This window comes from Nocardia sp. NPDC005978, from assembly GCF_040614455.1.
Lineage (GTDB): Bacteria > Actinomycetota > Actinomycetes > Mycobacteriales > Mycobacteriaceae > Nocardia.
This window is the reverse complement of the sequence record NZ_JBEXUS010000013.1, coordinates 56,253-111,301: the sequence shown is the minus strand read 5'-3', so window position 1 is coordinate 111,301 and position 55,049 is coordinate 56,253. Positions and strand designations below refer to the sequence as shown.

At 68.0% G+C, this 55,049-nt stretch carries 60 protein-coding genes (2 of these 60 cut by a window edge); 29 read left to right on the top strand and 31 right to left on the bottom strand.

All coding sequences use genetic code 11. The features are described from left to right. From ABZ319_RS08915 to ABZ319_RS08900, 4 genes are all read left to right on the top strand, one after another. A protein-coding gene (locus ABZ319_RS08915; RefSeq protein WP_354985776.1) for a CinA family protein crosses the window boundary here: on the top strand, positions 1 to 386 show its 3' portion. It extends 106 nt beyond the left edge of the window; the window shows 386 of its 492 coding nt (coding positions 107–492); its start codon lies off the left edge, out of view; its stop codon occupies positions 384 to 386. 185 nt (positions 387 to 571) lie between these two features. Beyond that, positions 572 to 1,042: an SRPBCC family protein gene (locus tag ABZ319_RS08910; RefSeq protein WP_354985775.1), complete on the top strand. Its 471-nt coding sequence runs from the start codon at positions 572 to 574 to the stop codon at positions 1,040 to 1,042. A gap of 48 nt (positions 1,043 to 1,090) precedes the next feature. Beyond that, positions 1,091 to 1,693, top strand: coding sequence for a TetR/AcrR family transcriptional regulator (locus ABZ319_RS08905; RefSeq protein ID WP_354985774.1), 603 nt, complete (start codon positions 1,091 to 1,093; stop codon positions 1,691 to 1,693). Further along, entirely contained in the window at positions 1,690 to 2,046 is a 357-nt protein-coding gene (locus ABZ319_RS08900; protein ID WP_354985773.1) for a DoxX family protein, read from the top strand. The genes ABZ319_RS08905 and ABZ319_RS08900 overlap by 4 nt, the downstream gene beginning before the upstream one ends. Positions 2,047 to 2,623: 577 nt before the next feature. Here ABZ319_RS08900 and ABZ319_RS08895 read toward each other — a convergent pair. The 3 genes from ABZ319_RS08895 to ABZ319_RS08885 form a co-directional block, all read right to left on the bottom strand. Then, positions 2,624 to 3,982: a serine/threonine-protein kinase gene (locus tag ABZ319_RS08895; RefSeq protein WP_354985772.1), complete on the bottom strand. Its 1,359-nt coding sequence runs from the start codon at positions 3,980 to 3,982 to the stop codon at positions 2,624 to 2,626. Positions 3,983 to 4,204: 222 nt separating this feature from the next. Further along, positions 4,205 to 4,810: a dihydrofolate reductase family protein gene (locus ABZ319_RS08890; RefSeq protein WP_354985771.1), complete on the bottom strand. Its 606-nt coding sequence runs from the start codon at positions 4,808 to 4,810 to the stop codon at positions 4,205 to 4,207. A 127-nt stretch (positions 4,811 to 4,937) separates the two neighbouring features. Beyond that, entirely contained in the window at positions 4,938 to 5,156 is a 219-nt protein-coding gene (locus ABZ319_RS08885) for a hypothetical protein (RefSeq protein WP_354985770.1), read from the bottom strand. 386 nt (positions 5,157 to 5,542) lie between these two features. On the opposite strand from ABZ319_RS08885, the gene ABZ319_RS08880 reads away from it, so the two are divergent. Then, positions 5,543 to 7,237, top strand: a complete 1,695-nt coding sequence (locus ABZ319_RS08880; protein WP_354985792.1) for a CoA-transferase — start codon at positions 5,543 to 5,545, stop codon at positions 7,235 to 7,237. A gap of 36 nt (positions 7,238 to 7,273) precedes the next feature. Here ABZ319_RS08880 and ABZ319_RS08875 read toward each other — a convergent pair whose 3' ends face one another. From ABZ319_RS08875 to ABZ319_RS08860, 4 genes are all read right to left on the bottom strand, one after another. Then, positions 7,274 to 7,903 carry a TetR/AcrR family transcriptional regulator gene (locus tag ABZ319_RS08875; protein ID WP_354985769.1) on the bottom strand — a complete coding sequence of 210 codons (630 nt, stop codon included), beginning with the start codon at positions 7,901 to 7,903 and terminating at the stop codon, positions 7,274 to 7,276. A 247-nt stretch (positions 7,904 to 8,150) separates the two neighbouring features. After that, on the bottom strand, positions 8,151 to 8,501 hold the full coding sequence (locus ABZ319_RS08870) for a nuclear transport factor 2 family protein (RefSeq protein WP_354985768.1): 351 nt from the start codon (positions 8,499 to 8,501) through the stop codon (positions 8,151 to 8,153). A 73-nt stretch (positions 8,502 to 8,574) separates the two neighbouring features. Further along, positions 8,575 to 9,387, bottom strand: a complete 813-nt coding sequence (locus tag ABZ319_RS08865; protein WP_354985767.1) for a DUF1206 domain-containing protein — start codon at positions 9,385 to 9,387, stop codon at positions 8,575 to 8,577. Between the two features lie 249 nt (positions 9,388 to 9,636). After that, positions 9,637 to 9,981, bottom strand: a complete 345-nt coding sequence (locus ABZ319_RS08860) for a hypothetical protein (protein ID WP_354985766.1) — start codon at positions 9,979 to 9,981, stop codon at positions 9,637 to 9,639. Between the two features lie 386 nt (positions 9,982 to 10,367). Here ABZ319_RS08860 and ABZ319_RS08855 point away from each other — a divergent pair, with 386 nt between their 5' ends. Both ABZ319_RS08855 and ABZ319_RS08850 read left to right on the top strand, forming a co-directional pair. Beyond that, positions 10,368 to 11,720: a hypothetical protein gene (locus tag ABZ319_RS08855; protein ID WP_354985765.1), complete on the top strand. Its 1,353-nt coding sequence runs from the start codon at positions 10,368 to 10,370 to the stop codon at positions 11,718 to 11,720. Next, positions 11,717 to 12,280: a GNAT family N-acetyltransferase gene (locus ABZ319_RS08850; RefSeq protein ID WP_354985764.1), complete on the top strand. Its 564-nt coding sequence runs from the start codon at positions 11,717 to 11,719 to the stop codon at positions 12,278 to 12,280. Before ABZ319_RS08855 ends, ABZ319_RS08850 begins: the two co-directional genes overlap by 4 nt. 208 nt (positions 12,281 to 12,488) lie before the next feature. Here the strand turns inward: ABZ319_RS08850 and ABZ319_RS08845 are convergent, their stop codons facing one another. Continuing rightward, positions 12,489 to 13,049 carry a GNAT family N-acetyltransferase gene (locus ABZ319_RS08845; RefSeq protein ID WP_354985763.1) on the bottom strand — a complete coding sequence of 187 codons (561 nt, stop codon included), beginning with the start codon at positions 13,047 to 13,049 and terminating at the stop codon, positions 12,489 to 12,491. 373 nt (positions 13,050 to 13,422) lie between these two features. Between ABZ319_RS08845 and pip the strand changes: the two genes are divergently transcribed. Continuing rightward, positions 13,423 to 14,394 carry a prolyl aminopeptidase gene (gene pip, locus ABZ319_RS08840; RefSeq protein ID WP_354985762.1) on the top strand — a complete coding sequence of 324 codons (972 nt, stop codon included), beginning with the start codon at positions 13,423 to 13,425 and terminating at the stop codon, positions 14,392 to 14,394. 60 nt (positions 14,395 to 14,454) lie between these two features. Here pip and ABZ319_RS08835 read toward each other — a convergent pair whose 3' ends face one another. Next, positions 14,455 to 14,922, bottom strand: a complete 468-nt coding sequence (locus ABZ319_RS08835) for a hypothetical protein (RefSeq protein ID WP_354985761.1) — start codon at positions 14,920 to 14,922, stop codon at positions 14,455 to 14,457. A 44-nt stretch (positions 14,923 to 14,966) separates the two neighbouring features. Next, the gene (locus ABZ319_RS08830) at positions 14,967 to 15,089 is read right to left on the bottom strand and encodes a hypothetical protein (protein WP_354985760.1); all 123 of its coding nucleotides are present in this window, start codon (positions 15,087 to 15,089) and stop codon (positions 14,967 to 14,969) included. Between the two features lie 299 nt (positions 15,090 to 15,388). Between ABZ319_RS08830 and ABZ319_RS08825 the strand changes: the two genes are divergently transcribed. The 4 genes from ABZ319_RS08825 (at position 15,389) to ABZ319_RS08810 (ending at position 18,631) form a co-directional block, all read left to right on the top strand. Further along, positions 15,389 to 16,297: an aminoglycoside phosphotransferase family protein gene (locus ABZ319_RS08825; protein ID WP_354985791.1), complete on the top strand. Its 909-nt coding sequence runs from the start codon at positions 15,389 to 15,391 to the stop codon at positions 16,295 to 16,297. Between the two features lie 97 nt (positions 16,298 to 16,394). Then, positions 16,395 to 16,883 (top strand): hypothetical protein, encoded by a 489-nt coding sequence (locus ABZ319_RS08820; RefSeq protein ID WP_354985759.1) that lies wholly within the window; start codon positions 16,395 to 16,397, stop codon positions 16,881 to 16,883. Between the two features lie 80 nt (positions 16,884 to 16,963). Continuing rightward, positions 16,964 to 17,098: a hypothetical protein gene (locus ABZ319_RS08815; RefSeq protein WP_354985758.1), complete on the top strand. Its 135-nt coding sequence runs from the start codon at positions 16,964 to 16,966 to the stop codon at positions 17,096 to 17,098. Positions 17,099 to 17,170: 72 nt separating this feature from the next. Next, the gene (locus ABZ319_RS08810) at positions 17,171 to 18,631 is read left to right on the top strand and encodes an ornithine decarboxylase (protein ID WP_354985790.1); all 1,461 of its coding nucleotides are present in this window, start codon (positions 17,171 to 17,173) and stop codon (positions 18,629 to 18,631) included. A gap of 90 nt (positions 18,632 to 18,721) precedes the next feature. Here the strand turns inward: ABZ319_RS08810 and ABZ319_RS08805 are convergent, their stop codons facing one another. Next, complete coding sequence (locus tag ABZ319_RS08805; RefSeq protein WP_354985757.1) at positions 18,722 to 20,881, bottom strand: catalase; 2,160 nt, start codon at positions 20,879 to 20,881, stop codon at positions 18,722 to 18,724. A gap of 92 nt (positions 20,882 to 20,973) precedes the next feature. Here ABZ319_RS08805 and ABZ319_RS08800 point away from each other — a divergent pair, with 92 nt between their 5' ends. The 5 genes from ABZ319_RS08800 (at position 20,974) to ABZ319_RS08780 (ending at position 24,883) form a co-directional block, all read left to right on the top strand. Continuing rightward, the gene (locus tag ABZ319_RS08800) at positions 20,974 to 21,768 is read left to right on the top strand and encodes a glycosyltransferase family 2 protein (RefSeq protein ID WP_354985756.1); all 795 of its coding nucleotides are present in this window, start codon (positions 20,974 to 20,976) and stop codon (positions 21,766 to 21,768) included. 22 nt (positions 21,769 to 21,790) lie between these two features. Beyond that, complete coding sequence (locus ABZ319_RS08795; RefSeq protein WP_354985789.1) at positions 21,791 to 22,741, top strand: acyl-CoA dehydrogenase family protein; 951 nt, start codon at positions 21,791 to 21,793, stop codon at positions 22,739 to 22,741. Next, complete coding sequence (locus tag ABZ319_RS08790; RefSeq protein WP_354985755.1) at positions 22,726 to 23,475, top strand: PIG-L family deacetylase; 750 nt, start codon at positions 22,726 to 22,728, stop codon at positions 23,473 to 23,475. The genes ABZ319_RS08795 and ABZ319_RS08790 overlap by 16 nt, the downstream gene beginning before the upstream one ends. Further along, the gene (locus ABZ319_RS08785) at positions 23,472 to 24,092 is read left to right on the top strand and encodes an SAM-dependent methyltransferase (protein WP_354985754.1); all 621 of its coding nucleotides are present in this window, start codon (positions 23,472 to 23,474) and stop codon (positions 24,090 to 24,092) included. Before ABZ319_RS08790 ends, ABZ319_RS08785 begins: the two co-directional genes overlap by 4 nt. 122 nt (positions 24,093 to 24,214) lie before the next feature. After that, positions 24,215 to 24,883 (top strand): HAD family hydrolase, encoded by a 669-nt coding sequence (locus tag ABZ319_RS08780; protein WP_354985753.1) that lies wholly within the window; start codon positions 24,215 to 24,217, stop codon positions 24,881 to 24,883. Positions 24,884 to 25,084: 201 nt separating this feature from the next. On the opposite strand, the gene ABZ319_RS08775 is transcribed toward ABZ319_RS08780, so the two are convergent. Beyond that, positions 25,085 to 25,327 (bottom strand): DUF2789 family protein, encoded by a 243-nt coding sequence (locus tag ABZ319_RS08775; RefSeq protein ID WP_354985752.1) that lies wholly within the window; start codon positions 25,325 to 25,327, stop codon positions 25,085 to 25,087. Between the two features lie 117 nt (positions 25,328 to 25,444). Here ABZ319_RS08775 and ABZ319_RS08770 point away from each other — a divergent pair, with 117 nt between their 5' ends. Next, positions 25,445 to 25,948 carry a hypothetical protein gene (locus ABZ319_RS08770; protein WP_354985751.1) on the top strand — a complete coding sequence of 168 codons (504 nt, stop codon included), beginning with the start codon at positions 25,445 to 25,447 and terminating at the stop codon, positions 25,946 to 25,948. A gap of 62 nt (positions 25,949 to 26,010) precedes the next feature. Here the strand turns inward: ABZ319_RS08770 and ABZ319_RS08765 are convergent, their stop codons facing one another. Further along, positions 26,011 to 26,328, bottom strand: a complete 318-nt coding sequence (locus ABZ319_RS08765; RefSeq protein ID WP_354985750.1) for a DUF222 domain-containing protein — start codon at positions 26,326 to 26,328, stop codon at positions 26,011 to 26,013. A gap of 291 nt (positions 26,329 to 26,619) precedes the next feature. Between ABZ319_RS08765 and ABZ319_RS08760 the strand changes: the two genes are divergently transcribed. Further along, the gene (locus ABZ319_RS08760; protein ID WP_354985749.1) at positions 26,620 to 27,810 is read left to right on the top strand and encodes an ATP-binding protein; all 1,191 of its coding nucleotides are present in this window, start codon (positions 26,620 to 26,622) and stop codon (positions 27,808 to 27,810) included. A 93-nt stretch (positions 27,811 to 27,903) separates the two neighbouring features. Here the strand turns inward: ABZ319_RS08760 and ABZ319_RS08755 are convergent, their stop codons facing one another. Further along, positions 27,904 to 29,193, bottom strand: coding sequence for a cytochrome P450 (locus ABZ319_RS08755; protein ID WP_354985748.1), 1,290 nt, complete (start codon positions 29,191 to 29,193; stop codon positions 27,904 to 27,906). A gap of 202 nt (positions 29,194 to 29,395) precedes the next feature. Here ABZ319_RS08755 and ABZ319_RS08750 point away from each other — a divergent pair, with 202 nt between their 5' ends. Further along, a complete protein-coding gene (locus tag ABZ319_RS08750; protein ID WP_354985747.1) occupies positions 29,396 to 30,235 on the top strand; it encodes a mycofactocin-coupled SDR family oxidoreductase in 840 nt (279 codons plus the stop codon). 95 nt (positions 30,236 to 30,330) lie between these two features. Further along, positions 30,331 to 30,939: a helix-turn-helix domain-containing protein gene (locus ABZ319_RS08745; RefSeq protein WP_354985746.1), complete on the top strand. Its 609-nt coding sequence runs from the start codon at positions 30,331 to 30,333 to the stop codon at positions 30,937 to 30,939. A 107-nt stretch (positions 30,940 to 31,046) separates the two neighbouring features. On the opposite strand, the gene dmpG is transcribed toward ABZ319_RS08745, so the two are convergent. Genes dmpG through ABZ319_RS08660 form a run of 17 tightly spaced genes read right to left on the bottom strand, consistent with a single transcriptional unit; the run spans position 31,047 to position 48,973 of the window. Beyond that, a complete protein-coding gene (gene dmpG / locus ABZ319_RS08740; RefSeq protein ID WP_354985745.1) occupies positions 31,047 to 32,081 on the bottom strand; it encodes a 4-hydroxy-2-oxovalerate aldolase in 1,035 nt (344 codons plus the stop codon). Further along, the gene (locus ABZ319_RS08735) at positions 32,078 to 33,010 is read right to left on the bottom strand and encodes an acetaldehyde dehydrogenase (acetylating) (RefSeq protein WP_354985744.1); all 933 of its coding nucleotides are present in this window, start codon (positions 33,008 to 33,010) and stop codon (positions 32,078 to 32,080) included. Before ABZ319_RS08735 ends, dmpG begins: the two co-directional genes overlap by 4 nt. A 46-nt stretch (positions 33,011 to 33,056) precedes the next feature. Further along, positions 33,057 to 33,842: a 2-keto-4-pentenoate hydratase gene (locus ABZ319_RS08730; RefSeq protein WP_354985788.1), complete on the bottom strand. Its 786-nt coding sequence runs from the start codon at positions 33,840 to 33,842 to the stop codon at positions 33,057 to 33,059. Continuing rightward, entirely contained in the window at positions 33,836 to 35,068 is a 1,233-nt protein-coding gene (locus ABZ319_RS08725) for a cytochrome P450 (protein ID WP_354985743.1), read from the bottom strand. Before ABZ319_RS08725 ends, ABZ319_RS08730 begins: the two co-directional genes overlap by 7 nt. Positions 35,069 to 35,119: 51 nt before the next feature. After that, positions 35,120 to 35,314, bottom strand: coding sequence for a ferredoxin (locus ABZ319_RS08720; RefSeq protein ID WP_354985742.1), 195 nt, complete (start codon positions 35,312 to 35,314; stop codon positions 35,120 to 35,122). Between the two features lie 13 nt (positions 35,315 to 35,327). Beyond that, positions 35,328 to 36,530, bottom strand: a complete 1,203-nt coding sequence (locus ABZ319_RS08715) for an FAD/NAD(P)-binding oxidoreductase (RefSeq protein WP_354985741.1) — start codon at positions 36,528 to 36,530, stop codon at positions 35,328 to 35,330. Then, positions 36,527 to 37,420, bottom strand: a complete 894-nt coding sequence (locus tag ABZ319_RS08710) for an SDR family NAD(P)-dependent oxidoreductase (RefSeq protein ID WP_354985740.1) — start codon at positions 37,418 to 37,420, stop codon at positions 36,527 to 36,529. Before ABZ319_RS08710 ends, ABZ319_RS08715 begins: the two co-directional genes overlap by 4 nt. Beyond that, positions 37,417 to 38,259 (bottom strand): alpha/beta fold hydrolase, encoded by an 843-nt coding sequence (locus tag ABZ319_RS08705; RefSeq protein WP_354985739.1) that lies wholly within the window; start codon positions 38,257 to 38,259, stop codon positions 37,417 to 37,419. Before ABZ319_RS08705 ends, ABZ319_RS08710 begins: the two co-directional genes overlap by 4 nt. A gap of 46 nt (positions 38,260 to 38,305) precedes the next feature. After that, entirely contained in the window at positions 38,306 to 38,923 is a 618-nt protein-coding gene (locus ABZ319_RS08700; RefSeq protein ID WP_354985738.1) for an NAD(P)H-dependent oxidoreductase, read from the bottom strand. Positions 38,924 to 38,956: 33 nt separating this feature from the next. Further along, complete coding sequence (locus ABZ319_RS08695; RefSeq protein WP_354985737.1) at positions 38,957 to 39,946, bottom strand: cyclase family protein; 990 nt, start codon at positions 39,944 to 39,946, stop codon at positions 38,957 to 38,959. Further along, positions 39,946 to 40,794: a coniferyl-alcohol dehydrogenase gene (locus tag ABZ319_RS08690; RefSeq protein WP_354985736.1), complete on the bottom strand. Its 849-nt coding sequence runs from the start codon at positions 40,792 to 40,794 to the stop codon at positions 39,946 to 39,948. Before ABZ319_RS08690 ends, ABZ319_RS08695 begins: the two co-directional genes overlap by 1 nt. Before the next feature lie 14 nt (positions 40,795 to 40,808). Further along, on the bottom strand, positions 40,809 to 42,113 hold the full coding sequence (locus ABZ319_RS08685; RefSeq protein WP_354985735.1) for an LLM class flavin-dependent oxidoreductase: 1,305 nt from the start codon (positions 42,111 to 42,113) through the stop codon (positions 40,809 to 40,811). Beyond that, a complete protein-coding gene (locus ABZ319_RS08680) occupies positions 42,110 to 43,855 on the bottom strand; it encodes an FAD-binding protein (RefSeq protein ID WP_354985734.1) in 1,746 nt (581 codons plus the stop codon). Before ABZ319_RS08680 ends, ABZ319_RS08685 begins: the two co-directional genes overlap by 4 nt. Then, entirely contained in the window at positions 43,852 to 44,823 is a 972-nt protein-coding gene (locus ABZ319_RS08675) for a 3-carboxyethylcatechol 2,3-dioxygenase (protein WP_354985733.1), read from the bottom strand. The genes ABZ319_RS08680 and ABZ319_RS08675 overlap by 4 nt, the downstream gene beginning before the upstream one ends. Continuing rightward, entirely contained in the window at positions 44,780 to 46,444 is a 1,665-nt protein-coding gene (locus ABZ319_RS08670; protein ID WP_354985732.1) for a bifunctional 3-(3-hydroxy-phenyl)propionate/3-hydroxycinnamic acid hydroxylase, read from the bottom strand. The genes ABZ319_RS08675 and ABZ319_RS08670 overlap by 44 nt, the downstream gene beginning before the upstream one ends. Before the next feature lies 1 nt (position 46,445). After that, positions 46,446 to 47,309: an alpha/beta hydrolase gene (locus ABZ319_RS08665; RefSeq protein WP_354985731.1), complete on the bottom strand. Its 864-nt coding sequence runs from the start codon at positions 47,307 to 47,309 to the stop codon at positions 46,446 to 46,448. Positions 47,310 to 47,332: 23 nt separating this feature from the next. Beyond that, entirely contained in the window at positions 47,333 to 48,973 is a 1,641-nt protein-coding gene (locus ABZ319_RS08660; protein ID WP_354985730.1) for an FAD-dependent oxidoreductase, read from the bottom strand. 227 nt (positions 48,974 to 49,200) lie between these two features. Here ABZ319_RS08660 and ABZ319_RS08655 point away from each other — a divergent pair, with 227 nt between their 5' ends. The 8 genes in view from ABZ319_RS08655 to ABZ319_RS08620 are tightly spaced (at most 34 nt apart) and all read left to right on the top strand, a layout consistent with a single transcriptional unit that may run on beyond the window. Next, positions 49,201 to 50,292: an amidohydrolase family protein gene (locus ABZ319_RS08655; protein ID WP_354985729.1), complete on the top strand. Its 1,092-nt coding sequence runs from the start codon at positions 49,201 to 49,203 to the stop codon at positions 50,290 to 50,292. A gap of 20 nt (positions 50,293 to 50,312) precedes the next feature. Further along, entirely contained in the window at positions 50,313 to 51,461 is a 1,149-nt protein-coding gene (locus ABZ319_RS08650; protein ID WP_354985728.1) for an amidohydrolase family protein, read from the top strand. A 1-nt stretch (position 51,462) separates the two neighbouring features. Beyond that, a complete protein-coding gene (locus tag ABZ319_RS08645) occupies positions 51,463 to 51,855 on the top strand; it encodes a Rieske 2Fe-2S domain-containing protein (protein ID WP_354985727.1) in 393 nt (130 codons plus the stop codon). A 10-nt stretch (positions 51,856 to 51,865) separates the two neighbouring features. Next, positions 51,866 to 53,173 (top strand): NADH-ubiquinone oxidoreductase-F iron-sulfur binding region domain-containing protein, encoded by a 1,308-nt coding sequence (locus tag ABZ319_RS08640; RefSeq protein WP_354985726.1) that lies wholly within the window; start codon positions 51,866 to 51,868, stop codon positions 53,171 to 53,173. Beyond that, positions 53,170 to 53,397 (top strand): ferredoxin, encoded by a 228-nt coding sequence (locus tag ABZ319_RS08635; protein ID WP_354985725.1) that lies wholly within the window; start codon positions 53,170 to 53,172, stop codon positions 53,395 to 53,397. The genes ABZ319_RS08640 and ABZ319_RS08635 overlap by 4 nt, the downstream gene beginning before the upstream one ends. 2 nt (positions 53,398 to 53,399) lie before the next feature. After that, positions 53,400 to 53,720, top strand: coding sequence for a hypothetical protein (locus ABZ319_RS08630; protein ID WP_354985724.1), 321 nt, complete (start codon positions 53,400 to 53,402; stop codon positions 53,718 to 53,720). Between the two features lie 34 nt (positions 53,721 to 53,754). After that, entirely contained in the window at positions 53,755 to 54,720 is a 966-nt protein-coding gene (locus tag ABZ319_RS08625) for an enoyl-CoA hydratase/isomerase family protein (protein WP_354985723.1), read from the top strand. A gap of 28 nt (positions 54,721 to 54,748) precedes the next feature. After that, positions 54,749 to 55,049 carry the 5' portion of an alpha/beta hydrolase gene (locus tag ABZ319_RS08620; RefSeq protein ID WP_354985722.1) on the top strand. The gene runs 569 nt beyond the window's last position, so 301 of the gene's 870 nt are visible here — the first part of the coding sequence; the start codon lies at positions 54,749 to 54,751; its stop codon lies beyond the right edge, outside the window.

Sequence of the window (55,049 nt, the reverse complement as noted above, 5' to 3'; positions counted from 1 at the left end):
CGCTCGGCGCCGCGCCGAATTCCGCGCAATGGATGCGTGGTGCGGTTGTCGCGTACAGCGTCTATGCCAAACAGCAGATACTCGGGGTACCGAATGTGCCGGTCGTGTCCGAAACGGCCGCGCGCACAATGGCATCCGGGGTACGCGCCCTGCTGGCCGCGGATATCGCGGTAGCGGTGACCGGCGTGGGCGGGCCGGACGACCAGGACGGGGAGCCCGCCGGGTCGGTGTGGCTGGCCGTGGACAGCGCCGACGGGCAGTCGGCACGTCACGAGCAGTTCGACGGTGACCCCGAAGACGTTCTCGACCGGACGATCGAAGTTGCGCTCGGCATGCTGCTCCAGGTAGCGACCTGCCCGTCCGCCAACGAAGAATCGGACGCGTAGCCGACCGACCGCCTGCGCCAGGCTCGAGACGGTCCGATTTATCACCGCACTCGGGAAAAGTGGTCCCGCAGGCGGCCAGTGCTGCCGCGTACCGAACCTCGCATTCCAAGGGCGTCGTGCAAGGCTGCGGCATGTGTTTGCCGTGTGCACTGTGAGGTAGCCGGTCGACAAGGGGATATCGGAAAATGGTGAGTGCGATGGCTGAAGTCACGGTGCTGATACCCGCGTCCGCGGAGCGGATCTTCGCGGTGCTCGCCGACGGATGGTCATACGGCCACTGGGTCGTAGGCTCGACACACATGCGGGACGTCGACCCCGACTGGCCCCGCGTCGGCACCCGGATCGAGCACAGCATCGGCGCGTGGCCGCTGATGGTTCAGGACGCCACCACCGTACTGTCGGTCGAACCACCGCGCCTGCTCGAACTCGAAGCTCGATTCTGGCCGTTCGGCCGCGCCCGAATCCGCTTGGAATTGCATCGCGAAGGCCTCGCTTCCACCCGCGTCCGCATGGTCGAACGCGTCAGCCGCGGACCCGCACATCTGATACCTGCGCCGTTGCAGGCCTTGCTGCTCGGACCACGCAACCGCGAGTCACTGACCCGCCTGACCGACCTCGCGACGTCCGGGTACGGCTCAGGCCCAACCGGCCCCTGACCGGCCCGTGCTTGCGACCCGGACCGACCATGAGGTAGCTTACTGAACATGTTCAGTGAACATGTTCAGTCGCGGTCGCAGCAACAAGCAGCAACCCGACAGAAGGTCTTGGCGGCAGCCGAACAGCTCTTCCGAACCCAAGGCTTCACAGCGACCACGATTCGGCAGATCGCCGCCGAAGCGAACGTGAGCACCGGCACCGTCATGGCGGTCGGTGGAAAAGACACGCTGCTCGTGTCCATCTTCGACGCCTGGATCACCGCGGTACACAACAGCAGGCACACCGAACCCGCGCCCACCACGGCGACCGCGACGACCCAGGACGTACTCGAACTCTTCGCGCCATTCGTCGGATACTTCGCTCTCGACCCCGAGCTTTCCCGCGAGTACACCGCGATCATCGTCCGCGGAAACCACGAGTCGGCGATCTTCCGGGACCTCGCACTGGCTCTGCTGACCGAACTCGAGACCGTGCTCGCCCGATCAGCGCTACCAGCCGCCGAGGTCGGTCGCGGCGCGATAACCATCTACCTCACTTACCTCGGCTTGCTGATGACCGCGTCCAGCGGCGCCATCGCGATGCCCGACGCGGCCGACCAACTACGACAGACCATCGACTTCGTCATCACCCACCCGAACGGAACCCAATGATCCACGCACCCGAACCATGGTGGCTACCAGCACTACTCGCGCTCTCGCTCTTCGGCGACGCGCTCCTGTCCATACGCCCGCCGCAGTTCATTCGCCAATGCCTGGACGGCGTCGGGTTTCCCCGCGACTGGTGGTGGACCCTGATCGCCATCAAACTGGCGGCCACAGCCGGCCTGCTCGTCGGACTGAAGTATCCCGGCGTCGGATTCGCCACCGCGGTCGGCGTGATCGCATACTTCCTGTCCGCCGCCTACGCCCACTACCGAGCCCGATTCCTGGGATACGAGTTCTGGATCAACTGCCTCGGCATGCTCGCCCTGTCGGTAGCGGCGGCACTCCCCTACGTGACGTAGGCGGCCGCGCCCCGCGACGCCGCGTTCGATTACGGTGCCGCGCCCGGTACCGGACGCGGCACCGGTGACCACAGAGGCCTACAGGACCACCATGGCAGCGTTGGGCGATATCGAGTAGCGCGGACACACGGCCGGCACTGGCGGTCTCGACGCCCACTCGATCCCGTTGGCCCGTACATCGAATGATCCCCCGCGCCGCGGGCCACCAAAAGACGTTGCAGACAAAGGCGTTTGGTGCCCGCGTGTTCCATCGAAGTCGACCGAATCTCGACCGCTGCGCCGGCGCTCGCGGAAACCAAACTCCGTGGTCTCGCTCAAAATCCTGGTTGCTATGAGCGAGGTCGGCGGGCTCCGCACCACAACGCACACGATTCGACCACGGCTACTGCCCGTCCACGAACACCCCGCCCTACCCGGCTAGGGAGAACGGAGCGGTCCCAATCATGCCGGAGCAGTTCGAATGCGCTGTCCGATAGTAGATTTGAGCTTTCACGCTCGATACGCGCTGTAGCAACGAATCGGTGCGTGATTTCGCCGGAGCCTGTCGGGTCTGCTGCCGGTTCGTAGGCCGGTGGGCTTACTTGTTGGGCTTCTTGGGCTTCTGGGGTTTGTTCGGGTTGTCTGCCTTTTTGGGCTTCTCGGGCTGTCCCTGGCTGTTCGGCTCATTCGGATCGACCGGCGCGCCGCCTTCCGGTCTTCCGCCGGTTCGCTCCCCCTGCGGGTCGGAACCCTGGGAATCAGCGCATTTCGGTACTGCTCCATCAGTTTCCGTGTTCAGCTCGGCGACGACCGGTTCGCAAGCCTGCCCGGCGCGCGGGAACGGTGTGGTGACCTCGGAAGCAGTCGGCGAAGGGGGTGCCGGTTGCGTCGGCGAAATGGTGAAGGGCTCCGACGCAGGCGGTGCCGATTCAGAAGCGACCGAGTCGTTCCGGGATTCCGCTTCGAGCGGATCGATCATCAGCACTACTCCGGCGATCATCGCGATGAGAGATAATGCTAGGGCTATCAACGTGATTCGCTGGCTACATACTCTTCCGCGCGTACTCCCGCTCCGCCGTCCTACCGGCACCGCTGGGCGCGCGACGTCTGTCGCCGCCGTCGTCACGGCCGGAGCGGGTTCTTGCTCGGCCCCGGTGAGCGCCGACGCGGCGGCACGAGCGAAGGCGCTCGCACCGGCGTAACGCCGGTCGGGTTCTTTTGCCATGCCGCGAGCGATGATTTCGTCCAGTGCCGAGGGAACTCGAGCGTTCACCTCGCCCGCTCTCGGCGGGGTCCTGCCGAGGTGATCGTGTACTTGTCGGGCGGGATCCGTATCACCGAAAGGCCGCAGTCCAGTGAGACACTCGTACAGGACACAGGCCAGTGAGTAGATGTCGGACCGGGAATCCACGGTGCCGCTGAGCCGTTCCGGAGCCAGGTACGCCAGCGTGCCGACAACCTGCCCGGTCGCGGTTATCGTCGGATGCCCGACGTGATGGGCTGTGCCGAAATCGATCAGATAGACGAACCCGCTGGGATGAACCACGATATTGGCCGGTTTGACATCACGATGGATCAACCCGGCGCGGTGTACGGCATCGAGCGCTGCGGCGGTCTGGGTGATGATATCCACGGCCATGGCCGGACTCATCGGCCCGTCGTCACGCAGCAGCGCCGCCACATCGGTGCCCTCGATATATTCCATGTCGATGAACAATCGGCTGTCGATCTCACCGAACGTATGGATCGTGACCAGGTGCGGGCCGCGCAGTCGCGCCGCGATCCGAGCCTCGCGAGCGAAGCGCGCGCGGTAGTTGTCGTCCGCCGCGAGTTCCGCGGGCAAGACCTTCAGTGCGACAACACGATCGGTTTCGACGTCGTGCGCCAGCCAGACCTGCCCCATGCCGCCGCTTCCCAGAAGACGTTGCAGCCGATAGCGCCCGAAGGTCTCGACCATGGCTGAATCTCCCTCACACCGGCTGTCCCGCAACAGGACTACCCGCAATCCGGTCCGGTATCGGTAAGCGAGCCTGGCCTCGCGGCTCTCGCCGGCATGGCTTCTATGGTTCGTGCTGTATCGGGGACACCGTCGAGCGAAGTATCGCGCGCGGCACCGCCGCAGGGACCTCGTTGCGAACACCGCCGAGGTCGGCCCGCCTTCCACAGCCCCCGGCCAAGTTCACGCGGGGGCGCCGAGCGGCGGGTGTTCGAGTACCCGGGGCTTGTATTCGACCAGTTGGATGCTGCCGTCGAAGGTGCGGTGCTCGGTCATGTCCAGGGCCACGTCCGGGTAGCCGTCGTAGATGCGTTCCGCGCCCGTGGCGCCGGTGATCACCGGGAACATCACGACCCGGAAGCGGTCGACGAGTCCGGCCCGCAGCAGGGACCGGGTGAGGCTCAGGCTGCCGATCGTGGTCAGGAGGCTCGAGCCGTTCGACTTCATCGCCCGGACCGCTTCGACGGCGTCGTCGCGCACGAGTGTCGAATTGGCCCACGTCAGCGGGGCTTCGAGCGAGGAGGAGAACACGACCTTGGACGCCTTCGTCAGTCCGTCGACGGACGCCTCTTCCTCGGGCCGGAACTCGGCCTGCCCGTCCGGAACATCGCCGGCGGCGAAGCCCGACATCAGGCGGTAGGTGTTCGCGCCCATCAGGTAGGTGGCCTCGGGCTGCTCGCCGAGCCACGCGAGGTACTCCGGGCCCTCGAGCCCCCAGAATCCGGGCCAGCCTTCTCCCGAGGCGTAGCCGTCGAGGGAGGTGATGAAATCGACCAGAAGCTCCGACATGAGCGTGTCCTTTCCCTGGGTGTCACGAGCTATGACGGGCCGACGGCCGCAAACTCATCGGCCGCACGTCCTCGGCTCGGGACAGAAACGAGGTGATTCCGGTGGGAAGCGAAGGGCCCCAGCCGAATCACATCCCGTCGGCCCGCCCCGCGATCCCCGCGACCGCGTGCGGAGGCAGCGTCAACCACTCGGCGCCCTCGGGCGAGGTGACCAGGCACCGAACCCAGCCCCCGGGCTCGAACGCGATCGACTCCGCCTCGACGTGACCTTTCACCAGCGGTGACCCGTCCGGCGACGTCGCGAACTGGGTTGCGGTATCGGTCAGGTAGACGCGTATGGGAGCCATGGATCCCAACATACGAGCGCCGCCGCACGCCCGGTTCCACGCAACTCCGGCACACACCAAGATGTGATCCCGAGAAGGTGAGCCGATCGCGTTCCGCGGTCGGACACGCCGGGGATTGAGTCGGCCCGGTCGAGGTATATCCCCGGTGTGCATGTGGGGCAACATTTTTCAGAGGCCGACGAAACGGCAGGGCCTGTTCCGGGCCGCGCTCGAACAATCCGCGGTTGGGGTGGCACCGTAAATGTGGTCGCACGTGCGGCCCAATGCGGCAACCCCAAAGTTACGAAACGTAAGTTACACTTCGTAACCAGAGGACGCCGGTCGTGACGCCTCGAGATCGCTTGGCGCGCCGGTCCTTTGCTCTGATGAGGGAGAACAGCGTGCGGATGTCTTCGATCGTGGACTGGGTCGATTGCGGCGTTCAGCTGGTGCGTTGGTTGCCGACCTGGAAGCGCTACGACCGCGACCACCGGCCCGAAGGCATGGCGCCCGTGTTCGTTTCGGCGCGGCGGGCCGCGGCGATGATCGAGGACGGCGCGGTCGTGGCGGGTGCGGGGCTCGGGGCGCACGGGCGGGCCTCGACCCTGTACTTCGCCATCCGGGACCAATTCGCGGAGACCGGGCATCCGGCGGGGCTGACCTGGATTCACTGCGGGGGCGGCGGGGGCCGGGGCAAGCTGCCGGGCACGCTCGACGATCTCACCGCGCCGGGGCTGCTGGCTCAGGTGATCACCGGGCACACCCAGACGATGCCGGGCCTGCGCGACCGTGCGGCGGCCGGTGACCTGGAGATGCATGTATTCCCGCAGGGGGTGCTGTCGCGGTTGATCGAGGGCCAGGCCGACGGGGTCCGGACCCTGTCGTCACCGATCGGGGTGGGGACTTTCGTCGACACCCGCGTCGGGGCGGGGACGGTGTTGTGCGCGGACTCCGGGCCCAGTATGTCCAGCCCGAACGGAGAGATGATCGATTACCGGTTGCCGCAGATCGATACGGCGGTGTTCTTCGCGCCCTGGGCCGATGCCCACGGCAACATCTATTTCGACGGTGCGAATTGCCTGACCGAGATGGATGACATCGCCCGGGCCGCCCGGGCGGGCGGAGGGCAGGTGCTGGTCATGGTGGCGGGGATTCTCGATGACGAGCAGATCGCGGGAGCACCGGCGCTGACGGTCGATCAGGTCGACGCGATCGTAGTGTCCCGCCACGCCGAACAGGTTGCGTCGCTGCCGCAAACCCGGCAGCGCAGCGACTTTCTGCCCGGCGCCGACGGCGACCGTGACCGGATCCTGCAGCGGACCGCCGTACTGGATCGACTCATGGGGGCCGCGCCCGTGCGCGGTGACGCGGACCGTGCGGTGGCCCGGCTCGCCGCCGAGCTGATCGGCGAGAACACCGCCGGTGGCGACTGGGTCAATATCGGAACCGGTCTGCCGGAGGAAGTGGCCTCGGTGATGCACACCGACGCCGAGGACGGGCGATTCCAGTTCTGCTTGGAGACAGGGGTTCTCGGTGGCACTCCCGTTCCCGGCGGGCTCTTCGGGGTGGCGATCGGCCCGCAAGAGTTACACAGTTCCGCCTGGATGTTCCGGCATTTCGCGACCGAGCTGTCCGCGGCATGTCTGGGCATGCTCGAATTCGATGTCGCAGGCAACGTCAACGTGTCGCGCACCGGACCCGGCGTGGAGCATTCGATCGGGCCCGGCGGCTTCATCGACATCGCCGACGCCGCACCGACCGTGGTGTTCGTGGGTTCGTGGCGGCGCGGCGCGCAAGCCCGCGTCACCGGCGACGGGCAGCTGCGGCTCAGCGATGGCGGCAGCGCCAAACTGGTGTCGCGGGTTCGAGAGATCACCTTCGACGGCCCGTCCGCGTATCGGCGCGGCAAGACCGTCTACTACGTCACCCAGGTCGGCGCTTTCCGGCTCGGCGAGCACGGAGTGGTCCTGACCCATCTCATGCCCGGTATCGACATCGATCGCGATATCCGTTCGGTGATGCCCGACATCGCGGTGGTCGAGGGCGGACCCGTCCGGGTGGGTACCGAGATCACCACGGGGGCGGGATTCAATGTGCGCTGAGAGACGCGAGTGCTTTTCCCCCACAGCGCTTTCGACTCAGGACGAAGAGCCCGTCAGCGCACGGGCGGCCCCCACCACGAGCGTGCAGTACAGATCCAGCACCTGTGCCTGGGGAACCGCGCGGTTCTGCAACCACCACCGGCCGAGCTGCTCCCCGATGCCGGAGATCGCGTAGGCGAAGGCGGTCAGCTCGTGGTCGGGCAGCTCGGGCAGGAACGGGCGGGCCAGTTCGGCGATGCGGGCGATCGTGGCGGCACGCAGTTCGGTGAGCTGGTCGGCCACCTCGCCCGTCAGGCTGGCGGAGCTCGTGAACAGCAGCGCCCACCGCCGGGGATTGGCGGCGATGAGCTCGAAATACGGTGCGCCACCAGCCCGTATCGCCGAATCCATATCGGCGTCGGCCGGATCGAGGCTGTCGATGACACTGCGCTCGAACTGCTCACGCGCGCGACGGACGCAGGCGATGAAGATGCCGTCCTTGGACCCGTGATGCTGATAGACGATCGGACGCGAAACCCCTGCGGTGCGGGCGATCTCGTCCAGGGTCACCCCTTCGTAGCCCCGCTCGGTGAACAGCCCTTCGGCAACGTCGAGCAACTGCTGCTCACGCTCGGGACCCGACAGCCGCACCCGCCGCTCGGGCCCCAGCGCCGTCGCGTCCACCATGAGATCCACCCCGACTTCCGGCTCGCTCCCCCGCCGGGCGGAGGCTGTAATGGGCAGTGCGCCTTATCGGGCCGAACCGGGTGCCGGCCGATGTCGCGGAACTTGCATCATGTCAACCTACTCGCACGGCGTCGGCGCGCATCGCGACGCCGGGGTGTAGATCGCCGAATCCTCGCGCGCCCGAGGGCGAGGTCGCTACATGCTCCAGCGGCGGGGGCCGGTTCGCACCGGCCCCACCACGGTCGAACTACGACGCGACGGTCGGCTGGTCCACGGCCCACAGCCACGACCCGTCGGGCTGGCGGCGCGCGACCTCGACGGTCACCTCGCCACTGTCCAGGGTGCAGGCGGTCAGCGCGACATCCCCGCTGACCAGTTGCGGATGCTGGCGGCCGGGGACGAGAACCGGTGCGGCGGCGACGAACTGCTCGTACACCTTGCGGATTTCCGCGTGCCCGGTGGCGACACTGCCGGGCGGGAACGCCAGCACCGCGTCCGGCTCGTACAGCGCCACCAATCCGTCGACGTCACCGGCGTTCGCGCGCTCGATGAAGAACTTACCCAGGTCATTCGGCTCGGTGGCCACGTTGTTGCTCATGGGGACAAGCTTTCTCGATGCACCCGGAGCGCAACAGTGGCCCGATGGCCGCGTATCGATAAATTCGGGCCAGCTAGTCGACCTTGTGAAAACGGGCGTCGAGAAGCGCGAAGACGCCGAACGCCGCCAGGCCGACCGCGACGATCAGCAGCAGCGGGGTGCCGTAGGACTGGGCGGCCAAGGTTTTGAGGGCCACGTCCAGCCCGGTCGCCTTGTGCGGCTGGCTCTGCACGGCGGCCGCGATCACGAGTGCACCCGCGCCGGCGTACACCGCACCCACCGCCGCGTAGCCGATCTGCCCGAGCCGGATCACGAGTCGTTCGGTCGACCGGCTGACGGTGCTGAAGTCCTGCTCCTCGCGGAATCGCTTCGTCCAGCCGTGGTGGGCGACGAACGCGCCAACGGCGATGATGGCGAGCCCGATGACGATCACCACCGGTTTGCCCCACTCTTTGTCGAGCATGCTGCCGACGAGGCCTTGCTGCGCCTGGTCGGTCGAGGAGGCCGGCTTACCGTTCGCGAGCTTGACCGCGCTGAAGGCGAGGTAGGCGAACAGGATCGCCTCCCCGACGTTGGTCGCGCGCGATACCTTCTGCCTGCTGGTGTTGCGCTGGCCGGTGCCGGCCTCGAGCAGCTGCCAGAGCGCGGTGAACCCGAGCCCGATGGCGATGAGCCACAACACCGATTTGCCGCCCGCGTTCTCCGCGAGGTGCTGCAGCGCGCCGGTCTTGTCCGCTCGGCCGCCGGCGTCGCCGAGCGCGACCTGCACACAGAGCCAGCCCACGAGCAGATGGACAACGCCGTACGCCACCAGCCCTACTCGTACCGCGAATTGGAACAGCGCGTTCCCGGACACCTCGTGATGAACCTGATTCGTGTTCGCCATAATCACACCCAGAAAAAGCCGCAACCGCGGGCCGACATCGGACGGTTCGGGCATTGCCCGAACGACGCGATCCAAACGTCGGACGGGGTGCGCATGCGAGCGCTCGAGCCGATACGTATCTCAGCGCCCAGGCCGACGACGACAAAACGAGGATAGAGGCAGCGCCGCCGATCGCCTCCGCGTCGGGTGCAGGGCGATAACCAGCAGCAAGTCGATTGGACGTCGCATTGGTCCTTTTCCAGCGCCCGCTCACCGTGCTCCCATTTCGTCCGGCGGCTGGCCGGCACTCCCCCGCGCGTACGTCGCATACGGCTCGACGGTGATCAGGTCCACGGCCTGAACCAACGCCGCAGGAACTATGCCGCCGAAATGAGACAAGCTCGGCACGATCACCGCTTCGGCTCCCAGATTGCGCACGACATTGATCAGGCGGTCGACCGGTGCGTCCGTGTACTGGTCGAACACAACAGTTCTCGCGACGACGTAGCCGAGACGACAGGCCACAGAACGCGTTTGGGCCGTGTCCCATTCCTCGCGAGTTCCAGAGACGTCGGCCCGCAGATAGTCGAGCGCGGTGGGCTCACCGAGCATCATCGCCACCCCCTACCGACTGGGACATAGGTTCGAGCGGTTTCGATCACCAAGCGCGCCTGGATCTCAGCAACGCTGGGTCCGTTCTGGTGGCAGTTAGCCGGGGCCATGTGTCTGAATGCCGCCGGTGCGATGGCAAGTACTAACGCGACGAGGATGATTTCCATGTCGGGTGCCTCCCGATCCCTGAATGAACGTGGAGTGCACCCGGCACCTGGGGGCGGTCGGCATCGTCCCGTAGTTACGAACTTCGTCGGCGCTGCGACTGAACCCGGCACCGGGGCTGGATTCAGCCTGCTCGGCTCAGCTCCCTGATCCCACCCATGGAACTACGACGCTGGTCGTACGCTTCTGTTACGGACCGCTGCGAGGGTGGAGCAGGGGCAACCATGATTGTCGAGAAGTGGACAGCGACAGAGGTAAAGGCGCTGCGCAAGGCCGCCCTGCGCCTGTCCCAAGAGGAGTTGCACGAAGTCATCGGGTTTCAGACTTCGACCATTCAGAAGTGGGAGCAGCGAGCCAGTCTGGACCGTCCGGTCGTCGGCCGTTCGGCGGAGGCCCTCGATACTGTCCTGGCCAACCTCAGTGCCGCACAGCTGCAAAGGTTTTGTGCAGCACTCGACGCTGCGCAATCAACAACCGCCGGGCATCCTGTCCCTGGTAGTAACGAGGATCCGATCGATGCCACACCACACCGGCCAAGGGCAGGTGAGCTCGGCCTGTACGCATGGGAAGTGGACGACGACGTGAAACGACGTGAATTCGGAACCCTGGCGACGATGGGGCTTGTTGCCATGCTCGCAGGCGAGCAGAACCGCCTCGACGCAGGCGATGTCCGGCGTCTGCTTACAGGTGTGGACGCGTTGGAGGTCGAGGATCAGCGGTCCGGCGGCGCGGGCCTTGTCGATTTCGCTGTCGAGCAACTCGCGCTCGCCAAACACAAGCTCGACACCTGCAGCTATGACGAGGCGATCGGTGACGCATTCGCCAGCGCGACAGGACATCTCGCAGTAATGGCCGGCTGGCTCGCCTATGATGCCGATCGCCACCCTCTCGCCCGCCGCTTGTATTCCGATGCGCTGGCACTCGGAACCGAATCCAACGACAACGACCTCCTCGCACACACCTGCCTGTACTCCGCAAATCAATCCATCGCCCTCAGCCGCGCCGGCATCGGAAGCCCTTATCACGCGTTGAAACTCATTCGCCGTGCACGCGATCTCATGCGCGGCCGCCCACCCGGCCGGATTCATGCACTCGTCGCGGTCCGCGAGGCCCAAGCCCAAGGGATGGTCGGTGACCGCGTCGCCTTCGGTCGTGCCCTCGCAACCGCCTGGCGCGAGATGGACAGCGCGGCGCACTACGAACCCCTCGAGCAGTGCCCGCAATGGTTGCGGTTCGTCACACACTCCGAGATTGCGGGACACGAAGCCCGCGGCTATGGCGATCTGGGCGAAACAACTCGATCGGTCGCGCTCTACGCCGCAGCGGCAGACGAACAATCCAGTGTCCGCAACTCCCTGCACCTCAGTGCATGGTCAGCCGCGTCGCGAATACAACTGCGCGACATCAATGGTGCTGTCGGAGAAGGCCTTCCGGTGCTGAAAAAGCTCGCCACAATCTCATCAGTGCGAACCCTGAGAGTCCTCGAGCCCGTTCGCCAATCGGTGGGACAGTCAGCATCCGCAGACGAGTTCCGCCACCTGTTCGATGCCCTCACAGAGAAGGCCATTGCATCGTGACCACCCCCAGCTTCGAACACTACTCGGCCATCCGAGCTCGCGAACTCCGCGCCGTTGTCGAAGACATCTACTGTCGCTCGTACACCGAAGCTATCGCTTCAGGCGATCCATTCGACTCACCAACAGAATTCATGAACCGGTTCGATGCCTACACCGATCCCCGCCGCAGCAGCGGATTCGAACTGGTCCTAGCGCGCGTCGATGGCGAACCTGCCGGCCAAACTTGGGGCTGGCCTCTGCCGGCGAACGCGCGATGGTGGGAACAACTCACGTTGGACGAAGGCGACATCCGTGAATTCACCCTTGAAGACGGGTCGCGGACTTTCGCACTCAGCGAGATCATGGTGTGCGCCGAACACACCGGTCAAGGACTCGCACGCGCCTTACACGACGAACTGATCAATAGCCGACCGGAACAGCGCGCGACCTTGCTCGTCGAGCCGGACAACGACCGCGCCTACGCGGCGTACCTCAAATGGGGATGGCAACGGGTCGGATCCCTTCGGCCTCAATGGGAGAACGCGCCGAAGTTCGACGTCCTGATCTACATCAATCGCTAGCAAGCGGAATACAGCAACATCGATCTGATGATGGCCTACATCAGCGTAGGAGACCTCGATGCCGCGCCAGCTGTTGCCGGAACTGCGGGATGCTGACCGCGGCCAACCGATACCCGCAGCTGGTGGCCTCGGCGACCGATTTGCGATCGGCGATGGACCGCTGGGCCGATTTGGCACCGGTGCGAGCACTCGATACCGCAGTGAGCGACTACCGGATTGTCCCGAGTTCCCGTACATAGACATCGAACTCGGGACTGGTCCAGCCCGCATCCGGCGGACTGTCCTGGCGACCGACCAGAGTCCACCCTGTCGCGGTATAGAACGCCCCCGCGGTCTCGCCGAGAGCGGGAATCATTCCCAACGTGACACGCTCGTAAGGCAGTCCCGCCAGCAGCGCATCCATCAGACTGCGGCCGATACCGTGGCGACGATGGTCCGGGGCTACGCCGACGTCGATCACCGCGAAGGTCCGGCCCTCCCATTCCTCGGTGAACTCCGGTGGCACCGGCTCTCGCAATCCCTGCCACCAACGACTCGATGTCAGCCCGTGCCCGTAGGCGAGCCCGACCAACCCATCGTCCGAGTCGTCAGCGAGCACGATGGCGACGCTGGCATCGGTCAGGAGGCGAATCATGGTGGCGCGGTGATTGGCTGGTGTATCGGGGATGTTCGGCGGCTCCGAGAACACCCGCAAGTACAGCTCGCCGATGTCATCCAACCGCGTCGCCGCCTCGACCGCCGTCACCGCTCGCACCGCAATCTCACCCACAGAGCGAGGATAGATATCCCGGACCGAACCGACTACTTGTTCGGCGGCTCGCGAAGCGCGAACGCTCGCTCATTGCAGGAATCAAACCTGCAGAGTTCGCACACTCCGCCCATCCGGGATTCCACATACAGCGCTTCTTCGGACCAGAGGGGCAACGCGATCTTCCATCGGGAGTCCGGTGCGGCGGCACTGACCGGCGGTGGAGAAATCTCGGCGCGGTCGTCGAGAGGATGCTGGCACTTGCTGCTAACTGGGGATGGCAGCGCGTCGGCACTCTGCGCCCCAACTGGGCGGATGCGCCGACGCTACATGTGCTTGTACGCGAACTGCCACCACAGCGGTAGCAGGATGTCGCACCGGTACCGTGGCGACCGTGCCCGCATCCAGTGCCCGTCAACCGTTTCCGTCGATCGAGCCCTACGCGTCCGGGCTGCTCGCGGTCGGTGACGGCAACCGGATCTACTGGGAGACGAGCGGAAACCCGGGTGGGCGGGCGGTGCTGGTGGTGCACGGTGGGCCGGGTGCGGGCGGGCGGCGTGGGGCTCGGAAGACCTTCGATCCGGAGGTGTTTCGGATCGTGCTGTTCGATCAGCGCGGGTGTGGGGAGAGCCTGCCGCACGCATCGGATCCCGCTGTTGACATGGCGCACAACACGACCGAGCATCTGCTGGCCGACATGGAGGTGTTGCGGGAGCACCTCGGAGTCGAGAAATGGGTGCTTTACGGGGGTTCCTGGGGGTCCACGCTGATTCTCGCGTATGCGCAGCGGCATCCGGACCGGGTGATCGGGATCGTGTTGATCGGGGTGTTCACTGCCCGGCAGCGGGAGATCGACTGGCTCTATCGCGGGATGCGGATGCTTCGGCCTGTCGAATGGGAGCGGTTCCGGCTCGGCGGGTCCACCGAGTATCGGGATGGAGACCTGGTCGAGGGCTACCGGCAACTGATGGAACACCCGGCACCGGCGGTGCGCGAGCAGGCCGCGCGGGAGTGGTGTGCCTGGGAGGATGCGGTGATCGCGCATGAAACCTTGGGTGCGCCGGGGCAATACAGCGCGCCCGCGGACAGGGAGCAATTGGCGTTCGTGCGGATCTGCAGTCACTACTTCGCGCACGCGGGCTGGCTCGACGACGGTCAGCTGCTGCGTGAGGCGCATCGGCTCGCGGGGATACCCGGGGTTCTGATCCACGGTCGTCTCGACCTGTCGGCACCGGTGCGCACGGCCTGGGAACTCGCGCGCGCCTGGCCCGAGGCCGAGCTGCGGATCATCGAGGACTCCGGGCACACCGGCAGCCCTGCCATGGCGGAGAGCATCTTCGACGCTGTCGCCCGATTCGCGGACTGACATGTCCGGGGTGGCTCCGCGTCCGCCGACGCGGAGTCACCTCACCGCACGCGGTATCGACTATTTCGCGAGCGGGGCGAACCGATAGACGGCGGGTGCGTCCGACGACAACGGTTCCGGCATCGACGGCGTCGTGTAGCTGTAGTTTCCGGTGGTCTCGGTGCGGCAGGTCAGGGTGATGGTGAACTCGATCGGGTCCGGCGTGGTGTGTTCGGTGCCGTGGAAGACCGCGACGCCGGGGGCGGAGCTCTCCCGGGTGAACGTGCCATCCTGCCAGCCGCTGACGCCGACCACCGAATAGCGGAAAGTTCCCGGGCCGGTGAAGCGGACCAGGGTGAGGTTGTCGCCGCGGATACCTGCCGGAACGGCGGGCACATTGCCCCACATCACCAGCATCTGTTCCGTCGACTCGGCCGGCACCTGGCAGGTGGGCGCGATATCGGGATCGGCCGACGCCGTACCGGTGATCAGGGGCAGCGCCGCCGCTACCGCCATCGCCGAGACGAAAATACTTGCGCGGGTGGTCATTCCAGCTCCTTCATGGCGCGGGTGGCACGCGTGGCCGCGGCGGATCACAGCAGACCGAACACGCTCAGGATGAAGACGACGTTCGCGACGATGCTGGTGACTTCCTCAGCCAGAACCAGTGCCGCCGAACCCAATTCGACCAGCCCCGCGGACAGCGTTGCTGACATCGATCCTCCTTCTCGTGTTCTTCGAGGCGGTGACCGGAATGATGGCCCACAGCCGGTTGGTGAAGCTCGGGTCGGTTTTCCTTCACCAGAAGAAGGCGACAGCATCGGGCATCCGATGCCGAACAGCGCATAAAGAACCGCGCGCGGCAAACAATACCGACGATTAGCCAAATCAATGGTGATCTCGCTATCGCGCGGCGCGTGAATGGGGCGGCCGAGCCGTGTCGGCGACACACGATCGCGCTGCGGGGAAATCGCTTGTTCGGGGCAGCGACCTCTGTGAGGCTGCCGTCGTGACCATGCATCCGAACCAGCTGGAAGTCTCGCTCGGGACCGCGCGCGCCTTGGTCGCCGAACAATTCCCGCAATGGCGCGGGCTCGATATTCGGCATGCGCCGGGGAGTGGGACGGTGCATTCGATTTTCCGGCTCGGTGACGACTTTGCGTTGCGGTTTCGAATGCGGTTCGCCGACCCTGCGCAGGTCCGTTCGGAACTGCACAGGGAGGCCGCGGCGGCCCGCGAGGTCGCCGGGCGAACCCGGTTCGCAACACCGGAACCGGTCGCCATCGGCGAACCCGGTGGCGGATATCCACTGCCGTGGTCGATTCAGACGTGGCTCGAGGGCGAGGTTGCACTGGACGCGGATCCCAGCGAATCATCCTCCTTGGCAATGGACTTGGCCGAGTTCATCATCGGCGTGCGAAGTATCGATGCCCGCGGGCGCACGTTCGACGGCAATGGGCGAGGCGGAGATCTCAGGTCCCATGACGACTGGGTCGCCACCTGCCTTACTCGCAGTGCCGGCCTCCTGGATGTTGTTCTGCTGCATCGCATCTGGGAGCGGTTGCGCACACTCCCCCGCGGCAGCGATCCCGATGTGATGAATCACTGCGACCTGATTCCCGGCAACATTCTGGTGACCAACGGCCGGCTCACGGGCGTGCTGGACACGGGCGGTCTCGCGGCGGCGGACCCCGCGCTGGACCTGGTGGGTGCCTGGCACCTGCTCGGCACCGCACCGAGGCAGGTCCTGCGCGACTGGCTCGGCGTCGACGACCCGGAATGGGAGCGCGGTATGGCATGGGCGTATCAGCAGGCCATCGGCCTTGTCTGGTACTACGCCGAAAGCAACCCCGCGCTGAGTCGAGTCGGCCGAAAGACGTTGGACCGTATCGCAAGCAGTCTTGGACGGCCGCTTCCACGATGACGGCGAACGCACCGCCCCGTGTTCTCCTGCCCCTGAAAGTGACGGGCCGGGGTGGCGATAACGCCCTCCACGGCGGTGCCGACTCACAGGTATGAGAATGAAAAGTGTTTCCCTGCAACAGTTCACGTTTCGCACCGGCGTCGTCGCGGCGGCGATGGTGACCGCGTGGAGCGGTCTCGCCGGGGCCGCCGGCGCCAACCCCGGCGACCAGGTCGCACAGTTCACCCCGACCCTGACCCGGGTTCCGGGTCCCAACTGCGCCGCGATCATCAACGCCGAAACCGTGCCCCAGCCGCAGTCCGGGGTCTTCGGCGTCCGGTTGAAGATCACCCAGACCGGGGACTTCTGCGGGGCGTACCACGTCACCGTGCACTGGCGGAACCTCGACACCGGCCGGACCAGCGGCCAGTCCCAGCGGGTCGAGGGCACCACGGTGGTCGGCCTGCCGGACGGTGTGATCACCGGAATGGGCATGGGCCCGGGGGCCGGGAAGGTAGAGGCGTGGCTCGACACCTATTCCGAGGTCTACCCGCAGAATGTGGACCTGGAGCACATCGCCGGCCGCGCCACGTTCGCGCTGGGCTGAGTTCACGGCCCGGGAACGCGATCATTGCCCGCGCCCTCCCGCAGAGGATTAGCCCGGCATTGCGGGGGTACGCGCAGCATATGGAGATCTTGATCATTATCGGACTGGTGATTCTGGTCGGTGCTGTCCTGTTGTGGCGACGCTCGGGACGGGGTCCGGACGACACCGACCTGAACACCGGCAACCCGCCCTCGGCCAACAACGACACGATCTAGCGCTCGTTTCGGGCGTGTGCTCGGCGGTTGCCGTATCCGAGTAGGTGCGACCGGGCCGGGTACTCGGCGATGGTGGACCATTCATCAGCACCGATATTGGACGCACTGGCCGACTATCAGCGATCGGACAGATACGGCTTCACGCCGCCTGGCCATCGCCAAGGGCGCGGCGCGGATCCGCGCGTACGGCAGGTGCTCGGGGACGCCCTGGCCGCAGATCTGCTCGCCGCGAGCGGTCTCGATGACCGGCTCTCACGCAACCGATACCTCTCCGACGCGGAGGCGTTGATGGCGGATGCGGTCGGCGCGCAGATGGCGTTCTTTTCGACCTGTGGCAGCTCGCTCTCGGTGAAGGCCGCCATGCTGGCCGTGGCCGGCGGTGACCGCGGCGGGCTGCTGCTGGGGCGCGACAGCCACAAATCCGTGGTCGCCGGTCTGATCTTCTCCGGCGTGCAGCCGCACTGGATCGCCCCGCGCTGGGATGCCGAACGGCATCTGTCGCATCCGCCGTCACCCGATCAGGTCCGCCGGGGCTGGGACGAGCACCCGGACGCGGCAGCCGCGCTGATCGTCAGCCCGAGTCCGTATGGCACCTGCGCCGATCTGGCCGCGATCGCGGATATCTGTCACGAACGCGGTAAGCCGCTGATCGTGGACGAGGCGTGGGGCGCGCATCTGCCGTTCCACTCCGGCCTGCCGACCTGGGCGATGGATGCCGGCGCCGACGTGTGCGTGGTGAGCGTGCACAAGATGGGCGCGGGATTCGAACAGGGTTCGGTCTTCCACGCGCAAGGTGATCTCGTGGACTTCGACCACCTCAGCGCCTGCGCGGATCTCCTCATGACGACCAGCCCGAATGTGTTGCTGTACGCCGCGATCGACGGCTGGCGACGGCAGATGGTGGAGCATGGACACGATCTGCTGTCGGCGGCACTGGATTTGGCCGATCGCGCCCGCACGCGGATCGCGGACGTCGACGGTCTCGAGGTGATGGAACAGCAATTGCTGGGGGTGGAAGCCTCCCACGATCTCGACCGGCTACAGATCCTCGTGGACGTATCGGCCACGGGAGCAACCGGTTACGACGCCGCCGATTGGTTGCGCACCCACCGTCACATCGATATCGGACTCAGCGATCACCGCCGGGTACTGGCCACGCTGTCGATGGCGGATGAGGATGCCACCATCGACAGGTTGGTGAACGCGCTGCGGGAGTGGGCGCACGAGCCCAAAACCTCTCGGCAGCACGATATTCGGCTGCCATCGCCATCGGAACTACAGCTCGAATCGGTGATGCTGCCGCGCGACGCCTTCTTCGGCCCGGTCGAGACCGTGCCGATCGACCAGGCCCCGGGCCGGGTCGCGGCCGAACAGCTCACCCCCTATCCGCCGGGTATTCCCGCGATCGTGCCTGGCGAGCTGATCAACACAGCCGTGATCGAGTACCTGCGTACAGGTCATGCCGCGGGCATGAACGTGCCCGACCCCGCCGATCCCGACCTCAAAACACTTCGGGTCGTGGCCGGGCGGTAGACCGTCCGGCAGGGCGAGAGGGCATTTCCAGCTTCCGGCCACACGAACCTCGGCCCCGCCTTAAGCGGGGCCGAGGCTGAGTTCCTCTGCTCAGTACGAGAACTCGGCGTCCCGGGCCCAGACGCGATGTTCCGGAAGTAGCGCCGCCAGCGCGTCGAACCCTTCGCCGATCGTCGGGGCCTCCTGTACGCCTTCGGATTGCCCATCGATCCCGGCCGCGGCGATCGCCTCCGCGCCGTCGCCGGTATACGCGATGGCCTTGAGGTGGCGATGGGCCTCCTGCAGCAGGATCGCGAGTCGCGGGTCTGGGGCTACAGCGGTGATCAGCAGCGCGTCGAACTCGATGGAGCGAGCCGTATCGAGGGTGCGCGAAATCGCCACCGTTTTTGTGCCCGAGCCAAGTTCGCCGCCCTGGGGGGCGATGACCAATGGCGTCATGGACTGGTCGGCGATCGCGGCGACGGTAGCGGCCAGCTCGCCGGGATCGGTGTCGGCGGTGGCGAAGATGCCGACGATGCGACCATCGCTCGGCCAGGTGCCCCCCAGCTGCGACAGCGCGGGCGATGGGGTGACCTTCTCGATCTGGGCCGCCTTGCCGGTGATCTCGACGCCCAACCCGGCGGCGACGGTTCGGGCTAGCTGTTCGTCGATCTGGCGGAGCACGGTGACAGCGCGCTGTTTGATCGCCTTCTCGTAGCATTTGCCGAGTTCGAAGGTGTACGCCTTCGCGACATGGGCCTGTTCGATCTCGCTGAGACTGGCGTAGAACAGGCGGGCCGAACTGAAGTGATCGTCGAAAGTGGCGGCGGCCGCACGCACTTTCGTCCCCTCGACCGCCTCGGGGAAATCGATCCGGACGCCGTCCTTCGCGCCGGCGATGAACGGGCATCCACCGTCGAGGCTGTTGGGGCGGTAGGGAGCAACGCCGGAATGGACGGCCGTTTGATGCATGCCGTCGCGCTGCATGTCGTTGATCTCGGCGTGCGGGCGGTTGATGGGCAACTGGGCGAAGTTCGGCCCGCCCAGGCGGGTGATCTGGGTGTCGATGTAGGAGAACAGCCGGCCCTGCAGCAGTGGATCGTTGGTGACGTCGATACCGCGCACGAGATGGCCGGGATGGAAGGCGACCTGTTCGGTTTCACTGAAGTAGTTGGTGGGGTTGGCATTCAGCGTCATCGTGCCGATGATCTGGACCGGGGCGAGTTCCTCGGGGACCAGCTTGGTGGGATCGAGCAGGTCGATGCCCTCGAACATCTGCTCGGGCGTGTCGGGGAACACCTGCACCCCGAGATCCCACTGCGGAAACGCCCCGGATTCGATGGCATCCGCCAGATCGCGCCGGTGCATATCGGGATCCACCCCGGCCGCGATCTGCGCCTCTTCCCACACCAGCGAGTGCACGCCCAGCTTCGGCTTCCAATGAAACTTCACGAGCACCGACTCTCCGTCCCCGTTGAGGAGCCGGAAGGTGTGGACGCCGAAGCCTTCCATCATGCGCAGCGAGCGCGGGATCGCTCGATCGGACATGTTCCACAGGGTGTGCGCGGTCGCCTCGGTGTGCAGGGTGACGAAGTCCCAGAAGGTGTCGTGGGCACTCTGGGCCTGCGGGATCTCCCGGTCCGGGTGCGGCTTGCCCGCGTGGATGATGTCCGGGAATTTGATGGCGTCCTGGATGAAGAAGACCGGGATGTTGTTGCCGACCAGGTCGAATACGCCCTCGTCGGTGTAGAACTTGGTCGCGAATCCTCGGGTGTCGCGCACGGTGTCGGCCGAGCCGCGGGAACCGAGGACGGTCGAGAAGCGGACGAAGACCGGGGTCTGCTTGTTCTTCGCGAAGAGCGAGGCGCAGCAGATCCGGTCGGCGGCGCCGTTGCCGACGAACGTCCCGTGCGCGGCCGCGCCGCGGGCGTGTACGACCCGCTCAGGAATGCGCTCGTGGTCGAAATGGGTGATCTTTTCGCGCAGGTGGTGGTCCTGGAGCAGCACCGGGCCGCGCGGCCCGGCCTTGAGCGAATGGTCGGTATCGCTGGGTCGCGCGCCCTGGGCCGTGGTCAGAAACGCTCCGCGCTGGCTCACCGCGTCCTGCGGGAGATCGGTCGGCGCGCCGGTGGGGGTGACGGTGGCCGGGCCGGCCTGGTCCGGCTTCGGTGGCAACGGATCATGCGGCTTCGTCGGCTCTGCCTCGGAGGCGGGCGCACTCGATGGCGCACCGGGAATGACGGGTTGTTTTCTGGCTCCACGCGTGGCCATTGGCTACCTCCTGGGTACCGAGCGGGCAAGACAGTGGCCGTATGCCCAGCGGCCCCGGCGGCAAACCGGGCGCGATGACGTGCGGGAATCGCGTGCCGCTGTCCCGGGCCGGGCCGCGGTTTGCGGCGGCGCGCCGCGGGTATGCGCTGACCATGATCGTTTCGGATGACCGGTTCGGACGTCTACAACCGATCAGTGACGTCGTTGTCGTCGTACCTGTCCGCGACGAGGAACAACTGCTTCCCCACTGTGTGCGAGCACTGCGGCGCAGCGCGGCGCAGGTCCGGATTCCGGTACGGATACAACTGGTTCTCGATGCCTGCACCGACGGCTCCACGCAGGTCGCCGACGCGTTGGCGGTGGATTCACTGATCGTCGACGAGCACAACGTGGGGGCCGCGCGGGCGGCGGGGTTCGCGGCGGTGCGCTCGACCAGCGGCCCGGACACCTGGTTCGCGACGACCGACGCCGATTCGCAGGTCGACCGGGCATGGCTGAGCCGGCAGCTGCATTACGCGCGTCATGGGGCGGACCTGGTCGCCGGCGTCGTGTCGGTCGCGGATTGGGATGGGTACAGCCCGGCGACCCGCCTGCGCTATCAGCGGCAGTACGAACACGGCGGGCACGGCGGGCACGGTCACATTCATGGGGCAAACCTTGGGTTTCGTGCCGAAATGTACTGGAGTACAGGCGGTTTCCTCGCCAAGCCCTCCGGTGAGGACGTCGAGTTCGTCACCCGTGCGCAAGCCGCGGGACGCACGATCGTGTGGGCGGATGACGTGGTCGTGTCCACCTCCGGACGCCGGAACGGCCGGGCGCCGGGCGGTTTCGCCGCGCACCTGCGAACCGTGGAGGCGCGCTGGCCCAGTGAGGTCGACAGTGCCTGAGGATATGGACGGCGACCGCATCATGAAGCGTCTGCACGAACTCTCCCGGACCGGGGAGCTCGACCTACCGCTACCGGGGCACGGCCGGACCCTCGACAGGTTCCGCAGCCTCGCCACGTTCGCGGCCGAAGACACCGTGCTGGGCCGCTTGGCCGAGGCGCACACCGACGCAGCCGCGATCCTGGACGAGCTCGGCGGCGGGGCACCGCTACCCGGTCAGGTGTGGGGCGTATGGGCCGCCGAACCACCCGAGCCGCTGGTGCGGGCCGAGCAGACCGCTGACGGCTGGGAATTGACCGGCCGCAAACTCTGGTGCTCGGGCGCGAACATCTGCACCCACGCGCTGGTCACCGCGCGGCACGGGGAGCAACGGCGGCTGTTCGCGGTGCCGCTGCACAGCCCGGCCGTGCGGCCGGTCCCGGACTCGTGGCACGCGGTGGGCATGCGCGACTCCGATTCCGGTGCAATGGATTTCACGCACGCCGCGGCCACTCCGGTCGGGCAGCCGGGAGCTTACATCGACAGGCCCGGGTTCTGGCACGGGGCGATCGGCGTCGCGGCCTGCTGGTACGGCAGCGCCTGCGAGGTAGCGCGCCCGCTGCACGAGCGCGTCGCGACGGGTAAGGCGGACGCGCACGTCGCCGCCCATCTGGGAGCGGTCGCCAGTGCCCTGGGCGCGGCACGGCTGAGCTTGAGCCGCGCCGCCGCCGATATCGATCACGACCCGGCGGGCGATCCCACCCGGACACGGATCCGAGCCCGGGTCGTGCGCGCGATCGTGGAGGACGCCGCCACTATCACCCTCGATCGCGTAGGCCGAGCCCTGGGCGCCGCACCGCTGTGCATGAACTCCGCGCATGCGCGCCGCGTCGCCGATCTGACCGTCTACCTGCGGCAGAGTCACGGTGAAGCGGATCTGGCCGCGCTGGGCCACGACATCGGCGAAGGAGATACCTCGTGGGCACTCCTGTGATCGATCTGCGGGCGCCCGGCACACAGGACGCCATCTGGGAACGGTGGCGCGCCGACTGCGCTCCGCTCACGGTGAGCGGCTGGCGCGAGCTGGTCGTGGTGGCGCCCCACCCGGACGACGAGGTTCTGGGTGTGGGCGGGCTGATCGCGCTGGCCCGCGCGAACGGCATCCCGGTCACCGTCGTCGCGGCCACCGACGGCGAGGCCTCCCACCCGGACTCCCCCACCCACACCCGAGACCGTCTGACCGCCCTGCGCATCAAGGAATCACACGCCGCGGCAACAGAATTGGGCGCTGAGCCACCGCTCCGGCTACACCTGCCCGACGGCGACCTGACGCGGCACGAACACGACCTCACCGAGCGACTGTCGATACTGCTTGCGCGGCCGGGCGGAGAGCCGGTCTGGTGCGCGGCGAGCTGGGCACATGACGGGCACCCCGATCACGAAGCCGTCGGGCGCGCGGCCGCAGCGGCGTGTGCACGCACGGGCGCGCGACTGCTGCAGTACCCGATCTGGATGTGGCACTGGGCCACACCGGCGAATCCGCTGCTCGAGCACTCCCGAGCAAGAACGCTGGCCTTACCCCCGGCCGCCCACAGCGCCAAATGCCGTGCGCTGAGCCGGTTCCGAAGCCAGACGCAGCCGTTGTCGGATCTGCCGGGGGACGAGCCGATCCTGCCGCAGCACATCCTGCGCCGCTTCACCGGTCCGACCGAAACCTTCCTGCTATGACCCCGAACCGCCTGCCTGCCGGCTACTTCGAAGCCCTGTACCGGCGCGAGGCCGACCCGTGGCAGTTCGCCACCCGCTGGTATGAGCGCCGCAAGCGCGCGCTCACGCTCGCTGCCCTACCCCGGCCCCGCTATCGGCACGCCTTCGAGCCCGGCTGCGGTATCGGCACTCTCACCGCCGAGCTCGCCCACGTCTGCGACCGGATCACCGCCACCGACATCACCGACGAGCCGCTGCGCACCGCCGCCCTGCGACTCGGCGATGGTGCGGATACCGTCGACTTCACGGTTTGGGCGCTCGGGGACGACTGGCCCGGTACACAATTCGACCTGATCGTCTTCAGCGAAGTCTGCTACTACCTCGACGGCGACGAATTGCGGATCGCCCTCGACAGGACCGTCGAGCACCTCGAGCCGGACGGCACGCTGCTGTGCGTGCACTGGCTCCACCCGGCTCCGGACTACCCCCTCAGCGGCGAACAAGTTCACATGATCGTCGCCGAACATCCAGGGCTGGTACGCCTTGCGCGGTATCGCGATGAAGACATGCTGCTCGAGGTGTTCACCCCGGTTGCGGGCGACCAGCGCTCGGTCGCACAACGCGAGGGCATCGTATGACCACGCACGTGCTCGCACCCTCGACCGGCCTGGACGGGTACCGGCGCGAGCTTCGGATCTCCGCGCCGGACGGCGCGGCTCCACCGTCAACGAAACCTCGCCGACGAAGCAGGAGGTAGATCATGTCCGAGCCCGCAGCGGTTCTGTTCGATGTCGACGGCACGCTGGTCGACTCCAACTATCTGCACGCCCGGGCATGGCATCGGGCGTTCGCCGAAGTGGATGTCATCGTGCCGACATGGCGCATCCACCGCGCCATCGGCATGGACGGGGACCAGCTGATCCAGACCCTGGCCGGTGAGCTCGATGACGCCGCGTCCGCGCGAGCCGATGACTGGCACAGTCGCCTCTATCTGGATTCGGCCGACGAACTCACGCTGCTACCGGGCGCGCGCGAGATCCTGGCCGAGCTGTCCTCGCTCGGGCTGCGGGTACTGCTCGCCACCTCCGCGCCGCCGGACGAGCTCGCGGTGCTGCGCAAGCTACTCGACAGCGACGCGGCGCTCTACGCGGTAACCGGCGGTGAGGATGTGGATACGGCGAAACCGGACCCCGCAATCGTGCGGGTCGCCCTCGATCGTGCCGGCGTTCCCAACGACCGCGCCGTGTTCGTCGGTGACACGGTGTGGGATGTGCGCGCTTGCCTCCCGGTCGGGGTACCGGCGATCGGGGTACTCAGCGGTGGCATCGCCCGAGCCGAACTCGAACAAGAGGGTGCGGCCCACGTGTGCGACGATGTCGCGCAGTTGCTCCGTCACCTCGACGACAGCCCGATCGCCGCGTTGCTGTGAGGTCCGCGACCCGTCGTCGCACAGTGGGGTGGATCTGCCGTCCTTAGGTCCCTACCCCGATGAATCCACCGCGCCAATCCATCTCGGCTACGTCGTCCGCCTCTAAGCCCCATCGGTTACACCACATCATGCCCCCGAGCCGCCGAAATGGTTCAGGGACAACGGTTCCTGCGTAGAGGCAGGGGCGTCGCCGCGACGGCTTCAGGTGCGCCGCAGGAGTTCGTCCAGTTCGTTGAAGGCTTGTTCGCAGTGTCCGTCCTCGTGTAGATCCCAGAAGTATTCACGCTGGTGCCGTGTCCAGAAGTGGGCGTCGAACAGGTGGACACTCCGCTTCGTTATCGAATGCCGGGTTACGAAACTATCGATGTCCGCGGGGGCGCTGGGCAGTCCCAGCATCTCGAACAGTTCTTGTAGCGTGTACTGCTCGTCATCCTCGGAGTCCATCCTCTGAATCTAGCTGTGACAGAGGGGATTCGGACTACACCGCAGTTGTCTACCCCCGGAAAGCAGGGGCAGCGCTTCGCAGTTGAAACAACAGTGCTTCGCATACGATCCCCAGCCATGGTCAACTCATCCCGGGTCGCTGCCGCCGGGCTACTTTGCGCGCCCGCACTCGCCCTGCCCGCGCTGCTCGCACCGGCCGCCCATGCCACCGTCGACTCCTTCGGAGTCGGGTGCGCCACGCCATCCGTTCCCTGCCAGGTCTCGGTTACGACCAGTGGGGCCGACCGGCTCAGTCCGGTCACCTTGTCGGTCAACGGGACCACCATCGGGCAGGGCACCCCGTTCGGTAGCTCGGACGGGCTCAACGGGTTCGTGGACATCACCTGGACCCCGCCCGCTGTGGGGGCGTACACGGTCACCGTCAGCCAGGGCAGTTCCAGCCGGTCGGTCAAGGTGAGCATCTGCCCGCCCAACCCGTCGAGCTACCCGAATCTTTCGCTGTCGCTGGGGTCCGCGGTCGCGACCACCTGCAACATCATCGGCAGTTCCTTGAACTCCGGGTCCACGTCCGGTTCCGCGGCGCTCGTGCTGCCGCTCTTCGGTGGTTCGTCGGGTTCGTGACCGACACCGGTTCGATCACGACCTCGCGGGTCCGCGATCGAACCGGACCACCCGCGTGGGGGTCAGCTCGCCGCCGCCAGCACACGCCATACTTTCTTGGTGCGCGGGCGGGGGTGGGGTACCGCGTATTCGATCCGGCGGCGAGCCTCGTGGGCGCTGATCCGGAGTAGGTCGATCAAAAGATCCACGGTGTCGCGGTAGCCGGTGTCCACGGCCAGGCCGCGGCGCTCGGCCTCGGAGACCGCCGCGCGCATCGCGGCGTCCAGCCGGCGGCGACGGCGTTCGGTTTCGACGAGGGTGCGCAGTAGGTCTGCGTCGGTCAGATCCGGCCAGCCCGGGGCTGGAGCACTCGGCGCCAGCGCGGTCGAATGTTTGGTCACGCGGGTCAGCATACATCGAATTAGAACATATGTTCGATCAACCGAGTAGGACGTCAACGACTCGGCAAAACGCGCATTTCTCCAGCGGCAGAACACGCACACGCGTTGCGGCAGAACACGCACGCACCTAGCGGCGAGATGCGCACGAACCGTGCGGCAGAACACGCATGCGGTTGCCGGACAATACACCCTCAACGTGGCACTATTGCGAGTATGATACCGGCATTCTCTTCGTCCCCTATCGGCCGGATTCTGCCGAGACATGCGCATTCTGCCGTTCACGAGGCGCTGATGGACACGCGCGTCGTACTCGTCAACGGTGCTCGTCAGTGCGGCAAGAGCACGCTCATCGCCAGGATCGGCCGCGAGATCGAGGCAACGTGGCGGAGCCTGGACCGCCCCGAGACTCGGCAGGCCGCGATCTACGACCCCAGCGAGTTCGTCCTGAGCGACGGCCCGCTGGTGATCGACGAGGTGCAGCGGGTGCCCGAGCTGCTGCTGGCAATCAAGGAGACGGTCGACGCGGACTCGCGGCCGGGACGGTTCCTGCTCACCGGTTCGGCGCACGTGATGGCCCTGCGGAGCGTGCCGGACGCACTCCCCGGGCGCATCGAGACCATCGAGCTGTGGCCGCTCTCGCAGGGTGAGATCGACGGTGCGCCCGATGGATTCGTCGACGCGGCCTTCGAACATGGACCCGGCCTGCGGTACACCGGAACCGAGAGCCGGGACGGCTACATCGAACGGATCGCACGGGGAGGATTCCCCGAAGCCGTTGCCCGCGTTGGCAAACGGCGTGCCCGATTCTTCTCCTCCTACATCTCGGACTTGATCAACCGCGACGTCATGGAACTGTCGGAGATCGAGCGCACCACCGAGATGTTCGCGCTCACCAATCTGGTCGCCGCCCGCTCGGGTCAATTGCTGGTGCCGGCCACGCTCGGTAGCGAGTTGGGCTTGCCGCGCGACACCGTCACACGCTACCTGCGCCTGCTCGAAGAAGTGTTTTTGATCAAGCGGATCCCCGCCTGGTCGCGAAACCTGACCAGTCGCGCCGTGGGTACCCCGAAGGTGATCATGGTCGATTCCGGGATCGCCACCCACCTGTGCGGGGCAGACACTCGCGCACTGCGCACTCCGAACGGCCCCGTCGGCCCGCTGCTGGAAAGCTTCGTCACCGCCGAGGTCGCCCGCCAGCTGACCTGGGCCGACCAGGAGATACGCATGTACCACTACCGCACGCGCGACAACGTCGAGGTCGACATCGTACTCGAGAACAACCGGCACCAGGTCATCGCCATCGAGGTCAAGGCCGCCACGACCGTCAAGGGTGAGGATTTCCGCGGCCTGCGGCATCTGGCCGATCGCCTCGGCGACGATCTGCTCGCCGGGTACGTGCTCTACACCGGCACCGAGACGCTGCCTTTCGGCCCCAAGTTCCGCGCCGTGCCGATCGACGCGCTGTGGAACCTGCGGCCCTGACGGTCATTTCGACGGGTCTTCGCGTTCGCGCAGGATTCGAGGGCTATGTCGATGAGCTCGTCGTCCTGCCCGCACCGTCGCCGCCCTTCGGAATTACCGGGCGTCCGGCCGAGGCCGGTAGGTGACGTGCAGTTCCTGCAGTCCGCGCAGCAGGAAGGTGGGCTCGTAGTGGAACTCGCGACCATCGGCGGGTCCGTGTGCATCATCGTCGATCGTTAGATCCGTGACCCGGTCGAGTAGGCGGTCCAGGGTGACGCGGCCCTCGGTGCGAGCCAGCGGGGCGCCGGCGCAGGTGTGGATGCCGCGGCCGAAGGCTATGTGCTCGCGTGAGTTGGGGCGGTCCAGGCGGAACTCGTCGGGGCGGTCGAACTTGCGCGGGTCGCGGTTCGCGGCGCCGATGCAGAGCATGACGATGCTCCCCGCGGGGATGTCCACGTCGCCGACGGTGGTCGATCGGCGCGTGAGCCGGAAGTCGACCTTGGTGGGGCTCTCGATGCGTAGTGCTTCTTCGATGAACGGCGCGATCAGGCTGCGGTCGGCGCGCAGAATGTCCTGGTACTCGGGGTTTTCAGCGAGGACGCGAACCGCGGAGCTGAGCAATTTGGTGACGGTCTCCATGCCCGCCGCGAAGAGGAAGGTGGCTGGTCGGACCACGTCGATGAGTTCGGGCAGCGACCCATCGGGATAGGTGGTCGCGGCTAGCACGCCGAGGATGTCCGAACGCGGCGTGGCGCGCCGATCGCCGAGGTAGACACCGAAGGTGTCCTCCAGCCATTGCAGCGGATTGCTGCCCACCGGCTCGCTGTCCAGCGCGCCCACCCGGCTACCCGGCTCCTCGTACCCGTTGAGGCGCCGCCGGAATTCGGCACGGTCCTGTTCCGGAATGCCGAGCAGGTCGGCGATGGTCAGGGTCGCGAACGGCTTGGCGTAGTCGCCGAGGAACTCGGAGCGTCCCGCATCCGCGATGGCGTCGAGGCTGCGATCAGCGAGTTCGACCATGTAGTCACGATTCTCCTCGAGCCGCTTCGGGGTCAGCAGCTGGCTCAGCAGTGCCCGAGTGCGCGTGTGCTGCGGCGGATCCATGGTGACCATGTGCTCGAAGAGTGGGAACCGGTGCCGATCCCGCGCTATCTGGGCGGTGATGTCGTCGCCTTCGGGAACGAACGGCAGCGGCGGGAAGGGGCCGCCGATCGAGACGCAGGCCGAGAACGATTGGTGGTCACGGAAGATCGCGTCCGCTTCGCGGTAGCCGGTGACGACCAGGACGCCATGGTGCGGCTCCCGCACGATCGGATTTCGGCGGCGCAACCCGGCCAGGTACGCGTAGGGGTCCTGGGCCAGCGCCGGATCGGAGAAGTAGTCGAGGAACGCCGTGTCGGTCATGGGTCTGCCTTTCGGGACCGGGAGCAGCGTCGCCGATTTGATCGGTCGATAAAAGCCGGCGAGCGGATGCATTGGTATCACGCTCCCGACCTCAAGGTCAATGATGTTCTCCTAATTCGAGAATGGCATTGACACTGCGGTCCGTCGGGTGTCCACTTTTATCGATCGATAAACGATCGTCGAACGAGAGACGAGGTGTTCCATGGCTGGTCGGGTCGAGGGCAAGGTTGCCTTCATCACGGGCGCGGCGCGCGGGCAGGGACGGAGCCATGCGGTGCATCTGGCGCGCGAGGGCGCCGACATCATCGCGGTGGACGTGTGTGCGCCGGTCAGCGGCACCGATCAGATCGCCCACTCCACGCCGCAGGATCTGGCCGAGACGGTCGAACTTGTCGAGAAGGCCGGTCGGCGGATCGTCACCGCCCAGGTCGACGTGCGCGATTTCGACGCCGTTGCGGCCGCGGTGGACGACGGGGTCGGGCAGTTGGGCCGGCTCGACATCGTGGTGGCCAATGCCGGAATCGGCAACGGTGGGCAGACGCTGGACCGGACCAGCGAGCAGGACTGGAACACGATGATCGACATCAACCTCTCGGGAGTCTGGAAGTCGGTGAAAGCCGCTGTGCCGCACCTTCTCTCCGGCGGCCGAGGAGGGTCGATCATTCTGACCAGCTCGGTCGGCGGGCTCAAGGCCTACCCGCACACGGGGCACTACATCGCGGCCAAGCACGGCGTGGTCGGGCTGATGCGGACCTTCGCCGTCGAGCTGGGGCAGCACTCGATCCGGGTGAACTCGGTACATCCGACGAACGTGAACACGCCGATGTTCATGAACGAGAACACCATGAAGATGTTCCGGCCGGACCTGGAAAGTCCAGGTGTGGAGGACTTCCGGGTGGTCGCCCAGCTCATGCATGTACTGCCGATCGGCTGGGTCGAGCCCGAGGACATCAGCAACGCTGTGCTCTTCCTCGCCTCCGAAGAAGCCCGCTACATCACCGGGCTGCCGCTTACCGTCGATGCGGGTAGCACGCTCAAGTAGCGGTGTCGCACCCACGCTCGACACCCGCCCTCGGTTTTGATCGATCGATCAGGTGCTAGCCTGCCGTGTGCGTACGATGAGCAGCGGAGGCACCGATGCCGGCGGCCGGTAAGGCGCGGGCGAGCACCGGCGCCAGGGAACGTCTGATGGCGGCGACCGAGCAGATCATGGGCGACGAAGGCTACGCCGCGGCGACGTCGCGGCGGGTGGCGGAATTGGCCGGGGTCAAATCGACACTCGTCTACTACTACTTCCCCACCATGGACGACCTGTTCGTCGCGGTCCTGTGCGAGAGCGGCGAGCGGGCGCTGGCGCGGATGCGTGCGGCTCTCACAGCCGACGACCCGCTGCGGGTGTTATGGCTGATCAACACGGACACCCGCTATACCCGGCTCAGCACCGAGTGGATGGCGCTGGCCAACCACCGCAAGGTGATCGGCGCCGAACTGAAGGTATTCGCCGAGCGGGTGCGCGATATCGAGACCGCCGCGGTCACCATGGTGTTGCGCGCCCACGGCGTTGATCTGACCGAGTTCCCGCCGGTGGTGATGTCGATCCTGCTGACCGGCGCGGCGCGCATCATCTGCAACGAGAGCGCGGTGGGGATGGTGCAGGGGCACGAGCAGTTGCGCACCTTCATCGAACAGTTCATCGCCCACTACCCGCTCGCCGTTCGGCCTGCGGATCAGGGCGGACCCGGCTGAGCGACCACTGATCGAGCGGACTCGAGGCGATCGCCGAGCTGGGCGCGGCACGATGTGTGCCCGGTGAGATGATTTCGGCCCGAACAACTTTCGTCCCCACCGACCGCCTACGAACTCGGCGGATCCTCGCGTTCGCGCAAGATCTCGAGGGCGATGTCGATCAGCTGATCCTCCTGCCCGCCGATCAGCTTCCGCTGACCCGCGCGATGCAGCAGGTGGTGGGCGGGGACCCCGTACCGGTCCGCTTGGCGTACGGCGTGTTTGAGGAAGCTCGAGTACACCCCGGAATAGCCCATGATCAGCGCGTTGCGGTCCAGGAGGCATTCGGCGGGCATCGTGGGGCGGACGACGTCTTCCGCGGCGTCGGCGATGGCGAAGAAGTCGATACCGGTCTTGACGCCGATCTTGTCGAAGACGCCGATCAGCGCCTCCACGGGGGCGTTGCCCGCGCCCGCACCGAATCGTCGTGTGCTGCCGTCGATCTGCTTCGCGCCCGCGCGCACGGCGGCTATCGAGTTGGCGACCCCGAGGCCGAGATTCTCGTGGCCGTGGAACCCTACCTGGGCGTCGTCGCCGAGTTCGGCGACCAGGGCCGCGACCCGGTCGGTGACGCCCTCCATGACCAGCGCGCCCGCGGAGTCGACGACGTAGACGCACTGGCAGCCCGCATCCGCCATGATCCGGGCCTGCGCGGCCAGGCGCTCGGGGGTGACCGTGTGCGACATCATCAGGAATCCGACCGTCTCCAAACCCAATTCGCGAGCCAGACCGAAGTGCTGGATCGAGACATCGGCCTCGGTGCAGTGGGTGGCGATGCGGCAGATGACCCCGCCGTTGTCCTGCGCCCGCGCGATATCGTCCTTGGTTCCCACGCCGGGCAGCATGAGGAACGCGATCCGCGCGGTGGTGACCGTCTCGGCGGCGATCCGGATCAGTTCCTGTTCGGGGGTTTTGGAGAATCCATAGTTGAACGAGGAGCCGCCGAGCCCGTCGCCGTGGGTGACCTCGATGACCGGCACCCCGGACGCGTCCAGCGCCGCCACGACCGCGCGGACCTCGTCGCCGGTGAACTGGTGGCGTTTGTGGTGCGAGCCGTCGCGCAGGGAGGTGTCGGTGATGCGAATGTCCCAGTGGTCGCTCATCGCTGCGAGTCCTTCCCGAGCAGGGTGGCGGCGATCTCCTCGCCGACCTTGGTGGCGGCCGCGGTCATGATGTCGAGATTGCCGGCGTACGGGGGCAGGAAGTCGCCCGCGCCTTCGACTTCCACGAACGTGGTGACCAGGGCCCGGCCACCGGAGTTGACCGAGGGCTCGTCGAATTGGGGTTCGTTGAGCAGCCGGTAGCCGGGCACGTAGGTTTGCACCTCGGCGACCATGCGGTGGATCGAATCGGTGATCGCGGCACGGTCCGCGTCCTCGGGGATGGCGCAGAACACGGTGTCGCGCATGATCATCGGCGGCTCGGCCGGATTCAGGATGATGATCGCCTTGCCGCGCCCGGCCCCGCCGATGTCCTGGACGCCGCGCGCGGTCACTGTGGTGAACTCGTCGATATTGGCGCGGGTTCCGGGCCCGGCCGACACCGAGGACACCGACGCCACGATCTCCGCGATCGGCACCTCGCACACCCGCGACACCGCGTGCACGATCGGGATCGTGGCCTGCCCGCCACAGGTGATCATGTTGACGTTGGGTGCGTCCAGGTGCGCGTGCAGGTTGGCCGGCGGGATCACCGCGGGACCGACGGCGGCCGGGGTCAGATCCACCACCCGGATTCCCGCCGCCGCGTACCGGGGCGCGGCCGCGCGATGCACGCCCGCCGAGGTGGCCTCGAACACCAGGGCCGGCAGCTCGGCCCGATCCAGCAGCCAGTCCACACCTTTGTCGGTGGTGTCCAGCCCGAGTCCGGCCGCGCGCCGCAATCCCTCACTGGCGGAGTCGATTCCGATCATCCAGCGCGGTTCGAGCCGGGGTGAGCGCAGCAGTTTGTAGAGCAGGTCGGTGCCGATATTGCCGGACCCGACGATGGCGACCGACGCCTTGGCCGGCGCGGCGGGGCTTTTCGCAGACATGACACTCCCTGTTCCAGAGGCGGGCTGTTCGAATTCCGGAGACGAGCTATTCGAAGCGCAGGCCGACCGCGCCCAAACCCGCGAAGTCGGCGGTGAATTCGCTGCCGGGCAGCACGTCGATCGCGCGCGTGCACGAGCCGGGCAGCACCACGTCCCCCGCGCGCAGGCGAACCCCGAACCGGTCCACGGTGCGGGCCAGCCACGCGACCGCGGTGGCCGGATTGCCCAGCACCGCGTCACTGCGCCCGCGTGCGACCTCGTTGCCGTCGCGAGACAGCACGGCCTCGATCGCGGTGATGTCGATGTCCCCGGGCGCGACCCGCTCGCGCCCGAGCACGTATCCGGCGGAGGAGGCGTTGTCGGCGATGGTGTCGCACAACCGGATGGACCAGTTCTCGATCCGCGAGTCGATGAGCTCGAGCGCGGGCGCGAACGCCGCGGTCCCGGCCAGTACGTCGGCTTCGGTGCAGTCCGCGCCGGGCAGATCCGCGCCCAGCAGGAACGCCACCTCGACTTCCACGCGCGGGCACAGGTAGTCGGCGGTGCGAACCGGGCGATCGGGCGAGAGCTCCATGTCGTCGAGCAGATGCCCGTAGTCGGGTTCGTCCACGCCCATCATGGCCTGCATGGCGAGCGAGGACAGTCCGACCTTGTGCCCGACCACGCGTGCCCCCGATCGCACGCGCCGCCGAATGTTGATCAACTGGATCTCGTACGCGTCCACCACGTCGAGCCCGGGATGCTCGGTGGTGAGCGGCCCGATGGGCACGCCGGACCGCTCCGCGGCGGCCAGGCGCGCGGCCAGACCGTCGCGCAGCCCGGCACTCACCAGGTGACCGGCAGTTCGTAGACCCCGTAGGCGAGGCGGTCGTCCTTGAAGGTGACCTCCTCGAACGGAATCGCCAAGCGCAGGTTCGGAATTCGCCGGACCAGGGTCCGGAACACGATCTGCAGCTCCGCGCGCGCCAGCTGCTGGCCCACGCACTGGTGCGGCCCGAAGCCGAAACCGACGTGCTGGGCGGCCGGGCGGGTCAGGTCGAGACGTTCGGGCTGTTCCCAAGCGCGCTCGTCCCAGTTCGCGGGGGCCAGATCGAAGATGAGACCGTCCCCGGCGCGCACCGTCTGCCCGCCGATCTCGATGTCCTCCAGCGCGATTCGGCGCTGCCCGTTCTGAATGATCCCGAGATAGCGCATCAGCTCCTCGACGGCGCTCGACACCAGTTTGGGATCGTCGCTGTCGCGCAGCAGCGCGAACTGGTCCGGGTTCTGCAGCAGGGCCAGGGTGCCCAGGGAGATCATGTTGGCGCTGGTCTCGTGCCCGGCGATGAGCAGGCCGGTGCCCAGCTGGGCGGCCTCGCTCATATCGATCTCCCCCGAGCGCAGGCGTTCGGCGATGTCGGAGACCACGTCCTCGGCGGGCGACTCGAGTTTGGTCTTGATCAGTTCGACCAGGTAGCGCGAGAGCCCGACCCGGCTCTCGGCGGCGCGCTCGGCCGTGGCGTAGCGGTCCACGCTCGCGGTGGCCTGCTCCTGGAAGTACTCGTGATCCTCGTAGGGCACCCCGAGCATTTCGCTGATCATGACCGTCGGCACCGGCAGGGCGAGCGCGGCGACCAGGTCGACGGGTTTGGGTCCGGCCAGCATGGCGTCGATGTGCTCGTCGGTGACGCGCTGGATGACCTCGCGCAGCAGGTTCACCCGTTTGACGGTGAAGGGTTTGGTGAGCATGCGCCGGTACCGGCTGTGCTGCTCGCCGTCGGTGGTGAACACCGAGTTCGGGCGGCTCGCGGCGATGGCGGCCATGCCCTCGTTCCAGTGCGGGAACCCGGGCCGGTGGTGGTCGACGCTCACGCGCGGATCCGACATCAGGGTCTTGTACTCCTGATAGCCGGTGACCAGCCACGGGGTGCTGCCGTCCCAGATCCGCACCCGGTTCAGCGGCGCGGTCCGGTTGAGCCGCAACGCTTCCGCGGGCGGGGCGAAGGGACAGCCCGCGGAACGGTGCATCGGGTACTCGGCGATATCGGCCGTGGTCGCGTCGGTGACGGTGTCGGACACGGTTCCTCCTGGGTGCGGCCGGGGACCGGGCGTCAGCCCCCGGCGATGGGTTCAGTCCTCGACGTGGATGGCGGTGGCCGGGCACACCGCGGCCGCCTGCCGCACGTCGGCGGCGAGTTCGGCGGGGGGATCGGCGTCGAGCAGCACCACGATGCCGTCCTCGTCGCGCTGGTCGAAGACCTGCTCGGCGTGCATGACGCAGTGCCCGGCCGCGACGCATTTGACCTGATCGACAGTGACTTTCATGGGATTTCGCTTTCTAGGGTGCGGGCACGGGGGCCGGGGAATAGACCTCGACGAGCGCACGCCGGTACGCGGCGACCTGTTTGGGCATGTTCCAGCCCAGGACCGCGGCGGGCACGCCCGCGCGATCGAAGGCGACCACGAATCGGCCGTCGGCCGGATCGCCCTCCACGACACGGGCGTTCGCGTCGGCGGTGATGAGGCCGTGCACCTGGATCTTGGCGTCGAACTGATCGGTCCAGAAGTACGGAATCGGCTGATGCGCCCGCTCCGCGCCGGTGATGGTCGCCGCGACCACCCCGGCCTGCAGGGTGGCGCTGGTGCGGTTCTCCAGGCGGATCGCGGTTCCGAGGGCGGGGTGGTGCCAGCGGGCGACGTCGCCAGCCGCGTAGACGCCGGGGGCGGTGCGGCCCTGGGCGTCGCAGACGATGCCGTTGTCCAGGGTCAGTCCACTGCCCGCGAGCCAGTCGGTCATCGGTATCGCGCCGATGGCGACCACGACCAGGTCGGCGGGCAGCTCGTGCGAATCCTCCAGTACGACACCGGTTACCGCGCCGTCGCGGGCGGTGCAGCCCCGCACTCCCACGCCCAGTCGCAGCCGCACGCCTTCACCGGTGTGCAGGGCGGCCAGCCGCTCGGCGGCCAGGGGGCCGAGCTGGGCGGCCATGGGCGCGCTCTGCGGTCCGGTAAGGGTGACGTCCAGCCCGGATCGGCGTGCGGTGGCGGCGATTTCGGCGCCGAGGACGCCTTCGCCGACCACGACGACCCGCCGGGCGGTCCGCAGGGCGTCGCGCAGGGTCAGGGCGTCGTCCAGGGTGCGCAGCACGTGCACGCCGGTGATGCCCTCGGTGCCGGGGAACAACCGGGGTGTGGCTCCGGTGGCCAGGACCACATGGTCGGCGGTGAACTCCCCGGTCGCGGTGCTGACCGTGCGGCTCGCGAGATCGAGTGCGAGCGCGGGCTTTCCGAGTACGAAGTCGCAGTCGAAACCGGTGAGCTGACGGGGTGGTCGCAGCAGCGTCTGTTCGGGTCGCCACGCGCCCGAGAGCACCTGTTTGGACAGGGGCGGCCGGTCGTAGGGCAGGTGATGTTCGCCGCCCAGCAGGGTGATCGGGTCGGTGTAGCCCTCGCGGCGCAGGGCTTCCACGGTGGCGAGCCCGGCCGCCGAGGCGCCGACCACCAGGACCCCGGTGCGGCGCGCGCCGCGCCCGGTGCTCATGACCGCTCCGCGACCGGCCGGCGCGCCGACCCGTTCTCGGTGGCGGCTGTATCGTCCGGGTTCCGCACGGCGGTGGTGTCGTCCGGTTTCCGCAACGACCGCAAGGGTTTTCCCGCGACCGTGCCGCCGTCGATCGGCACCACCGTCCCGGTCACGTACCGGGAGACGTCCCCGGCGAAGTACAGCACCAACTCGGCTACGTCTTCCGGGGTGCCTTCGCGTTGCAGTGGCCGGTCCGCGCGCATGGCCGCGCGGGCGGCGGCGGTGAACTTCTCGCTCACCTCCGAGCGCATCGCGGTGGCCGAGGCGGCCAGCAGGCCGGTGGGGATGTTGCCGGGCGCGAGGCAGTTGACGCGAATGTCGTACTGCGCCAGTTCGATCGCCGCGGATTTGGTGAAGTGGATGACAGCGGCCTTGGACGCACGGTAGGTCTGCACGCCGCCGCCGGCCATCACCCCGCCGACCGAGGACAGGTTGATGATCGACCCGCCGCCGTGCGCGGCCATGTGCTCGCCCGCGTACCGGGTGCCCGCCATCACCCCGAGCAGGTTGACCCCCAGCACCTTCGTGAAGTCCGCGAGGTCGTCGTGCAGAAAGGTCTTGTGCATGGTCCCGGAGATGCCGGCGTTGTTGCACATCACGTGCAGGCCGCCGAACGTGGTCACCGCGTGTGCCACCAGCGCCCGAACCTGTTCGGGGTCGGCGACGTTCGCGGTCACGAAGACCGCGTTGGCACCGTGCGCGGCGATCGAGCGCGCACCGGCTTCGGCATCGAGGTCGGCGACCACCACGCGTGCGCCCGCGGCGACGAAGCGGGCGACAGTGGCCCTCCCGATCCCGCTCGCGCCGCCGGTGACGACGGCGACCTTGCCCGCCAGTTCGTCGGTCATGGCAGCTGTTCCTTTCCGGTCTGCGCGCCGAGGAATTCCAGCAGCAGCGCGTTGACGAGCGCGGGCCGCTCGAGCTGCGGGCAGTGCCCGGCCTCGGGCACGACCGCCGCGCGGCCCTTGGGAATGCGGTCCGCCAGCTGCCCGGCCCAGCCGGCGGGCAGCAGTTTGTCGCGCTCACCCTCGATGAGCAGCGCGGGCACGGTGATGCGGTCGTAGGCGCGGTCGGCGGACGGCGGGGGCGGCGCGTCGAGGCCGGGTCGCCGAAAACGGGCCGCCGCCAGCGCTTCCCACGCGCCGGGCGCGACGCTGGACTCGTGGCGGCGGGCCACCAGCACCTCGTCGGCGGCGAAAGAGCTGCCGTGGAACAGCGCGGTCACGATGGCGCGCATCCCGGCGACGGTGGCGTCGTACTCCTGCAGGGCGCGCATGTGCTCGTTCTGCTGGATCTCCCCGCCGCCGCAGATGGCGACCAGGCTGCGCATGGCCAGCCGGGGCGCGGCGGAGGTGGCGTCGACCAGCAGGTTGATCGCGCCCATCGAATTGCCCACGAAGTGCGCCGAGTCGACGCCGAGCAGCCCGAGCCAGCGGGCGATGTGACGCATGCGCAGTCCGCGCCCGTCGGTGAAGTCGACGAGTTTGGCCGAGTGCCCGTAGCCCAGCATGTCCGGAGCGAGCACCCGGTAGTGCGCGGCGAGCGCGTCGATGGTGTGCTCCCAGCCGATCTCGGCGCTGCCGCCGAATTCACCGCCGTGCAACAGCACGACCGGCTCTCCCGCCCCGGCCTCGAGATAGCTGGTGACCGCGCCGTCCACGACCAGCGTGCGGCGGACGGTGCTCACGCGAACCCCTCGGGAGCCCGCGCCGAAGTCCCGGCGAGTCCCGCCGTCACGAGGACGCCCGTCCCGCCGCGGCGAAGGTCAGGATCTGGGTGGCCAGCATCTCGAGCTGGCCGCTGACGGTCTCGTCGATCAAGTCGCCCTCGGCGTTCCAGATCGGATCGTCGGAGTTGATCGCCACGCCGAGCGGGGTGGGCCAGGCGCGCAGCGCGTGGCCGATCACCCGCAGCTGGCCGAGGGTCGCGACCGCGGCCTGCCAGCCGTACGCGCAGGTGATCACGCCCCACGGCTTGTTGTCCAGGTACACCGTGGCGTCCCCGCGCAGGTCCTCGATGTAGTCCAGGGCGTTCTTGACCAGCCCGGACACCCCGCCGTGATAGCCGGGCGAGCCGATGACCACGGCATCGGCGGCGCGCAGGGCCGCCACCATGGCCGCAGCCGCGGGGGTGCGCTCGAGGTCGTGCGGGTTGTACATGGGCAGGTTGATGTCCTCGCCGCTGAACAGCGCGGTGCGCCCGCCCTGGCGCTCCACCGCCGAAAGGCACTGCCGCAGCGCTCTTTCGGTGGAGGACCCCGCGCGCAGGGTGCCGCCGATGCCCACGACGAACGGGCGCGGATCCCCGTCGATGCCGGTGGCGGTGTCCGCCGATGCCGTACTCACGCTCATGACCGAACCTCGTGTTTCCCGTAGTGCCCGTCGCTACTTGATGGCGATGGGATTGATGGGTGAGCCGACCGCGCCCACCACGCGCAAAGGCGGTGCGATCAGCTGGAATTCGTAGACGCCGTCGGCGGCGCAGTCCGCGGCCAGCGCGGTCAGGTCCCAGTACTCGCCGAGCATCAGGCCCATGTCGCGCAGGCACAGCATGTGCATGGGCAGGAAGGTGCCCTCGACCCCGGAGACGGTGTCCTCGACCATGAGGTTGTCCGCGGCCACCGCGGCGATGTCGCGCTCGTGCAGCCATTGCGCGCAGCGCCAGTCCAGGCCGGAATAGGCTTCGGCCCCGTCCCCGGTCTCGTGGAAGCGGGCCATCCAGCCGGTGTGGATGAGCAGGATGTCACCCGAGCCGACCGTGACCCCCTGTGCGGCAACGACTTCGTCGAGCTCTTCGGGGGTGATGGGCTGCCCGGCGGCCAGGTAGGTGTCGGCCTTGCGATGACGGACCAGGTCCAGCAGGACTCCCCGGGTGGTGATGCCCTTGCCGTCGACCTTGTCGATGCCGCAGTGCACCGCGCCCAGGCTGGTGACCGAACTGGCGGGGAAGCCGTTGTAGAGCTGCTCGTCGTAGTAGACGTGCGAGAGTGCGTCCCACTGGGTGGCGGCCTGCAGCGGCATGATGATCAGGTCGTCGTTGAACCGGAACGGATTGTCGGCGAAGAAGGCGCTCAGTTCCTGGGCGACGCTGTTGCGCAGCCACTTCGGGCCGTACTCGGCCAGGGTGCGGGCGTCGCCGCCGTCGACGGTCATCACGTGCACCGGGTTGTTGCGGAATTGGAAGGCGCCCTGGGGTCCGGCGGAGCCGAAGTCGATGCCCAGGGAGAACACCTTGCCGTGACGCACCAGTGCCGCCGCGGCGGCGACTTTCTCGGGCGTGATGAGGTTGAGGGTGCCGAGTTCGTCGGCCGCGCCCCAGCGGCCCCAGTTGCGCACCTGTTCGGCGACGCGATGGAATTCGGTCAGGTTGGCCACTATGGCTCGCTTTCAACGCTGGTCGCCGCCGCGGCGGCCGGGATGGCGGATTCGCACGCCAGGCGGGCGGCGAGGTTGCCGCCGTCGACCCACAGCACCTGACCGGTGATGTAGCCGGCGGCCGCGCTGTTGAGGAACACCAGGGCCGCCGCCTGTTCGCCGGGGGTGGAGACCCGGCCCAGCGGTTTGCCGATGCCGTCCAGGAAGCCGGGGCCGTAGGCGGTCCGCAGCTGATCCAGGATCGGGGTCTCGGTGACTCCCGGTGCGGTGCAGTTGATCCGGATGCCGCGCGCGCCCAGGGGGACGGTGCGGCGCATGGTGTAGTGGATGAGGGCTTCCTTCGACAGCCGGTAGCCGCCGTCGGCCAGGGCCTCGGGATGCGCACGGCACCAGGCGATTCCCTCGGCCATGTCGGCGGTCTCCAGCAGCGCGTCCGATTGCTCGCGATGCTCGAGGTAGCCGGTCGCGGCCAGCGACGACACGCTCGCCACGGTCGCGCCCGCGCCCATGCGCGCGGTGATGGCCTCGGTGAGGCGGCGGGTGCCCAGCAGGTTGATGGTCACCACCCGCAGCGGGTCACCGATGCCCGAGGAGACGCCCGCGATGTTGAACAGGGTGTCCACCCGGTCCCCGACCGCGGCGGCGGCGCGGTCGATCGAGCCGGGATCGGCCAGGTCCAGGCGATGGAATTCGTCGACGCCGGTGGCGTTCTCGGTCACGTCCAGGCCGATCACGGTGCCGCCGAGCGCGCGCACCTGGCGGGCCACGGCCGCGCCGATGCCCGACGCGCAGCCGGTCACCACCGCTCGGCGCCCGTCATAGCGCCAGCTCTGTTCGATCGATTCCATCGCCGTGCCCCGGGTTAGCTCTGCGGCTGGTCGTCGAGCCGCTGGGCGGCTTCCTCACGGCCCTGGTCCATTTCGGCCATGGCCTCGGGCACCTCGTTGGCGATGTAGTCGCCGCCGCGCCCGGTGGGCAGTCCGCCGAAGGCGTAGTTCTCGTCGAACGCGGGCGAGGCCAGCGGCTTGCGGCGCTTCTCGACCTGTTCGATGATCGGCTCGAGGCGCTTGGCCTTGGCCGCGACGGCCTTCTCGTCACGTTCGATGAACTCGGGCAGCACGTGCTTGCCCATCAGCTCGATCGATTCCATGGTGGCTTCGTGGCTGCGCGGGTTGAGCAGCAGGATGATCTCGTCCACCCCGGATGCCTCGTAGCCGCGCAGGAATTCGCGCACGGTCTCCGGGGAGCCGATCGCACCGCGCCCGGGTCCGTAGGCCAGGGTCTCGTCGCCCTTGACCGCGTCGAGGTACTTCTCCCACACCCCGGTGCGGCCGGGGGTGTGCTGGCCGGTCATGTAGTAGTGCATGATGCCGAAGGAGAAGAACCCGCCGCCCACGCCGAGCCGGTCGATGGCCTGTTTGTCGGTCGGGGCCACCATCATCGACAGGTCGCCGCCGATGGCCAGGATGTTCGGGTTGAGCACCGGGATCGTCGGGGCGGCGTTCTCCTCGAATTCCTTGTAATAGCCGCGCACACGGTCACCGAGCGCTTCGGGTCCGGTGTAGGCGAAGCTGAGCGCGCCGATGCCCTTCTGCGCGGCCATCTGCACCGAGGAGGGCCGGGTGCAGGCGACCCACACCGGCGGGTGCGGGCGCTGGTAGGGCTTGGGAATGACGTTGCGGGCGGGCATTTCGATGTGTTCGCCCTTGAAGCCGGTGAACGGGTCCTCGGTCATGCAGCGGATGGCGACGTCGAGGGCTTCTTCCCACTGCCCGCGCTTGTCGGCCGGGTCGATCATGAACCCGCCGAGCTCGCCGACCGAGGAGGATTCGCCGGTGCCGAATTCCACGCGCCCGCCCGAGATCAGGTCCAGGGTGGCGACGCGTTCGGCCACGCGGGCGGGGTGGTTGATGGCCGGCGGCATGTGCATGATGCCGAATCCGAGCCGAATGTCCTTGGTGCGCTGGCTCGCCGCGGCCAGGAAGATCTCGGGCGCGGTGGAGTGACAGTACTCCTCGAGGAAGTGGTGCTCGGTGAGCCAGACGGTGGAGAAACCGGCCTTGTCGGCGGCCTCGACCTCGGCCAGGCCCTCCTGGAACAGCAGTCGCTCGTCTTCGGGCACCCACGGCTTGGGCAGGGCGAACTCGTAGAACAGGGATATCTTCATTGGTTTCCTCCGTGGGTTGCCGAAATGTGCTGGGCCGCTATGTATCCGAAAGTCATCGCCGGGCCGATGGTGGCGCCCGCCCCGGCGTAGCTGCGACCCATGACCGCGGCGGTGGCGTTGCCGGTCGCGTAGAGCCCGTCGATCACCGTGCCGTCCGCGCGCAGCACGCGCGCGTGCTCGTCGGTGCGCAAGCCGCCGGAGGTGCCCAGATCGCCCAGGACCATCCGGAAGGCGTAGTAGGGCGGTTTCCCCAGGGGCAGCAGGTTGGGGTTGGGCAGGGTGTGATCGCCGTAGTAGTTGTCGTAGACGCTGTCCCCGCGACGGAAGTCGTCGTCGTGGCCGGCGCGGGCGAGGGTGTCGAAGCGATCGGCGGTGGCGCGCAGGCGATCCGGGGGCACGCCGATCTGCTCGGCGAGCGCTTCCCAGGTGTTCGCGGTCTTGACCACGCCGGATTCGAGCCAGTGCGGCGGGATCCTGCTCCCGGTCGGGGCCGGCGCGAACGGGATCTTGGGCAGGGGCAGGTGACCGGCGATCACATACCGCCGCCACGAGCGGTCATCGGTGATCAGCCAGCTGGGCAGGTGGGTGACCCCGGCGCGTTCGCCGGCGAGCATGGCGTGCCCGAAGTCCATGTAGGGCGCGGCCTCGTTGATGTACCGCTCCCCCGCGCCGTTGACGATGAACTGCGCGGGCATCATGCGTTCGTTGAGCATGAATTGCATACGCCCGTCCGGCCATTGGATGGCGGGGAACCACCAGGACTCGTCCATCAGCTCGGTGTCCGCGCCGGCGCGCATCCCGGCGCGGATGCCGTCGCCGGTGGCGGCGGGATTGCCGAAGCTCCAGTTCTGATCGATGACGGGCTCGTGTTCCTTGCGCCAGGCCATGTCCTGTTCGAATCCGCCGGTGGCCAGCACCACCCCGCCGTGCGCGCGTACCCGCTGCGAATGCCCGTCCCGCTCGATGACCGCGCCGAGCACGGCGCCGCCGGAGTCCGTGATCAATTCGGTCATGGGGGCGCTGAGCCACAGTGGGATGTCGTTCTCGCGCATAGCCAGTCGCAGCCGGGCCACCAGGGATTGGCCGATGGCGGCGATGCGGTCGCCGAAGACCCGGGCGCGGACCATGCGCCAGACGAGTTTGAGCAGGACGGCTTTGCCGCGCCAGGACTGGCGCACCCGGTAGAACTGGAGCAGGTCCTTGGGCCCGAGCCAGATCCCCTTGGGCGCGAGCGCGAGCGGGGCCAGCAGGGTGGCTTCGTCCTCGCCCAGCACCCGCAGGTCCAGCGGCGGGACGTTGATGGTGCTGCCCTGCACCGAGCCGCCGGTCAGTTCCGGGTAGTAGTCGGCGTAGCCGGGCTTCCACACGAATTCCAGCCGCGTGCTGAGCTTTTCGAGGAACTCCATCATCGCGGGGGCCTGCTCGACGTAGGCGCGCAGGCGGGCGTCGCTGACCAGGCCCTCGGTGATGGCGCGCAGGTACACCAGCACCTGTTCGGGGTCGGGGGTGTAGCCGTCGCGGCGTTGCGCGGGGGCGCCCGGCACCCAGATGCCGCCGCCGGAGAGCGCGGTGGATCCGCCGTAGTGCGCGGATTTCTCGACGACCAGCGTGCGCAGGCCCGCCGCCCGCGCGGCCAGGGCCGCGGTGAGCCCGCCGCCGCCGGATCCGATGACGAGCACGTCGACCGTGTGGTCGAAGCCGCGTTCCGAAGGTGTTGCGGGAGGCGTTGTTTCGGTGCTCACGCGGCTCTCCGATCGTTCGGTGCGCCCCCGGTGGCCGGGAGCGCGGTGCGCAGCGCGAATCCGGCGATGAGCGCGGGCGCGGGCCGGTAGTAGCGGTCGCGCACGTCGTATCGGCCCTGGGTGGCCAGGGCGGCGAACGCGGCGACCCAGGTGCGGATCTCGTGGGCGGAGTTGCCCGCTTCCCCGGTGATCCACGGGTTGGTCCAGGTGTCGACCTGTTCGAGCCGGTTGTCGTCGAGCAGGGTCAGGAATTCTCGGTCCCAGCTCGGGTTGAGCGGTCGCAGCGTGCTTACCCCGGAGTCGAATTCCTGTGCGGCGGCGATGACCTGGCGCTCGCGTGCGGCGCGCCGTTCGGCGGTCACGGGGCCGCCGTGCACGAGTCGTTCGCGGACGGCACCGGTCGCGCCGGCGAGGGTAGGCACCGGCGGATCGTGCGAGAGTCCGCCCGATCCCAGCACCAGGACGCGTTTGCCGAGGGTGCTCAGGAATTCTCCGACCGCGGTGCCCAGGGCCCGGGCGCGGTGGATCGGGGCGAGCGGCGCGGCAACGGAATTGAGGAATATCGGCACGATCGGCACCGCGCCCACGTCCGGGAACAGCTGCCCCAGGGGTTGCACGGTGCCGTGGTCGACGTCCATGGCCACCGACACCGCGACGTCGATCCCGGCGTGCAGGGCCGCTTCGGCCAGTTCGAGGGCGAGGTCGCCGTCCACGTTCAGCGCTCCGGCGTAGGTGCCGTAGTCCCCGACCGCGTGCGCGGCGGTGCCGACGCAGAACTGCGGCATGGTGCGGTAGAAGAAGCCGTTGTAGTGGTCGGGTGAGAAGGTCACCACCAGTTCGGGATCGAACTCGCGCACGAAGTGCGCGGCCGCGCCCACCGCCGCGCTCACGTCGTCGAGCAGTTCGCGGTCGGGGCCGGGGAGTTCAAGAAGCGGGCTGTGCGAGACGCAGCACAGGGCCAGCGACATCGTTTCCTCCTGGGGTCAGGGCGAGGGCGCGCAGCAGATCGGCGCTGAGTTCGGGGGCCGATTGCGCGATGGTGGCCCCGGCGATGCAGCGGTCCGGGCGCAGGAACAGCACCGAGTCGCGGTGGCCGTCGAACCAGCGTTTCAGCGCGCCGGTGCGGTCGCCGACCACCGTCACGTCGGGGTCGTCGTGCCCGGCCCAGTGCAGCTGGGTGTGCGGGCGGGCGGCGATGAACTTCGCGCCCAGGGCTTTCCACCGCGCGAACTCGCTCTCGCCGAGCACCGCGCGCGGCTGGTTGTTCCAGCACAGCACCGCGAACCAGGGCCCGAGGACATCGTCGAGAAGGACGCCGGTGTGTTCTCTGGTGTCCACGCGCGGCTGCACGAAAAGGGTGCCCACCGCCGAGCGCGGTGACCGCGAATGCGCATGGACCACCGCACCCCGGTCGTACCGGGGCATCGGCTTGAAGCGCATACCCAGGACGTAGTTCTTGACCGGCGGTATCGCCGCGGCGGCGCGGACCAGGGCGTCGCGGACGGCGGCGACGCGGCGATCGGTGGGTGAGATGACCCGCCCGACGAGGGTGGACAGGTCGATCATGGCGCGTGCGTGCGCGCGCCGTTCCTGGTCGTAGCTGTCGAGCAGGCTGTCGCGGGCGCGGCCGGTGACCACCGCGGCGAGTTTCCAGCCCAGGTTCGCCGCGTCGCGGATGCCGCTGTTGTAGCCCTGGCCCTGCCAGACCGGCATCAGGTGCGCGGCGTCCCCGGCCAGCAGTATTCGCCCGCACCTGAATCGGCCCGCGATGCGTGAATGGTGGGTGTACAGGCGCTGCCGGATGATGTCCAGGCGTTCGGGATAGGGCACGAACGCGCCGAGCAGTCCGGCGACGAACGCCGGATCGGCTGCGCGGGAATCGCTTTCGTGGTCGTGGATCATGAACTCGAAGCGGCGGATGCCGTGGGCGATGGACACCGAGACGTTCGGGCGCGCGGGATCGGCGGCGACCTCGATGTTGGGGTGCCCGAGCGGGTCGGTGGCGATGTCGACCACCAGCCAGCGGGTCGGGGAGGTGGTGCCCTCGAAGGACACCCCCAGCTGTTTGCGGGTGGCACTGCGCCCGCCGTCGCAGCCCACGACGTAGGCGGCGCTGATCAGGCGCGGGCCGGCGGGGGTGTCGAGTTCGACGGTGACGCGCGAGCCGGTGTCCACGCAGGTGGCCATGGCCGAGGACCAGGCCACTTCGACGGTTTCGAAGCGCTCGAGCCCCGCCAGCAGTTCGGCGTCGACCAGCGGCTGGACGAACCCGTTGCGCTTGGGCCAGCCGAAAGAGGTGTCGGCGGGGGCGATTTCGGCCAGCAGCCGGCGGTCCGCGTCGACGAATCGCATGATCTGGTCGGGGGTGGTGTGCGGCAGGACCTGTTCGATGAGCCCGATCGATTGGAAGGTGCGCAACGATTCGTCGTCGAGGCCGACCCCGCGCGGGTAGTCGATCAGGGTGGGTCGTTCCTCGGCGACCAGGGTTCGCACCCCGTGCCCGCCGAGCGTGTTGGCCAGGGTCAGCCCCACCGGTCCGGCGCCGACGATCAGCACGTCGACTTCGGTGACAAGGGATTTCGCGGTCATCTCAGTCCGCCAGGAGGAAGCCCACGTGCAGGGCGTCGAAGGTTTTGGCGTCCTCGTACTGCGGCCAGTGCCCGCAGCCGGGCATCAGCTCGAATCGCGCGCCCGGGATCATGGCTGCGATGCGGCGGCCCTCGGCGACGTCGGCGGTGGGGTCGTCGCTGGTCCAGAGCACCAGGGTGGGGGCGGTGATGGAGCCGTACTCGTTCGGGCCCAGCAGGTTTCGGGCGCGGATCACCGGGTCCTGCAGGGCCATGATGTCGCTCATGGCGGCCACGAATCCGGGCTGACGGTAGATGCGCTGGCGGCTGGCGACGATGTCGTCGTAGCCCTTGGTCTTGTCGGCCATCAGCCACTTGATGCGGGCCTGCACGGTGTCCCAGTCCGGGTCCGAGACCGCGGCCATGGACAGGGTGACGATGCGGGCCATGACCTGCGGGTCGGCCTGGGAGCCGCCGGCGGTGTTGAGCACGAGCCGGTGCACGCGCCCGGGGTGGTCGATCGCGAATCGCGCGGCGACCCAGCCGCCGAGCGATTCGCCGCTGACGTGGACGCGGTCCACGCCGATCTCGTCCAGGAAGCGCACCAGATGCTCGACGTAGTGCGAAATTTCCAGGGGATGCCCGGGCTTGTCGGTGTAGCCGTGCCCGAGCATGTCGATGGACCAGGTCGAGAAGTGCTCGGCGTGCGCGGCCAGATTGCGGACGTACGCCTCGGCGTGCCCGCCCGAGCCGTGCAGTAGCACCAGCGTGGGTTTGTCCCGATCGCCGGCGTGCAGGTAGCGGGTGCGGACCCCGCCCACATCGAGGTAGCCCTGGGTGAACGCGACCCCTTGCAGGTCGCTCCAGATGCTCTCGTACTCGGCCACTCTCGTGCCTCCCTCTGCCGTGTTCACAGCTCTGCCGATTTGCCGGTCGCGGCCGCGTGCCCGGCGCGGAAGCCGAAAACCATGCCGGGGCCCAGGGTTCCGCCCGCCCCGCCGTAGGCGCGGCCGGTGACACCGGCCATGGCGTTGCCCGCGGCGAACAGGCCGGGGATGACCGCGCCGTTCACGTGCAGCACCCGGCCGTCGCGGTCGGTGCGCGGTCCGCCCTTGGTGCCCATGGCGCCGACGGTGACCGGGACCGCGTAGTAGGGGGCGGTGTCCAGGGGGCCGAGGGTGCGCCCGGCCGCGGTCGCGGCGTGCTCGTCGCCCCAGTAGCCGTCGTAGGCGCTCGAGCCGCGCCCGAAATCCGGGTCGTGTTCGCGGGCCACCGCGTGGTTCCAGGCGGTGACGGTCGCGCTCAACCCGGCCGGGTCGATACCGGTCCTGGCCGCGAGCTCGGTGAGATCGGCCGACTCACAGAACCATTCGGGCACCGGGTCCCCGGGCGCGATGCCGAGGAAGCCGTAGCGGCGCAGGTGTTCGGCGTCGAAGACGATCCAGCCCGGATCGTTGACGTACCCGCCGCGCGGGTCGAGGTAGTGGAAGGCGCCGGACATGGCGTTGTATTCACCGGCTTCGTTGACGAAGCGCCGACCGGCCCGGTTGACCATGATGCTGCGCGGGCGGGTGCGCTCCAATCGCACACTGCGACTGCGTGGTCGGCCGTCGATGGTGTCGCCGGGGATGCGCACGATCGGCACCCACCAGGCTTCGCTCATGGTGCCCAGCTCCGCGCCGTGCGCCATGGCCATGCGCAGCCCGTCGCCGGTGTTGTTGGGCGGGGACACCGCACCGTGCATGGGCCCGCGCAGGTACGCGCGCACCAGGCGCGGATCCCATTCGAAGCCGCCGGTGGCCAGGACCACGCCGCCGCGGGCGCGCACGCGCACCGGACCGTCGGCGGTGTCCAGGCGTACGCCGGTGATGGTGTCCTGCGCGTCGGCGATCAGCTCGACCGCTCGCGACGCGGTGCGGATCTCGACCCCGGCCGCCAGGACCCCGGCCAGCAGGCTCGCCACCAGTGCGGTCCCGGCGACGCACAGGTCGGCGTCCGCGTCCGCCGAAGCGTGCAGTCGCGCACGGGTTTCGGCGTCGAAGCCGACGTTGCTCCAGTCGGCGGGAAAGGCCGTCAGCCGGTCGCGCCAGGGTCCGAGCCTGGCCAGGTCGAAGGCGGCGGCGCTGAGGGAGCGGCCGCCGCCGGGGCGGCCGCCGGGCAGTTCGGGCTTGTAATCGGGGAAGGCGCCGGCGACTTCGAAGCGCAGCGGGCTGTGCGCTTCGACGAACTCGATCATGCGCGCGCCGGTGCGTACGAAGACCTCCACCAGTTCGTCGTCCATCGAATCGAGGGCTTGCGCGTGCAGGTAGCTCAGGGCATCGGCCACGCTCAGCGGTCCATCGGCGGCGCGGTCGTGGGCCGGGATCCAGGCGATGCCGCCCGAGACGGCGCTGGTGCCGCCGACGGTGGCGGCCTTCTCGCACACCAGCGTCGAGGCGCCGGCGGTGGCCGCGGTCAGCGCGGCGGTCAATCCCGCGGCGCCACTGCCCAGTACGACGACGTCGACCTCGGTGTCCCAGGCACGGTCGTTCGAATCCTGTTGCGAAGACACAGCTCTAGACCTCGATTCTCGAATAGCCAGAATCGTATTCTCACTACCTCGATATCGCAATCTCCATCTGTCGGTGTGCAACCACCCGTGAGTGCTCGCAGTCCCAGCCGGCGCGTGCGCTCGACACATCGGACCTGCGCGAACGTTGGAGTCTTGCTCAGCGAAAATCGCGAGAGTAGTGTTCTCATCAAACGAGAACGACGTTTCGATGAGGTGAGAGGCGCGCGATGAGACTGCTGCCCGACGGCACCCGCACCCCGGTGATCGACGCCAGCGTGCACATCTTCTTCGCCTCCAACGCCGATATGCGTGCGCACCTGCGCGAACCCTTCACCAGCCGCGGCATCCCCGACGCCGAAATGGACTGGTACGGCGCACCCGGCGGCGAATACGCTCCCGGCACCCGCGGTCCCGGCAAGAGCTACCCGGGCTCGGACCCCGACCTGGTGGCCCAGCACCTGCTGATCGAGCGCGGCGTGGATGTGGCTGTGCTGCACCCCATGACCCGCGGCATCCTGCCCGACCGGCACCTGACCACCGCGGTGCTCTCGGCACACAACGACATGCTCGTCACCCGCTGGCTCGAACACGAGGTCCACGGCGCCCGCTTCCGCGGCACCCTGCGCGTGAACCCCGAGGACATCACCGGCGCACTGCGCGACATCGCCCGCTGGGGCGAGCATCCCCGCGTCGTACAGCTCGGAATCCCGCTGCAATCGCGCGAACTGTACGGCAAACCGCAGTTCTGGCCGCTGTGGGAAGCCGCCGCGGCCGCCGGGCTACCGGTGGCGCTGCACATCGAGACCGGGGAGTCGATCGGCTTGCCGCCCACCCCATCCGGGCACACCCGCACCTACGAGCAGTACCTGGGCTTCATGGCGCTCAACTACGTCTACCACCTGATGAATATGATCGCCGAAGGCGTCTTCGAACGCTTCCCGGGCCTGCGCGTGGTCTTCGCCGACGGCGCGGGCGACATGCTCACCCCCTTCAGCTGGCGCATGGACACCTTCGGCCGCCCGCACCTGGAACAAACCCCGTGGGCCCCGCGGATGCCGAGCGACTACCTGCCCGGGCACGTGCACTTCGTGCACGGCGCGCTCGACGGACCCGGGGACACCGAATTCGCCGGCGACTGGCTCGAATTCACCGGCAAGGCCGACATGGTGATGTTCGGCTCGAGCTACCCGCACTGGCACGGCGCCGATCTCGACGCGCTGCCCTCGACCCTGCGCCCCGACCAGCGCGACAAGCTCTACTGGCGCAACGCCGCCCGGCTGTACGGCATCGACATCCCCGCACCGGCCGCGGCCCGCTGAACGCCGCAGGGAGGACGACCATGACCTTGGCACACGAACGCGTTCCCGAGACCACCCCGGAACTGGTTCCGCTGCGCGTGGTGGATTCCGACGTCCACCCCGTGCCCCGGCGCGGAGAACTCGTGCAGTACATCCCCGAACCGCTGCGCAGCTCCTACTTCCTGAGCCACCGCGTCGGAGACACTATCCTCTACGACGCCCCCGACTACGCGCATTCGCTCGCCATGCGCGTGGACACTTTCCCCGCCGACGGCGAATTCCCCGGCAGCGACCCCGAACTGGCCTTCCGGCAGCTGATCCTGGACGCGGGCTCCGACATCGCGATCCTCGAGCCCACCGTCAAGGCCGCCCGGCTCCCCGAGGCCACCTCCGCCCTGGCCACCGGCATCAACCACTGGCTGGCCAACCACTGGCTCGACCCGCGCAACAACTGGCATCAACGCTGGCGCGGATCGATCTGCGTGGCCATCGACGACCCGGTCGCCGCACTGCGCGAAATCGAATTCTGGGCCGGGCACGACTACATGGCCCAGATCCTCATCAAAGCCGAGCCACGGCCGTCCTGGGGCGACCCCAAATACGATCCGATCTGGGCCGCGGCCACCAAGCACGATCTGGTCGTCAGCTGCCACCTGAGCCGCGGGGCGTTCGAGACCATGCCCATGCCGCCGGTCGGATTCCCCAGCTACAACCACGATTTCATGGTCACCTACTCACTGCTGGCGGCCAACCAGATCATGAGCCTGATCTTCGACGGCGTCTTCGACCGGCATCCGGCGCTGCGCATCGTGTTCGTCGAACACGCCTTCACCTGGATCCTGCCGCTCATGTGGCGCATGGACGCCATCTACGCCCGGCGCGGATCGTTCACCGGGATCAAGCGCAAGCCCAGCGACTACGTCAAAGAGCACATCAGGTTCACCACCCAGCCGCTGGACTACCCCGAGGACAAGACCGAGCTCACCCGTGCGTTCGAATGGATGGAAGCGGACAAGATCCTGCTCTACTCCTCGGACTACCCGCACTGGACCTTCGACGATCCCCGCTGGCTGGTCAAGCACCTGCCCCCGGCAGCTCGGGAAAAGGTCATGTGCCGCAACGGCATCGAGACCTATCATCTGCCCGACATGGTGCCCGCGTTGCAGGGCCAGCGGCGCGTGGTGTTCTGAGATGGGCGAGGAACCCGAGCGGCCCCGCCTGGCCCAGGGCCGCGAGCACGTGGTTGCCACGGTCGCCGAAATACCGCCCGGCGCATCGAAAGTCGTGCCCATCGGCCGGCACGGGGTTGGGGTGTACAACGTCGGCGGAGTGTTCTACGCGATCGCCAACTACTGCCCGCACGAAGGCGGACCGCTGTGCTCCGGTCGCGCGCGCGGGCGCACCGTGCTGGACGAATCCGTACCCGGCGACTCGGTCATGGTACGCGATGGCGAATTCATCTATTGCCCTTGGCATCAATGGGGATTCGAACTCGCCACCGGCACCACCGCGGTCAAACCGGAATGGAGCATCCGCACCTATCCGGTCCGGGTGTCGGGCGACGACGTCATCGTCACCGCGTGAACAGGACTCGATGTTGAACGCTCACCCGCATCGCGGGCTCACCGTCTCGGCCCTGGGCGGCCCGCCCCGGCTACTGCGCACCTTCGCCGACCCCGAAGACCTGCCCGCCTACCGGGAATCCGGCGGCTACGGACCGATCGCCTCGGGCACAGCCGTTCTCGACGAGGTCCGTGCGAGCGGGCTGCGCGGGCGCGGCGGCGCGGCCTTCCCGCTGGCCACCAAACTGGCCACCGTCGCCGCCGCGCACGCCCGCGGGGAACGGACCGTGGTCGTCGCCAACGGTGAAGAGGGCGAACCGGTCTCGATCAAGGACAAGTGGCTGCTGCGCCACCGCCCGCACCTGGTCCTGGACGGGCTGCGCATCGCCGCGACCGTGGCCGGCGCGGACCGCGCCTACCTGTACCTCTCCGACCCCCGAGCCGCGAGCCGCGTCGACGCCGCGCTCACCGAACTGGACGAGCATCCTCGCGAATTCGGCGGTCCCGCCATCGAATTGGTGACCGTCGACCCCGCCTACGTCGCCGGTGAGGAAACCGCGGCCGTTCGGGCCATCAATGGCGGGCCCGCGCTGCCCTCGGACAAACCACCGCGCCCCTTCGAGCACGGGGTGCACCAGCGTCCCACCGTCGTCAGCAATGTCGAAACCCTCGCCCAGCTGGCCTGGATTCACCGGCACGGCGCGCACGCCTTCCGCACGGCGGGCACCGAGCACTCCCCGGGCACCTTCCTCGCGACGGTCACCGGCGGTGACCGGCCGCCTGCCCTGTACGAGGTGCCGCACGGCTATCGCTTCGCCGATCTGCTTACCCTGCACGGAATTTCACACGACACGGTCCGCGGCGCACTGCTGGGCGGATACTTCACGGGACTGGCGGACCGAAGCATCGTGAGCGCCCGGCTCGACCCCGAATCCCTGCGCGCACAAGGGTTCGCCCTGGGCTGCGGATCGCTCACCCTGCTCACCACCGAATGCCCCGTCGCGGTGGCCGCGGCGATCCTGGACTACTTCCGCCGCGAGAACGCCGGACAGTGCGGATCCTGCTTCAACGGCACCGCCGCCATGGCCGCGGTCGCGACCGCCCTGCGCGACGGGCTCGCAGACACCGGCGACCTGGCCCGGCTCCGGCGCTGGTCGCGGGTACTGCGCGGGCGCGGCGCGTGCGGCACGCTCGACGCCGCCACCAACGCCGCCGCCACCCTGCTGGACCGCTTCGACACCGAAGTTCAAGCGCACCTGGATAATCGATGCCCCGACTGCGCGGTGCACGCATATCTCGCGGACACCCCGTTCGCGGTGGAGCAGGAGCTCATCTCGTGAGAATCCGCCTGGACCGCACCCTGTGCGACGGCTTCGGCCTGTGCGCCAAACACGCACCTGCGCACTTCCCGCTCGATGACTGGGGCTACGCCGCCCTCGCCGGAAACGGCGACATCGCCGACGGCGACCAGGACGCCGTCCTGCGCGCCCTGCTGGACTGCCCGGTACACGCCATCATCGCCATGCCCGAAACCACAGCACCCCAACCCAATTCGGAGGCTTGACCATGTCCGGCTCGAAACTGCTCGTCTTCTCCAACGCCGTCACCGGCCGCGACGCCGAATTCAACGACTGGTACGACACCAAACACCTGGCCGACGTCACCGCGGTCCCCGGCGTCAGCAGCGGCGCCCGCTACGAGATCGCCGCCACCGACATCCCCGGACAACCCGCCCCCGCACACCGCTACCTTGCGGTCTACGAACTCGACGGCGAACCCGAGACCGTACTCGCCGAATTCTTCCGCCGCGCTCGCGCGGGCGAGATCCCCCTCGACGAAACCCTGGACCTGACCACGGTGGCCATGACGGTGTGGCGTTCGCGCTGAACCGCCCGTCCCACACCGCGAAAGGAACCGCACCATGTCCGCGCCCGACCCGGAAAAGATCATCCGCTACAGCAAGGATCCCCAGACCCGGATCGCGACGATCACCTTCGATCGCCCCGAACACCTCAACGCCCCCACCATGGCCGCCCGCCTGCGCTACGCGGACCTGCTGCACCGGGCCAACATCGACGACGAGGTGAAGGTCCTGATCGTGCGCGGTGAAGGCGAGGACTTCGGCACCGGCGCGGACCTGCCCGAATTCCTGGAGGTCCAGAACGATCCGGACCAGGGTCCCCGCCTGAGCGAATACCGCATCGGACCCGACGAAGTGCGCTATCCCCCACCGGGATCCTTCCGGCACGGCGCGAGCATCGGGCAGTGGTACGCCAATCCCGGTGCGGGCTGCCGCAGTCTGCAGGAGTTCAAGAAGATCAGCATCGTCGAGGTCAAGGGGTACTGCTACGGCTGGCATTTCTACCAGGCCACCGATGCCGACCTCGTCATCTCCTCCGACGACGCCCTGTTCGGGCACCCCTCGTTCCGCTACTACGGCTGGGGCCCGCGCATGTGGACCTGGGCGCAGACCATGGGCCTGCGCAAATTCCAGGAAATGGTCTTCACCGGACGGCCGTTCACCGCGCAGGAGATGCTGGACTGCAACTTCCTCAACCGGGTCGTCACCCGCGCGGATCTGGAAGCCGAGACCGAGAAGTACGCGCTGGCGTGCGCCCGCAACCGGCCCACCGACACCGTCTTCATGCAGAAGATCTTCTTCGAGATCATGAAGCAGCACCAGGGCGAGTACATGGGCAGCCTGCTCAGCGGCATCTTCGAATCCTTCGGCGGGTACGCCCGCCCCGACGCCGACGAACTCATGCTCGCCGACGCCCACGCCGCGGGCCTGAACACCGCGGTCAAGGACAACGACGCCGCGTTCCCGCCCGACTTCCGGCTCAGCAAATCCGGCCGCAAGAAGAAGGCCAAGAAGCGCGCGTCCTAGACCGGCGCCGAACCCAGACAGGACCGTCATGCCCTCGGTAGTGATCAACGACGGCCACGTCGTGTACGAAATCCTCGGCGACACCGGCGAACTCATCGTGCTGACCCCCGGCGGCCGCTACGGGATGGACATCCCCGGACTGCGGCCCCTGGCCGAAGCCCTGGTGGCCGGCGGGCACCGGGTGCTGCTGTGGGACCGGCCCAACTGCGGTGCGTCCGACGTCCAGTTCTTCGGCCGGACCGAATCCCATATGCGCGCCGACACGCTGCGCGGGCTGCTCACCGCGCTCGAGCTGGGCCCCTGCGTGCTCGCGGGCGGTTCGGGCGGGG

Bases quoted from the DNA above. Each gene is read 5' to 3' on its own strand.
- ABZ319_RS08685 (WP_354985735.1), bottom strand. From the start codon at position 42,113: ATGAAGATATCCCTGTTCTACGAGTTCGCCCTGCCCAAGCCGTGGGTG.
- ABZ319_RS08775 (WP_354985752.1), bottom strand. From the start codon at position 25,327: ATGGACTCCGAGGATGACGAGCAGTACACGCTACAAGAACTGTTCGAG.
- ABZ319_RS08855 (WP_354985765.1), top strand. From the start codon at position 10,368: ATGATTGTCGAGAAGTGGACAGCGACAGAGGTAAAGGCGCTGCGCAAG.
- ABZ319_RS08830 (WP_354985760.1), bottom strand. From the start codon at position 15,089: ATGTCAGCAACGCTGTCCGCGGGGCTGGTCGAATTGGGTTCGGCGGCA.
- ABZ319_RS08895 (WP_354985772.1), bottom strand. From the start codon at position 3,982: ATGGTCGAGACCTTCGGGCGCTATCGGCTGCAACGTCTTCTGGGAAGC.
- ABZ319_RS08910 (WP_354985775.1), top strand. From the start codon at position 572: ATGGTGAGTGCGATGGCTGAAGTCACGGTGCTGATACCCGCGTCCGCG.
- ABZ319_RS08760 (WP_354985749.1), top strand. From the start codon at position 26,620: ATGGACACGCGCGTCGTACTCGTCAACGGTGCTCGTCAGTGCGGCAAG.
- ABZ319_RS08655 (WP_354985729.1), top strand. From the start codon at position 49,201: ATGAGACTGCTGCCCGACGGCACCCGCACCCCGGTGATCGACGCCAGC.
- ABZ319_RS08860 (WP_354985766.1), bottom strand. From the start codon at position 9,981: ATGATGCTCGGTGAGCCCACCGCGCTCGACTATCTGCGGGCCGACGTC.
- ABZ319_RS08880 (WP_354985792.1), top strand. From the start codon at position 5,543: ATGTCTTCGATCGTGGACTGGGTCGATTGCGGCGTTCAGCTGGTGCGT.
- ABZ319_RS08780 (WP_354985753.1), top strand. From the start codon at position 24,215: ATGTCCGAGCCCGCAGCGGTTCTGTTCGATGTCGACGGCACGCTGGTC.
- ABZ319_RS08785 (WP_354985754.1), top strand. From the start codon at position 23,472: ATGACCCCGAACCGCCTGCCTGCCGGCTACTTCGAAGCCCTGTACCGG.
- ABZ319_RS08805 (WP_354985757.1), bottom strand. From the start codon at position 20,881: ATGGCCACGCGTGGAGCCAGAAAACAACCCGTCATTCCCGGTGCGCCA.
- ABZ319_RS08835 (WP_354985761.1), bottom strand. From the start codon at position 14,922: ATGACCACCCGCGCAAGTATTTTCGTCTCGGCGATGGCGGTAGCGGCG.
- ABZ319_RS08865 (WP_354985767.1), bottom strand. From the start codon at position 9,387: ATGGCGAACACGAATCAGGTTCATCACGAGGTGTCCGGGAACGCGCTG.
- ABZ319_RS08735 (WP_354985744.1), bottom strand. From the start codon at position 33,010: ATGTCTGCGAAAAGCCCCGCCGCGCCGGCCAAGGCGTCGGTCGCCATC.
- ABZ319_RS08720 (WP_354985742.1), bottom strand. From the start codon at position 35,314: ATGAAAGTCACTGTCGATCAGGTCAAATGCGTCGCGGCCGGGCACTGC.
- ABZ319_RS08675 (WP_354985733.1), bottom strand. From the start codon at position 44,823: ATGTCGCTGGCCCTGTGCTGCGTCTCGCACAGCCCGCTTCTTGAACTC.
- ABZ319_RS08795 (WP_354985789.1), top strand. From the start codon at position 21,791: ATGAAGCGTCTGCACGAACTCTCCCGGACCGGGGAGCTCGACCTACCG.
- ABZ319_RS08650 (WP_354985728.1), top strand. From the start codon at position 50,313: ATGACCTTGGCACACGAACGCGTTCCCGAGACCACCCCGGAACTGGTT.
- ABZ319_RS08890 (WP_354985771.1), bottom strand. From the start codon at position 4,810: ATGTCGGAGCTTCTGGTCGATTTCATCACCTCCCTCGACGGCTACGCC.
- ABZ319_RS08710 (WP_354985740.1), bottom strand. From the start codon at position 37,420: ATGACCGACGAACTGGCGGGCAAGGTCGCCGTCGTCACCGGCGGCGCG.
- ABZ319_RS08820 (WP_354985759.1), top strand. From the start codon at position 16,395: ATGAAAAGTGTTTCCCTGCAACAGTTCACGTTTCGCACCGGCGTCGTC.
- ABZ319_RS08690 (WP_354985736.1), bottom strand. From the start codon at position 40,794: ATGGAATCGATCGAACAGAGCTGGCGCTATGACGGGCGCCGAGCGGTG.
- ABZ319_RS08715 (WP_354985741.1), bottom strand. From the start codon at position 36,530: ATGAGCACCGGGCGCGGCGCGCGCCGCACCGGGGTCCTGGTGGTCGGC.
- dmpG (WP_354985745.1), bottom strand. From the start codon at position 32,081: ATGAGCGACCACTGGGACATTCGCATCACCGACACCTCCCTGCGCGAC.
- ABZ319_RS08670 (WP_354985732.1), bottom strand. From the start codon at position 46,444: ATGACCGCGAAATCCCTTGTCACCGAAGTCGACGTGCTGATCGTCGGC.
- ABZ319_RS08630 (WP_354985724.1), top strand. From the start codon at position 53,400: ATGTCCGGCTCGAAACTGCTCGTCTTCTCCAACGCCGTCACCGGCCGC.
- ABZ319_RS08755 (WP_354985748.1), bottom strand. From the start codon at position 29,193: ATGACCGACACGGCGTTCCTCGACTACTTCTCCGATCCGGCGCTGGCC.
- ABZ319_RS08900 (WP_354985773.1), top strand. From the start codon at position 1,690: ATGATCCACGCACCCGAACCATGGTGGCTACCAGCACTACTCGCGCTC.
- ABZ319_RS08770 (WP_354985751.1), top strand. From the start codon at position 25,445: ATGGTCAACTCATCCCGGGTCGCTGCCGCCGGGCTACTTTGCGCGCCC.
- ABZ319_RS08825 (WP_354985791.1), top strand. From the start codon at position 15,389: ATGCATCCGAACCAGCTGGAAGTCTCGCTCGGGACCGCGCGCGCCTTG.
- ABZ319_RS08700 (WP_354985738.1), bottom strand. From the start codon at position 38,923: ATGAGCGTGAGTACGGCATCGGCGGACACCGCCACCGGCATCGACGGG.
- ABZ319_RS08885 (WP_354985770.1), bottom strand. From the start codon at position 5,156: ATGGCTCCCATACGCGTCTACCTGACCGATACCGCAACCCAGTTCGCG.
- ABZ319_RS08905 (WP_354985774.1), top strand. From the start codon at position 1,091: ATGTTCAGTGAACATGTTCAGTCGCGGTCGCAGCAACAAGCAGCAACC.
- ABZ319_RS08875 (WP_354985769.1), bottom strand. From the start codon at position 7,903: ATGGTGGACGCGACGGCGCTGGGGCCCGAGCGGCGGGTGCGGCTGTCG.
- ABZ319_RS08625 (WP_354985723.1), top strand. From the start codon at position 53,755: ATGTCCGCGCCCGACCCGGAAAAGATCATCCGCTACAGCAAGGATCCC.
- ABZ319_RS08750 (WP_354985747.1), top strand. From the start codon at position 29,396: ATGGCTGGTCGGGTCGAGGGCAAGGTTGCCTTCATCACGGGCGCGGCG.
- ABZ319_RS08815 (WP_354985758.1), top strand. From the start codon at position 16,964: ATGGAGATCTTGATCATTATCGGACTGGTGATTCTGGTCGGTGCTGTC.
- ABZ319_RS08870 (WP_354985768.1), bottom strand. From the start codon at position 8,501: ATGAGCAACAACGTGGCCACCGAGCCGAATGACCTGGGTAAGTTCTTC.
- ABZ319_RS08640 (WP_354985726.1), top strand. From the start codon at position 51,866: ATGTTGAACGCTCACCCGCATCGCGGGCTCACCGTCTCGGCCCTGGGC.
- ABZ319_RS08745 (WP_354985746.1), top strand. From the start codon at position 30,331: ATGCCGGCGGCCGGTAAGGCGCGGGCGAGCACCGGCGCCAGGGAACGT.
- ABZ319_RS08645 (WP_354985727.1), top strand. From the start codon at position 51,463: ATGGGCGAGGAACCCGAGCGGCCCCGCCTGGCCCAGGGCCGCGAGCAC.